58 protein-coding genes and 1 riboswitch (2 of these 59 running past the window's edge) are annotated in these 56,781 nt (G+C 53.3%); of the genes, 23 read left to right on the top strand and 35 right to left on the bottom strand.

What is annotated here, in order from left to right; all coding sequences use genetic code 11:
* The 8 genes from JCR24_RS10310 to fabL all read right to left on the bottom strand — a co-directional run.
* A protein-coding gene (locus JCR24_RS10310) for an ABC transporter permease (RefSeq protein ID WP_238980570.1) crosses the window boundary here: on the bottom strand, positions 1–1,001 show its 5' portion. It extends 4 nt beyond the left edge of the window; 1,001 of the gene's 1,005 nt are visible here — the first part of the coding sequence; its start codon is at positions 999–1,001; the stop codon falls past the left edge of the window.
* Positions 1,002–1,071: 70 nt separating this feature from the next.
* The gene (locus JCR24_RS10305; protein ID WP_013146308.1) at positions 1,072–2,676 is read right to left on the bottom strand and encodes an ABC transporter substrate-binding protein; all 1,605 of its coding nucleotides are present in this window, start codon (positions 2,674–2,676) and stop codon (positions 1,072–1,074) included.
* Positions 2,673–3,695, bottom strand: coding sequence for an ABC transporter ATP-binding protein (locus tag JCR24_RS10300; RefSeq protein ID WP_020279375.1), 1,023 nt, complete (start codon positions 3,693–3,695; stop codon positions 2,673–2,675). Before JCR24_RS10300 ends, JCR24_RS10305 begins: the two co-directional genes overlap by 4 nt.
* A complete protein-coding gene (locus JCR24_RS10295) occupies positions 3,661–4,686 on the bottom strand; it encodes an ABC transporter ATP-binding protein (RefSeq protein ID WP_013146309.1) in 1,026 nt (341 codons plus the stop codon). The genes JCR24_RS10300 and JCR24_RS10295 overlap by 35 nt, the downstream gene beginning before the upstream one ends.
* Positions 4,687–5,274: 588 nt before the next feature.
* Positions 5,275–5,808 (bottom strand): nucleoside tri-diphosphate phosphatase, encoded by a 534-nt coding sequence (gene ntdP / locus JCR24_RS10290; RefSeq protein ID WP_011229972.1) that lies wholly within the window; start codon positions 5,806–5,808, stop codon positions 5,275–5,277.
* A gap of 134 nt (positions 5,809–5,942) precedes the next feature.
* Complete coding sequence (locus JCR24_RS10285) at positions 5,943–6,152, bottom strand: YgaB family protein (RefSeq protein ID WP_011229971.1); 210 nt, start codon at positions 6,150–6,152, stop codon at positions 5,943–5,945.
* A gap of 227 nt (positions 6,153–6,379) precedes the next feature.
* Entirely contained in the window at positions 6,380–6,571 is a 192-nt protein-coding gene (locus JCR24_RS10280) for a gamma-type small acid-soluble spore protein (RefSeq protein ID WP_011229970.1), read from the bottom strand.
* A gap of 58 nt (positions 6,572–6,629) precedes the next feature.
* Positions 6,630–7,379, bottom strand: a complete 750-nt coding sequence (gene fabL, locus JCR24_RS10275; protein WP_015373972.1) for an enoyl-[acyl-carrier-protein] reductase FabL — start codon at positions 7,377–7,379, stop codon at positions 6,630–6,632.
* Between the two features lie 60 nt (positions 7,380–7,439).
* Between fabL and JCR24_RS10270 the strand changes: the two genes are divergently transcribed.
* Positions 7,440–7,664, top strand: coding sequence for a hypothetical protein (locus JCR24_RS10270; RefSeq protein WP_011229968.1), 225 nt, complete (start codon positions 7,440–7,442; stop codon positions 7,662–7,664).
* On the opposite strand, the gene mutY is transcribed toward JCR24_RS10270, so the two are convergent.
* The 4 genes from mutY to JCR24_RS10250 all read right to left on the bottom strand — a co-directional run bounded on the left by mutY (position 7,661) and on the right by JCR24_RS10250 (position 11,548).
* On the bottom strand, positions 7,661–8,761 hold the full coding sequence (mutY, locus tag JCR24_RS10265) for an A/G-specific adenine glycosylase (RefSeq protein WP_238980569.1): 1,101 nt from the start codon (positions 8,759–8,761) through the stop codon (positions 7,661–7,663). The genes JCR24_RS10270 and mutY overlap by 4 nt on opposite strands.
* Before the next feature lie 105 nt (positions 8,762–8,866).
* Positions 8,867–10,132 carry an L-lactate MFS transporter gene (locus tag JCR24_RS10260; RefSeq protein WP_014194917.1) on the bottom strand — a complete coding sequence of 422 codons (1,266 nt, stop codon included), beginning with the start codon at positions 10,130–10,132 and terminating at the stop codon, positions 8,867–8,869.
* A gap of 16 nt (positions 10,133–10,148) precedes the next feature.
* On the bottom strand, positions 10,149–10,940 hold the full coding sequence (gene fdhD, locus JCR24_RS10255) for a formate dehydrogenase accessory sulfurtransferase FdhD (protein ID WP_238980568.1): 792 nt from the start codon (positions 10,938–10,940) through the stop codon (positions 10,149–10,151).
* 260 nt (positions 10,941–11,200) lie between these two features.
* Entirely contained in the window at positions 11,201–11,548 is a 348-nt protein-coding gene (locus JCR24_RS10250; RefSeq protein WP_011229964.1) for a Na-translocating system protein MpsC family protein, read from the bottom strand.
* A gap of 260 nt (positions 11,549–11,808) precedes the next feature.
* Between JCR24_RS10250 and fdhF the strand changes: the two genes are divergently transcribed.
* From fdhF to JCR24_RS10225, 5 genes are all read left to right on the top strand, one after another.
* Positions 11,809–14,772: a formate dehydrogenase subunit alpha gene (gene fdhF / locus JCR24_RS10245; protein ID WP_238980567.1), complete on the top strand. Its 2,964-nt coding sequence runs from the start codon at positions 11,809–11,811 to the stop codon at positions 14,770–14,772.
* Positions 14,765–15,253, top strand: coding sequence for a helical membrane plugin domain-containing protein (locus JCR24_RS10240; protein WP_011229962.1), 489 nt, complete (start codon positions 14,765–14,767; stop codon positions 15,251–15,253). The genes fdhF and JCR24_RS10240 overlap by 8 nt, the downstream gene beginning before the upstream one ends.
* Positions 15,254–15,765: 512 nt before the next feature.
* The gene (locus JCR24_RS10235) at positions 15,766–16,749 is read left to right on the top strand and encodes a metal-dependent hydrolase (protein WP_238980566.1); all 984 of its coding nucleotides are present in this window, start codon (positions 15,766–15,768) and stop codon (positions 16,747–16,749) included.
* Positions 16,750–16,856: 107 nt separating this feature from the next.
* On the top strand, positions 16,857–17,018 hold the full coding sequence (locus JCR24_RS10230) for a small, acid-soluble spore protein K (RefSeq protein WP_011229959.1): 162 nt from the start codon (positions 16,857–16,859) through the stop codon (positions 17,016–17,018).
* Positions 17,019–17,085: 67 nt separating this feature from the next.
* Positions 17,086–17,247 (top strand): YpzG family protein, encoded by a 162-nt coding sequence (locus JCR24_RS10225; RefSeq protein WP_011229958.1) that lies wholly within the window; start codon positions 17,086–17,088, stop codon positions 17,245–17,247.
* Positions 17,248–17,322: 75 nt separating this feature from the next.
* Here the strand turns inward: JCR24_RS10225 and JCR24_RS10220 are convergent, their stop codons facing one another.
* Positions 17,323–17,664 (bottom strand): YfhH family protein, encoded by a 342-nt coding sequence (locus tag JCR24_RS10220; RefSeq protein ID WP_011229957.1) that lies wholly within the window; start codon positions 17,662–17,664, stop codon positions 17,323–17,325.
* A 169-nt stretch (positions 17,665–17,833) separates the two neighbouring features.
* Positions 17,834–18,643 carry a recombination regulator RecX gene (recX, locus tag JCR24_RS10215; RefSeq protein WP_238980565.1) on the bottom strand — a complete coding sequence of 270 codons (810 nt, stop codon included), beginning with the start codon at positions 18,641–18,643 and terminating at the stop codon, positions 17,834–17,836.
* 93 nt (positions 18,644–18,736) lie between these two features.
* Here recX and JCR24_RS10210 point away from each other — a divergent pair, with 93 nt between their 5' ends.
* The 4 genes from JCR24_RS10210 (at position 18,737) to JCR24_RS10195 (ending at position 20,987) form a co-directional block, all read left to right on the top strand.
* Entirely contained in the window at positions 18,737–19,654 is a 918-nt protein-coding gene (locus JCR24_RS10210; RefSeq protein WP_238980564.1) for a TIGR01777 family oxidoreductase, read from the top strand.
* 244 nt (positions 19,655–19,898) lie between these two features.
* Complete coding sequence (locus JCR24_RS10205; protein ID WP_011229954.1) at positions 19,899–20,453, top strand: GNAT family N-acetyltransferase; 555 nt, start codon at positions 19,899–19,901, stop codon at positions 20,451–20,453.
* Between the two features lie 130 nt (positions 20,454–20,583).
* Positions 20,584–20,712, top strand: coding sequence for a YfhE family protein (locus JCR24_RS10200; protein ID WP_013146323.1), 129 nt, complete (start codon positions 20,584–20,586; stop codon positions 20,710–20,712).
* Between the two features lie 89 nt (positions 20,713–20,801).
* A complete protein-coding gene (locus JCR24_RS10195; RefSeq protein ID WP_011229952.1) occupies positions 20,802–20,987 on the top strand; it encodes a YfhD family protein in 186 nt (61 codons plus the stop codon).
* Between the two features lie 109 nt (positions 20,988–21,096).
* Here the strand turns inward: JCR24_RS10195 and JCR24_RS10190 are convergent, their stop codons facing one another.
* Entirely contained in the window at positions 21,097–21,927 is an 831-nt protein-coding gene (locus JCR24_RS10190; protein WP_238980563.1) for a glycosyltransferase family 8 protein, read from the bottom strand.
* A 492-nt stretch (positions 21,928–22,419) separates the two neighbouring features.
* On the opposite strand from JCR24_RS10190, the gene JCR24_RS10185 reads away from it, so the two are divergent.
* Together JCR24_RS10185 and JCR24_RS10180 are read left to right on the top strand one after the other, a co-directional pair.
* The gene (locus tag JCR24_RS10185) at positions 22,420–23,604 is read left to right on the top strand and encodes a CaiB/BaiF CoA transferase family protein (RefSeq protein WP_020279363.1); all 1,185 of its coding nucleotides are present in this window, start codon (positions 22,420–22,422) and stop codon (positions 23,602–23,604) included.
* A gap of 107 nt (positions 23,605–23,711) precedes the next feature.
* Positions 23,712–24,911 (top strand): acyl-CoA dehydrogenase family protein, encoded by a 1,200-nt coding sequence (locus JCR24_RS10180; RefSeq protein WP_013146327.1) that lies wholly within the window; start codon positions 23,712–23,714, stop codon positions 24,909–24,911.
* An 84-nt stretch (positions 24,912–24,995) separates the two neighbouring features.
* Here the strand turns inward: JCR24_RS10180 and JCR24_RS10175 are convergent, their stop codons facing one another.
* From JCR24_RS10175 to JCR24_RS10150, 6 genes are all read right to left on the bottom strand, one after another.
* Positions 24,996–25,313: a DUF3870 domain-containing protein gene (locus JCR24_RS10175; RefSeq protein WP_011229948.1), complete on the bottom strand. Its 318-nt coding sequence runs from the start codon at positions 25,311–25,313 to the stop codon at positions 24,996–24,998.
* A gap of 151 nt (positions 25,314–25,464) precedes the next feature.
* Positions 25,465–28,077 carry a DUF2309 domain-containing protein gene (locus JCR24_RS10170; protein ID WP_238980562.1) on the bottom strand — a complete coding sequence of 871 codons (2,613 nt, stop codon included), beginning with the start codon at positions 28,075–28,077 and terminating at the stop codon, positions 25,465–25,467.
* On the bottom strand, positions 28,070–29,575 hold the full coding sequence (locus JCR24_RS10165) for an NADH dehydrogenase subunit 5 (RefSeq protein ID WP_238980561.1): 1,506 nt from the start codon (positions 29,573–29,575) through the stop codon (positions 28,070–28,072). Before JCR24_RS10165 ends, JCR24_RS10170 begins: the two co-directional genes overlap by 8 nt.
* 333 nt (positions 29,576–29,908) lie before the next feature.
* Entirely contained in the window at positions 29,909–30,277 is a 369-nt protein-coding gene (locus tag JCR24_RS10160; protein WP_011229945.1) for a Na-translocating system protein MpsC family protein, read from the bottom strand.
* A 431-nt stretch (positions 30,278–30,708) separates the two neighbouring features.
* A complete protein-coding gene (locus tag JCR24_RS10155; RefSeq protein WP_238980560.1) occupies positions 30,709–32,415 on the bottom strand; it encodes an ABC-ATPase domain-containing protein in 1,707 nt (568 codons plus the stop codon).
* Between the two features lie 335 nt (positions 32,416–32,750).
* Entirely contained in the window at positions 32,751–34,208 is a 1,458-nt protein-coding gene (locus tag JCR24_RS10150; RefSeq protein WP_238980559.1) for a protein adenylyltransferase SelO, read from the bottom strand.
* 193 nt (positions 34,209–34,401) lie between these two features.
* On the opposite strand from JCR24_RS10150, the gene JCR24_RS10145 reads away from it, so the two are divergent.
* On the top strand, positions 34,402–34,803 hold the full coding sequence (locus JCR24_RS10145; protein WP_013522973.1) for a hypothetical protein: 402 nt from the start codon (positions 34,402–34,404) through the stop codon (positions 34,801–34,803).
* Positions 34,804–34,995: 192 nt separating this feature from the next.
* On the opposite strand, the gene JCR24_RS10140 is transcribed toward JCR24_RS10145, so the two are convergent.
* The 5 genes from JCR24_RS10140 to JCR24_RS10120 form a co-directional block, all read right to left on the bottom strand.
* Complete coding sequence (locus JCR24_RS10140) at positions 34,996–35,628, bottom strand: response regulator transcription factor (RefSeq protein ID WP_013146334.1); 633 nt, start codon at positions 35,626–35,628, stop codon at positions 34,996–34,998.
* Complete coding sequence (locus JCR24_RS10135; RefSeq protein WP_013146335.1) at positions 35,621–36,655, bottom strand: sensor histidine kinase; 1,035 nt, start codon at positions 36,653–36,655, stop codon at positions 35,621–35,623. The genes JCR24_RS10140 and JCR24_RS10135 overlap by 8 nt, the downstream gene beginning before the upstream one ends.
* Entirely contained in the window at positions 36,652–37,383 is a 732-nt protein-coding gene (gene liaF / locus JCR24_RS10130) for a cell wall-active antibiotics response protein LiaF (protein WP_238980558.1), read from the bottom strand. Before liaF ends, JCR24_RS10135 begins: the two co-directional genes overlap by 4 nt.
* A 64-nt stretch (positions 37,384–37,447) precedes the next feature.
* Positions 37,448–38,071, bottom strand: a complete 624-nt coding sequence (locus tag JCR24_RS10125; RefSeq protein ID WP_015373947.1) for a PspA/IM30 family protein — start codon at positions 38,069–38,071, stop codon at positions 37,448–37,450.
* A gap of 27 nt (positions 38,072–38,098) precedes the next feature.
* Positions 38,099–38,458 (bottom strand): lmo0954 family membrane protein, encoded by a 360-nt coding sequence (locus JCR24_RS10120; RefSeq protein WP_238980557.1) that lies wholly within the window; start codon positions 38,456–38,458, stop codon positions 38,099–38,101.
* A gap of 334 nt (positions 38,459–38,792) precedes the next feature.
* On the opposite strand from JCR24_RS10120, the gene JCR24_RS10115 reads away from it, so the two are divergent.
* The gene (locus tag JCR24_RS10115) at positions 38,793–39,239 is read left to right on the top strand and encodes an SgcJ/EcaC family oxidoreductase (protein ID WP_060788716.1); all 447 of its coding nucleotides are present in this window, start codon (positions 38,793–38,795) and stop codon (positions 39,237–39,239) included.
* Between the two features lie 65 nt (positions 39,240–39,304).
* Here the strand turns inward: JCR24_RS10115 and JCR24_RS10110 are convergent, their stop codons facing one another.
* From JCR24_RS10110 to JCR24_RS10090, 5 genes are all read right to left on the bottom strand, one after another.
* Positions 39,305–39,886, bottom strand: a complete 582-nt coding sequence (locus JCR24_RS10110; RefSeq protein WP_060788717.1) for an MBL fold metallo-hydrolase — start codon at positions 39,884–39,886, stop codon at positions 39,305–39,307.
* Between the two features lie 323 nt (positions 39,887–40,209).
* Positions 40,210–41,613, bottom strand: a complete 1,404-nt coding sequence (gene rlmD, locus JCR24_RS10105) for a 23S rRNA (uracil(1939)-C(5))-methyltransferase RlmD (protein WP_238980556.1) — start codon at positions 41,611–41,613, stop codon at positions 40,210–40,212.
* On the bottom strand, positions 41,610–42,476 hold the full coding sequence (locus JCR24_RS10100; protein ID WP_015373942.1) for a DNA-3-methyladenine glycosylase family protein: 867 nt from the start codon (positions 42,474–42,476) through the stop codon (positions 41,610–41,612). Before JCR24_RS10100 ends, rlmD begins: the two co-directional genes overlap by 4 nt.
* A gap of 178 nt (positions 42,477–42,654) precedes the next feature.
* Complete coding sequence (pdaA, locus tag JCR24_RS10095; protein ID WP_238980555.1) at positions 42,655–43,446, bottom strand: delta-lactam-biosynthetic de-N-acetylase; 792 nt, start codon at positions 43,444–43,446, stop codon at positions 42,655–42,657.
* A 180-nt stretch (positions 43,447–43,626) separates the two neighbouring features.
* The gene (locus JCR24_RS10090; RefSeq protein ID WP_013146342.1) at positions 43,627–45,174 is read right to left on the bottom strand and encodes a fumarate hydratase; all 1,548 of its coding nucleotides are present in this window, start codon (positions 45,172–45,174) and stop codon (positions 43,627–43,629) included.
* A 229-nt stretch (positions 45,175–45,403) separates the two neighbouring features.
* On the opposite strand from JCR24_RS10090, the gene yfkAB reads away from it, so the two are divergent.
* Positions 45,404–46,528: a radical SAM/CxCxxxxC motif protein YfkAB gene (yfkAB, locus tag JCR24_RS10085; RefSeq protein WP_238980576.1), complete on the top strand. Its 1,125-nt coding sequence runs from the start codon at positions 45,404–45,406 to the stop codon at positions 46,526–46,528.
* Positions 46,529–46,557: 29 nt separating this feature from the next.
* On the opposite strand, the gene JCR24_RS10080 is transcribed toward yfkAB, so the two are convergent.
* On the bottom strand, positions 46,558–47,346 hold the full coding sequence (locus tag JCR24_RS10080; protein ID WP_011229928.1) for a YfkD famly protein: 789 nt from the start codon (positions 47,344–47,346) through the stop codon (positions 46,558–46,560).
* Between the two features lie 152 nt (positions 47,347–47,498).
* On the bottom strand, positions 47,499–48,551 hold the full coding sequence (gene cax / locus JCR24_RS10075; RefSeq protein ID WP_011229927.1) for a calcium/proton exchanger: 1,053 nt from the start codon (positions 48,549–48,551) through the stop codon (positions 47,499–47,501).
* A 146-nt stretch (positions 48,552–48,697) separates the two neighbouring features.
* Between cax and JCR24_RS10070 the strand changes: the two genes are divergently transcribed.
* Both JCR24_RS10070 and JCR24_RS10065 read left to right on the top strand, forming a co-directional pair.
* Positions 48,698–49,831, top strand: a complete 1,134-nt coding sequence (locus JCR24_RS10070) for an MFS transporter (protein ID WP_063193725.1) — start codon at positions 48,698–48,700, stop codon at positions 49,829–49,831.
* Positions 49,832–49,955: 124 nt separating this feature from the next.
* The gene (locus tag JCR24_RS10065) at positions 49,956–50,102 is read left to right on the top strand and encodes a BH0509 family protein (RefSeq protein ID WP_011229925.1); all 147 of its coding nucleotides are present in this window, start codon (positions 49,956–49,958) and stop codon (positions 50,100–50,102) included.
* Positions 50,103–50,447: 345 nt separating this feature from the next.
* Here the strand turns inward: JCR24_RS10065 and JCR24_RS10060 are convergent, their stop codons facing one another.
* Both JCR24_RS10060 and JCR24_RS10055 read right to left on the bottom strand, forming a co-directional pair.
* On the bottom strand, positions 50,448–51,281 hold the full coding sequence (locus JCR24_RS10060) for a YihY/virulence factor BrkB family protein (RefSeq protein ID WP_015373935.1): 834 nt from the start codon (positions 51,279–51,281) through the stop codon (positions 50,448–50,450).
* Between the two features lie 51 nt (positions 51,282–51,332).
* Positions 51,333–51,821 carry a low molecular weight protein-tyrosine-phosphatase gene (locus tag JCR24_RS10055; protein WP_013146347.1) on the bottom strand — a complete coding sequence of 163 codons (489 nt, stop codon included), beginning with the start codon at positions 51,819–51,821 and terminating at the stop codon, positions 51,333–51,335.
* A 349-nt stretch (positions 51,822–52,170) separates the two neighbouring features.
* On the opposite strand from JCR24_RS10055, the gene JCR24_RS10050 reads away from it, so the two are divergent.
* The 6 genes from JCR24_RS10050 to JCR24_RS10020 form a co-directional block, all read left to right on the top strand.
* Positions 52,171–52,395: a DUF1128 domain-containing protein gene (locus tag JCR24_RS10050; protein ID WP_011229922.1), complete on the top strand. Its 225-nt coding sequence runs from the start codon at positions 52,171–52,173 to the stop codon at positions 52,393–52,395.
* Positions 52,396–52,524: 129 nt separating this feature from the next.
* A riboswitch (SAM riboswitch) is annotated at positions 52,525–52,629 on the top strand.
* Between the two features lie 125 nt (positions 52,630–52,754).
* Entirely contained in the window at positions 52,755–53,462 is a 708-nt protein-coding gene (locus JCR24_RS10045) for a phosphoadenylyl-sulfate reductase (protein WP_238980554.1), read from the top strand.
* A gap of 274 nt (positions 53,463–53,736) precedes the next feature.
* Positions 53,737–54,897 carry a sulfate adenylyltransferase gene (sat, locus tag JCR24_RS10035; protein WP_011229919.1) on the top strand — a complete coding sequence of 387 codons (1,161 nt, stop codon included), beginning with the start codon at positions 53,737–53,739 and terminating at the stop codon, positions 54,895–54,897.
* 12 nt (positions 54,898–54,909) lie between these two features.
* Entirely contained in the window at positions 54,910–55,521 is a 612-nt protein-coding gene (gene cysC, locus JCR24_RS10030) for an adenylyl-sulfate kinase (RefSeq protein WP_011229918.1), read from the top strand.
* 148 nt (positions 55,522–55,669) lie between these two features.
* Positions 55,670–56,446: a uroporphyrinogen-III C-methyltransferase gene (cobA, locus tag JCR24_RS10025; RefSeq protein WP_011229917.1), complete on the top strand. Its 777-nt coding sequence runs from the start codon at positions 55,670–55,672 to the stop codon at positions 56,444–56,446.
* A gap of 10 nt (positions 56,447–56,456) precedes the next feature.
* Positions 56,457–56,781: the 5' portion of a sirohydrochlorin chelatase gene (locus JCR24_RS10020; RefSeq protein ID WP_238980553.1), read on the top strand. Its footprint extends 422 nt past the window's final position; the window shows 325 of its 747 coding nt (coding positions 1–325); the start codon lies at positions 56,457–56,459; its stop codon lies off the right edge, out of view.

The raw sequence follows: 56,781 nt of genomic DNA, 5'->3' as shown, positions 1-56,781 counted from the left end.
TTGTACTTAATGCGCGGATCAATGATCGCATAAAGTAAATCAACGATCAAATTAATAAAAATAAAAATGGTGGCAATGATCAAAATGCCCGATTGGATCACCGGATAATCCCGATACCCGATTGCATCATAAATATAGCGTCCGATGCCGGGCCAGCTGAAAATCGTTTCCGTCAAAATCGCACCGCCAAGCAGCAGTCCTGTTTGCAGCCCAATGACCGTCAACACGGGAATAATGGCGTTTTTCAACGAATGTTTGTACACGACCCAAAACATGCTTAATCCTTTCGCACGAGCGGTGCGAATGTAGTCGGATTTCATCACTTCCAACATGCTCGAACGCGTCATGCGAGCAATAATCGCCATCGGGATCGTCGCCAGCGCCATGCTCGGCAAGACAAGATGCTGCACCACTTGCCAAAACTGATCGGTGTTCCCAGACAGAAGGGTATCGATCAGATAAAGATGAGTGATCGGCTCAACAGGGTTGCGTACGTCCTCGCGACCGGACGTCGGCAGCCAATCAAGTTCAATCGAAAACAGCCACTGCTCCATTAAGCCAAGCCAAAAGATCGGCATGGAAACACCAATCAATGCCAACACCATCGCAATATAATCAAACCATGAATTTTGAAACCAAGCGCTAATAATGCCGGCGTTCACGCCAATGATCACCGCAATCAGCATCGCCGCCAGCGACAGTTCGATCGTCGCCGCTAAATACGGCCAAATTTCTTCGGCGATGGGGGCGCCGGTGCGGATCGACTCGCCTAAGTCACCGTGCAGCAAGCCGCCGATGTATTTGACATACTGCACATACCATGGCTCATCTAACCCAAGCTTATGGGTCAAAGCCGCTACAGCCTCTTTCGTCGCTTTTTGCCCTAAAATGACTTGCGCCGGGTTGCCTGGAATGGCTCGGATCATAAAAAAGACGACAAGCGACATGCCAAACAACACCGGGATCACCATCAGCACCCTTCTCACAGCATACGACAGCACCTGACTCTCCCTCCCTTAACATGCGGCAAACAAAGAGGGGAAGATGCGCTCCTTCCCCTCTCTCAGTCGATTATTTAAACTCGACTTTCGTAAACTTATCCGAACCGGTCGGGTGCGGGTTAAAGCCTTGGATATTCGCCTTGCCGGCCAACAGCGGAGTTGAATGGACGAGCGGAATCCATGGCGCTTCTTCTTTAATGATCTCTTGCGCTTTTTTATACAGCTCGTTCCGTTTGTTTTCATCGCTCACCGTTTGCGCTTCGACCAAAATTTTATGCAGCTCATCATTCGAGAAATAGGTGTAGTTGTTGCTGCCAATGCTGTCTTTGTCAAGGAGCGCATACAAGAAGTTATCCGCGTCGCCGTTGTCGCCCGTCCAGCCGAGCAGGAAGGCGTCCGCTTCCCCTTTGGCGAGCTTGTCTAAATAGGTCGCCCATTCATACGTCACGATTTTCGCTTTCACGCCGATTTTGGCAAAATTCGCTTGAATGGCCTCAGCGATTTTTTGCCCGTCCGGCATATACGGACGCGGCACCGGCATCGCCCACAGTTCGATTTCAAAGCCATTCGGATAACCCGCTTTCGCCAGCAGCTCTTTCGCTTTATTCAAATCAAACGGATAGTCTTGAATCGCATCGTTGTATCCCGGGATGCTGGGCGGCATCGGGTTTTTCGCCGGTTCCGCCTGGCCGGCGTAAAACGCATCGATGATCGCTTTCTTATCAACCGCGTAGTTCAACGCTTGGCGAACCAACTTGTTTTTCAGCGGCCCTCTCGTCGCCGTCAGTCCGACATAGGCGACGTTCATCGACGGGCGCTTGAAAATTTGAAACTCTTTGTTTCCTTCCACTTGTTTTAAGTCCGTCGGATTCAAGTCTTCCATGATGTCGATTTCGCCTTTTAAGAGCGCATTGAGACGCGCCGAGTTGTCCGGAATGGACACGAAGATGAGCTGGTTCAGCTTTGGATAGCCTTTTTCCCAATAGTCCTTATTTTTTTCAAGTACGATCCGTTCGTTGCGCTTCCATTCTTTAAAAACGAACGGGCCGGTCCCGACTGGGTGTTCGCCAAACTTGTCGCCGTATTTTTTCACGGCTTCTGGGCTGGCGATGGCAAACGGCGTCATGGCGAGATTTTTCAAAAATGGAGCTTGCGGCCGTTTCAGCACAAATTGCACCGTGTACTTGTCGAGCGCCTTTACTTCTTTAATCACATGGCTGTCATCCTGCTTGTAACCGCCAAACATCGATCCGTAATACGGAAACTTGTCTGCATTGCCGTTCGCCCAACGCTCGAAGTTAAAGACCACTGCATCGGCGTTAAACTCTGTCCCGTCATGAAACTTGACACCTTGGCGCAATTTAAACGTATAGGTCAGTCCATCCTTCGAAATCGTCCATTCCGTCGCCAACGCCGGCTTGACGGACGTATCGTTGTCGTTGTAATCAAGGAGCGTATCAAAAATGTTTTTCGTTACTTTCAGCGACTCCCCATCCGTCACAGTCGCCGGGTCGAGCGACACCGAATCACCGCCGCGCCCGTACACCAGCGTATCCTGGGTCGACGGTTTGTCACTGCCACCCCCTGCGGTTTGCTTCGACTTGCCGCAGCCAGCTAAAACAAGCATGACTGCCAGCATCATGGCAAGCCACGTAAACCATGTTTTTTTCCTCATCGTGTTTCCCCCTTGTGTTTCATTTGTTTATCATCACGTTGCTCACCTGTTGGCTCGTATAAATGGCAAGCAACGTAATGTCCATTGGCCACTTCTCGCAATTCCGGGCGCCGCTGGCGGCAAATATCCATACAGGATGCGCAACGCGTATGGAACGCACACCCTTGCGGCGGATTCGCCGGGCTTGGCAAATCGCCGGAGAGCAACTGTCGTTCTGTTTTATGATCAGGATCTGGAATCGGCACAGCGGACAAAAGCGCCTGCGTATACGGATGCTTCGGCGATTCGTATAATGACTCGCTGGCCGCCAGCTCAACTATACGACCCAAATACATGACGCCAACCCGGTCGCTGATATGGCGAACGACCCCTAAATCATGGGCAATGAAAATATATGTAAGCCCAAACTGCTTTTGCAAATCTTCAAGCAAATTGAGAACTTGCGCTTGAATCGATACATCAAGCGCCGAAACCGGTTCATCGGCGATGATCAGCTTCGGATGAGTCATCAGCGCCCGCGCGATGCCGATGCGCTGACGCTGGCCGCCGCTGAACTGGTGGGGATAGCGTTTGGCATGATACGAACCGAGCCCGACCACCTCGAGCATCTCCCGCACTCGCCGCTTCCGTTCCTCTTTTGATCCAATGCCGTGGACGATAAGCGGCTCTTCCAAAATTTTTTCGACTGTATGGCGCGGGTTCAGCGAAGCGAACGGGTCTTGGAAAATCATCTGCATATCGCGCCGCAACCGACGCAGCTCCGCTTTTGATAAAGCGGTTACATTCTTCCCTTCAAATAGAATCGAACCGTCTGTCGGCTCAATGAGCCGCAGCAGCATTCGGCCCGTAGTCGACTTGCCGCAGCCCGACTCGCCGACAATGCCAAGCGTCTCACCGCGGTACACGGTGAATGTCACATCATCGACCGCTTTGACCGTCCCAATTTGTTTGCCAAAAACGCCCCCGGTAATGGGAAAGTATTTTTTAAGCCCTTTCGCTTCGAGCAGCGGCTCGCTCATCAACCAGCCCCTCCTTCTCTAACGCCAAAAAACAGCGGGCGCGATGGCCTTGTTCACTCGTTTCGTACAATAGCGGATCTTCGTGGCGGCAGCGGTCAACGACCCATTCGCACCGAGCGGCAAACCGACAGCCGCAGCGGACCGTTCCGGGTTTTGGCACTTGGCCGGGAATGGAATACAGCCGCTCCTTTTTGCCGCGGATATCCGGGATCGAGCGAATCAGGCCGGCGGTGTACGGATGCTTCGGATTGCGGAAAATGTCCCGAACGCTTCCTTCTTCCACGATTTGGCCAGCGTACATGACAATGACGCGATCGCATAGTTCAGCGACAACTCCTAAATCATGGGTGATCATCATCACTGCCGTGCCGAACGTCTGGTTCAATTCTTTCATCAGCGCTAAAATTTGCGCCTGAATGGTCACATCAAGCGCCGTCGTCGGCTCGTCCGCGATCAAGAGCGCCGGACGGCACACCATCGCCATCGCAATCATCACGCGCTGGCGCATGCCGCCAGACAACTGATGCGGATATTCGTCCAACATTTGCTCAGCGCGCGGCAGCCCGACAAGCTTGAGCATCTCCACCGCCCGCGCTCGCGCTTCTTTTTTCCCTATTTTTGTATGTAAACGAATAGCCTCGACTAATTGGTTTCCAATGGTAAACAATGGATTTAAGGAAGTCATCGGCTCTTGAAAAATCATCGCGATCTCGTTGCCGCGAATTTGCTTCATCCGCCGCTCCGAGGCTTCGATCAAGTTCTCGCCTTTAAACCAAATCTCACCGCCAACCACCTTGCCGATTCCTTTTGGCAACAACCCCATAATAGACAATGACGTCACACTTTTCCCACACCCGGACTCCCCGACAATGCCAAGCACTTCGCCTTCACGAATGGAAAAATCTACACCATCGACCGCCGGGATCTCCCCATCATCCGTAAAGAAAGACGTCCGAAGCCCACGAACTTCCAATAAAATCTTTTCCCCCATCACGCTCCCCTTCTCTCATTCGATTTTGATGAAACTTTTGCTCTCTGAATAAAATTATGCCATGTATTGTTTTCTAACACAATATAATATTATAAAAAATTAAAATTATCGAAAAAGGAAAAGTAATAAAATAACGAGGGGATGAAACAATCCCTCGTTGACCTTATTTGTTGTAAAGATGCACGCACCTTGAACGACCATTTTCACGCCGGACAGATTGCAAAAATAGCGCATGGAGATTTTTTATCATAATTTCTAACGTCTCATTCCATTTTTGCCTCCAAATCAACTGATCACTCCTGCTTGACCGTCGCCATTCCTCATGCATGCGGGAAAAAGCAGAAAAACTGCCGACTTGCGAACAGGATTTTTCATGTCGCTATTTCTCATCTCTAATCGAGACCCCTGCTTTTAAGCATAAGCGTTAGCAAGGCAGCCCAACCGTGGGACGCACGAGGATGGCTTGACTGACAGCCTGCCGTAGGACAATCCCCCGCCTCACCATCAGCTCTTCATGCGTGCCGCTTTCGACAAAAAAGCAGAAAAAACCTGCCAGCGATGCCGAACAGGCTTTTTTCATGCCGCTATTTACGTTTGGTACGCCTGAAACACTCCGTACCATTTGTCGATGAACTCGGGCGCAAACGGCCCTTTCCGCTCCTTAATCCAGCCGATCAGTTTTTGAACGTTGTTTTTTAAAATGCGGTCGATCACATCGGGATAGTGCATTTCGCGGCGATGCCGCTCATACTCATCTTCATCCAGCAGCATGTACGTCATATCGGGAAACACTTTAATATCCAAATCATAATCGATGTACTTCAGCGCTTCTTCATCCCAAACGAACGGCGAGCTTAAATTGCAATAGTAGTACACCCCGTCCTCACGAATCATGGCGATAATGTTAAACCAATGCTTAGCATGAAAAAAACAAATCGCCGGTTCGCGCGTCACCCACGTCCGGCCGTCCGCTTCCATGACGAGTGTTTTGTTATTGCCGCCGATCACATACGATGGCGTCCCTTTTAATACGACCGTTTCCTGCCAAATCCGGTGAATCGTCCCATTATGTTTGTAGCTATGGATTTGAATGATTTTCCCTTCCCGAGGGTAAACTGGCATCATTCTTCCCTACTTTCCGATGGGAGCTTCTTCGTTATATTATACCCTGTTCCTTTTGCAAAAGGAAAGAAAAGCAGGCCGCCTTACTGAGGAAAAGGCAACTGGCGCGTTGGCTCAAGGACGCAGCCTGTCCGTCAGACACCGGGTGCCATCTGCCCTAAAAATGCGCGGCGGATGGCTTCCACCTCCCGTTTCATTTGCCGCACTTCCTCGCGCAAGGCGGCGGTCGGCGCTTCACGTTCAAGTTCATCCAACTGGCGGGTGATCTCCTCGCAACGCTCCATCTCCTGTTGCAAAAACAGCGCCTCGTCGCCTACATTCGTCCATGCGTGCTCCATCGCCATTCCGTTCTCCCTTCCCCTTTGCCGTGTGATTTCCTTTCATCATTTCGCGCCCGCACCCACAAATCCCTTTCACTAATCTTGTAAAGAGATGACAGCTTTTGTCGACAAAAAAAGCAGAGGCGCGCCGCCCCTGCTTTTTCCTTCCATCTTCGGCCTATCGCCTGCGCTCTTGCAGCAACATACGCCGTCGTCACAACCGCCAGGCGTCAGCCATGGATGATCGTTGGTTATTGATTGACATTTTGCGCTTTGCGGGCTTCCGCTTGCGCATTTTGTTGTTTTACGTGTTGCACATTCGTCTCAGCCGCAAATTCCGTCGCAAATTGGCCAGCTTGAGCGGCTTGAGCCGATTGGGCATTTTGTTGTCTTACTTCTTGAATGTTTGTGCCAGCTGCTGTTTTGTTCGGTTGTTTGGCCATTGTTCTCACCTCCACGTGCTTTACTATGCCCCGGGGGTGATCGTTCTATCCGCTGACGTTACAAAAGTAAAGATCTTCCACCATCGACAATGATCGTCTGCCCGCGAATCATCTCGGCTGCATCCGAGAGCAAAAACAAAACCGCGTTGACGATATCATCGGGTTTGACCGGGCGGCCAGCCGGCGTGTTCGCAGCCGCGTCGGCGAGCAGCTCTTCACGGTTCGGGAAGTGCTTCAGCGCATCGGTATCGACCGCTCCGCCGGAGACGGCGTTGACGGCGATGTTTTTCGGCGCCAGCTCGACAGCCAAGTAGCGGGTCAGCGCTTCAAGCGCGGCCTTCGAGACGCCGACCGCCGTATAGTTTTCCAAATAGCGGATCGACCCGAGCGAGCTGATGCTCACAATTTTCCCGCCGCCGACCCGCTCCATTCTTTTGGCCGCTTCTTGGGCGCAAAACAAAAGCGCTTTGCTGTTGATATTCATCGTCCAGTTCCAATGCGTTTCTTCCAATTCCATCGCCGGGCGCAAGACGCCGGATGCGGCGTTGTTCACGAGCACGTCGACCCGCCCGAACACCTCATCGATTTGGGCAAACATGGCGTGAATTTTCTCAACGTCGCCGACGTTCGCCTTGACGACGAGCGCTTTTCTCCCGAGCCCTTCAATTTCGTGCGCCGTTTCTTCGGCGGCTGTTTTGTTGCGGGCGTAATTGACGACAATATCATATCCTTCCTTGGCCAGCCGCAAAGCGATCGCTTTGCCAATGCCGCGGCTGCTGCCGGTGACCACTGCTACTTTTCCGCTCATGTTTTTCACTCCTTATACATATAATATAGCCGAATTCCATAGATGAGGGAGGGGCTGCCTATGTACGTCGGCCGCGATATGACTGAGCTGTCGATGATTCCGAAAACGGAATGGACCGATGACGAACTCGCTTATTTTCATCATTCGTTCCAACAAATCGCTCCATATTTAAACGTTGAAGGGCAGACGATTCACCGCGAAATCATCGAGGAAATCGAAGCGCGCGGCGGCCTTGGGCGCCGTGAAGCAACGTATACACACGGCACGATGCCGGTGCCTGATTAATCGGGGCGGCGTACTCCGCCCGCCCATTCTTTATATTCGCGCCAAACACGTTGATGGGACACCGGAAAGGCGTACGCCTTCAACTCGTCTTCCGGCGCAAGCCGGTAAGGCTCCTCGACCGGTCCGCCATGAACCAAACGGCCGGGAAACACGGTCAACTGCCAGACTAAATGGGAAAACGCATGCTCAAACGAAACGATCGGTTCTGTAAGCTCCACTTGCAAACCGTATTGCTCCCCAACCATTTGCTCGAGCTTCTCTTTTCCATCTGCGCCGTCCGTTTCGCAGCTGGGGAACTCCCATAAGTTCGCAAGCAAACCGGTGCTGTCGCGCTTGCGAATGAGAACGCGGCCTTCATCATCGGCCAGCACCGCTACCGCAAGCGGCACTTGTTTGACCGCTGTTTTTTTCATTTTCACCGGCAGCTCTTCCGCCACCCCTTCGGCGAACGCTTGGCAGTAGGCTTGCACGGGACAAAGAAGGCACGACGGGCGGCGCGGTGTGCAAACAAGAGCGCCAAGCTCAATCAGCGCCTCGTTAAACGCTCCCGGGTTTTCGTACGCCATAATTTCGCGGACGATTTGTTCAAATCGTTTTTTCGTCGACGGTTTGGCAATATCGTCTGTCACGAGAAACAGACGCGACAAGACACGCATTACGTTGCCGTCAACAGCCGGCTCCGGGACCCCATAAGCGAGGCTCAACACCGCCCCGACCGTATACGGTCCGACTCCTTTCAGCCTAGAAAATTCATCTGGATCGTCCGGCACTTTGCCGCCATAGCGCGTTTTCACTTCTTTCACCGCCGCGTGCAAATGGCGCACGCGCGAGTAATAGCCGAGCCCTTCCCACGCCTTCAGCACCTCGTCCTCATCAGCGTCAGCAAGCGCCTCCAGCGTCGGAAACCGATCGATAAACTGTTCAAAATACGGAATGACCGTCTCGACGCGTGTCTGCTGCAGCATCACTTCCGACACCCATACTTTATATGGGTCGCGGCCTTTCCGCCACGGCAGGTCGCGGCGCTCGCGGGCAAACCAGTCAAGCAAATCGCGCTGAAACTCGCGCGCTGGAAATCGCTCTGTTTCTCTTGTCATGCAACGTTTCCCCCATGATGCCTATTATCCATATCCACCTTATTATATCAAAAAACCCCCGGCGTGGCTTGCCGCACGCCGAGGGAAGACGGAAGGAAATCGTTCTCAACTTTCCTTAGCCGCCGAAACATAGGCGATTTGTTCATGCTGGGCGCGCAATCGGCGAATATCGATGCGCACGAGCAACGAGATGATGAAAGCGATGACAAACAATCCGCCAAAAAAGGCCAAACTTCCTTCATAAGAACCGGTCGTGTCTTTAATATACGCAGCAAACATCGGTCCGACGAGACCAGCCGCGGCCCAAGCGGTCAAAATATAACCATGGATGGCGCCAAGCTGCTTCGTGCCGAACAAATCGCCGATATACGCCGGGATACAGGCGAATCCGCCGCCGTAGCACGTATACACAATCGTCAGCATCACAACAAACAGCCATTTGATGGACACGTTCGGCAACAGGAAGAAAATCAAGATTTGCAAAACGAAAAACGTCGTATACGTATTCGGCCGCCCAATATAATCAGAAGCCGATGCCCAACCGATGCGCCCTAACCCGTTAAACACCCCAATGGCGCCAACTAATGCCGCCGCGGCCGTTTGGCTGATGCCGATGCTTTCCACCGCCAACGGTTTGGCCACCGCTAAAACGGCAATGCCGCACGTCACGTTAATAAACAACATGAACCATAAATACCAAAAACGTCTTGTTTTAACCGCCTCATTGGCCGTCAACTGCGCCAAATCAAGCGAAGGTTTGGCTTTTCCGGCCTTCACTTTTTCCTGAAATCCTTCCGGCAGCCATCCTTCTGGCGGTTTTTCTAAATAAAGAGAAGATAACGTCATAATGACAAAATACGTAATGCCTAAAATGAAAAACGTATTTTGGACGCCGACGGAGGCAATCAAACTGTTCATCACCGGACTCGCGATCGCTGCGGCAAAACCGAATCCCATAATCGCCAGCCCTGTAGCCAACCCGCGCCGGTCTGGAAACCATTTGACAAGCGTTGACACTGGCGCAATATACCCGACGCCGAGCCCGATCCCACCTAAAACGCCATAAAACAGATAAAGCAGATACTTGGAACCGAGAGCAACAGCTAATCCAGAACCAGTCACCCCGAGGCCAAAGAAGATGGCGGCCAATAGTCCGGATTTCCGCGGTCCGTGCTTTTCAACAAAATGGCCAAGGAACGCAGCCGACAATCCTAAAAACAAGATCGCAATGCTGAACGTGAGCGCTACTTCCTGATCGGACCATCCAAACAATTGTTTTAATGGATTGGTAAAATTGCTCCACGCATAAACAGACCCAATCGAAATATGAATGCCGACGGCCGATAGCGCAATGAGCCAACGGTTTTTCACAGACTCTCCTCCCCTTTCATCCGATTATGATCCGACTCTCATGCGTATACACGTTAAACGCTTGCCCGCGCAAAAAGCCAACCACTGTTATGCCGAGTTCATCCGCCAAATCTAAGGCCAGCGTCGTCGGCGCCGATTTCGAGAGCAGGACGCTCACTCCCATTTTCGCCGCCTTTAACAGCACTTCCGACGAGACGCGGCCGCTGAATACAATGAGCTTGTCTTTCACTGCAACTTGATGACGCAGGCAATAGCCATACAGCTTATCAAGCGCGTTGTGACGCCCAATGTCAGAGCGAGCAACGACGATCCCGTCCGGTGTGGCGAGCGCGGCGTTGTGAAGACCGCCGGTTGCCGCAAAGTCCGTCGACTGCTCGTGCAGCGCTTTCATGAGGCGAATGCAGTCATCCGCCTTCACGGCGATGCCGCCGACGATCGTTTTCGCCGTCTTCACATCATTGTAAAAATAAAACTGCCGACTTTTTCCGCAACACGAGCCGATGAACCGCTTGGCATAAAACTGTTTGGCCGGCAGTCCGCCCGCGGCGAGCTCAACATAAGCAAAGCCCCGCTCCCCATCAATGCTCATTCCTTTGATGTCGCTGTACGTCCGAATGACTCCTTCCGAGGCCAAAAATCCGATTACCAATTCATCTAGATGCGCCGGCGTGCAAACGATCGTCGCAAACTCCTCGCCATTGACCGTTATGGTCAACGGAAACTCGAGCGCGATCTCGTCCTCTTCCTCAACAAAGCGCCCGTTCCGGTATTTCGCAATCGGTCGCCGTTTCGCCGCAAACCCGCTCACCTTGCCATTCCCCCTTTCCATGCAAAATAAAACCGCCGCCTTCCGGACAAGAGGACAAACTCGCCCCTGTCAGCGAAAAGCGGCGGTAGTTTGCGCCCAGCACTTCTGCAGCGAAACCAACGCACATCCGTTTCCGAAACCTGCCTGCCAAGCGGCGAAACCGTTTAGCCGGCAAGGCTTCTACTATTTTCATCGTGCTAACTATTCATAAGCATACCACGAACAGTAACGAAAAACAATTGTTTCTGTTCACAAAATGGTCACAATTCAATCGGTTTTTCAAACACGAACACCGATACGGCCATATCTTCTTCCACTTTAATGTCGCTGAACAAATAAAGAAGCTTCGAACCGATGAGCTCTTCCATGCCGTCCGGCACATGTTGGGCGTACACGTCTTGAATCATTTTCGTTCTCGCCGCGTGCACCATCTCTCGGCCTTCCGGGGTGCGAGCGATAAATTTTTCCGTCGGCGTCAAATTGCCGTGCAAAATCGTAATTGCCAAATTGTCGACGAAATACGTTTTGATCCGCTCCGGCCCTTTCCCAAACAGTTGTTTGCGCACTTTGCGCACAATATCGTTGAAAGCGGCTTCTTTTTTAGACATTCTCACCCCTCCTTGCAGTCAGCAGAAAAACTTCCGGCCCATCCGTTGTGTTCTTCCTTTCGCCGTACTATAATAAATATAGCAAATGTATACATAGTGGAAAAATAATAAGGCAAGAAGCGGCCTTGTTATTTTTCTACTAAATATAAAAAGTTTGGATTGGTTGTTTAGTATCGTGATGCTAAAGAACTACTCCACCACGATGAAGCATTCGTCTCGTCGCTGGTGGAGTTTTTTATTTTAACAAAGGGGGAGCGACGATGGAAGCGCAAATGGTGACGGTAACCATCAACGGGCGTGCCTACCGCGCCAAGCCCGGGATGACGATTTTGGAAGTCGTCAATGAACACGGTCTTCCGCATCCGCAAGTTTGTTATACGCCGGAGCTTGGCGCCATTCAGACATGCGACACGTGCATCGCTGAAGTCAATGGAACGCTGCTTCGTGCCTGTGCGACACCGGTTGAGGACGGCATGGTCGTCGAACTCGGCTCGCCGCGGGCAAAGGCAGCGCAAAAAGAAGCGATGGACCGCCTGTTGGAAAATCATCTCTTGTACTGTACGGTGTGCGACAACAACAACGGCAACTGCAAGCTGCACAACACGGCGGAAATGATGCAAATTGAACATCAAACATATCCGTACCGGCCGAAAGTCGACCCGTCCGAGGTGGACATGTCGCATCCGTTCTACCGCTACGACCCGAATCAATGCATCGCCTGCGGGCAATGCGTCGAGGCCTGCCAAAACTTGCAAGTGAACGAAACGCTTTCGATCGATTGGGAAGCGGAACGGCCGCGCGTCGTTTGGGACGGTGGGGTGCCGATCAACGAATCGTCGTGCGTCAGCTGCGGGCATTGCGTCACTGTCTGTCCGTGCAACGCGTTAATGGAAAAATCGATGCTTGGCGAAGCGGGCTTTCTCACCGGCTTGGACAAAGACGTCCTCAACCCGATGATCGATTTTGTCAAGGAAGTCGAGCCAAACTATACGAGCATTTTCGCCATTTCTGAAATCGAGGCAGCCATGCGCGAACAACGGATCAAAAAGACGAAAACGGTTTGCACGTTCTGTGGCGTCGGCTGTTCGTTTGAAGTGTGGACGAAAGGGCGGAAAATTTTAAAAGTCCAGCCGGTATCCGAAGCGCCGGTCAACGCCATTTCCACATGCGTCAAAGGAAAATTCGGCTGGGATTTCGTCAACAGCGAAGAGCGCCTAACGAAACCGCTCATTCGCAAAGGCGACGTATTCGTCGAGTCGACATGGGACGAAGCACTCGACTTGGTCGCGGAAAAGCTCGGGGCGATCAAGCGGCAATACGGCGGCAACGCCATCGGTTTTATTTCATCGTCAAAAATTTCCAACGAAGAAAACTATTTAATGCAAAAGCTCGCACGGCAAGTATTTGAAACGAACAATGTCGACAACTGTTCGCGCTACTGCCAGTCGCCGGCGACGGACGGCCTGTTCCGCACGGTCGGCATGGGCGGCGATTCCGGCACGATTCATGACATCGCTTCAGCCGGCCTTGTCATCATCATCGGCGCCAACCCAGCGGAAGGGCATCCGGTCATCGCCACCCGCGTCAAACGGGCGCATAAACTGTTTGGCCAAAAACTCATTGTTGCGGACTTGCGCCGAAATGAAATGGCCGAGCGGGCTGACCTGTTCATCCGCCCGAAACAAGGCACCGACCAAGTATGGCTGATGGCCGTGACAAAATACATCATCGACCAAGGCTGGCACGATGAGGCATTCATTCGCGAGCGCGTTCATTTCTTTGAAGAGTTTAAACAATTGCTGGAAAAATATACACTTGATTATGCCGAACAAGTCACCGGCGTCGCCAAAGCCGACCTCATCCGCATCGCCGAGATGATCCACGAAGCAGACGGCACGTGCGTCCTCTGGGGCATGGGGGTCACGCAAAACACGGGCGGCAGCGATACATCGGCGGCGATTTCCAACTTGCTTTTGGCAACCGGCAACTACGGTCGTCCGGGGGCGGGCGCGTTCCCATTGCGCGGCCATAACAACGTCCAAGGCGCCTGCGACATGGGTTCGCTTCCTGCCTGGCTGCCTGGCTACCAACATGTCACCGATGATGAGGCGCGAGCGAAGTTTGAAAAAGCGTACGGCGTCCGCATCGATGCGAAACCAGGCCTTGACAACATCCAAATGCTCGAAGCGGCCGAGCGCGGCGAGCTGAAAGCGATGTATATCATCGGCGAAGATATGGCGCTTGTCGACTGCAACGCCAACCATGTGCAAGAGACGTTGGCAAAGCTTGACTTTGTTGTCGTTCAAGACATTTTCTTGTCAAAAACGGCGCAATTTGCGGATGTCATCCTGCCGGCCGCGCCAAGCTTGGAAAAAGAAGGAACGTTCACCAATACGGAGCGCCGCATCCAACGGTTTTACCAAGCGCTGGAGCCTCTTGGCGACTCCAAGCCAGACTGGTGGATCATTCAAGAAATCGCGAAGCGGCTTGGCGCCGATTGGCATTACGCCGGTCCGAAAGAAATCATGGATGAAATCGCCAGCCTCGCTCCACTGTACTCACAAGCGCATTACGACCGGCTCGAGGGCTGGAACAGCCTTTGCTGGGGCAGCTATGATGGCGCTGATACGCCGCTGTTGTACAAAGAGCGGTTCAACTTCCCGGACGGCAAAGCCCGCTTTGCGTTAGCCGATTGGGTCGAACCGGTGCAATATCCGGAAGAGTACGATTTGCTTGTGAACAACGGCCGATTGCTCGAACATTTCCATGAAGGAAACTTGACGTACAAATCCAAAGGCATCGAGCATAAATTCCCAGAAGTGTTTGTCGAAGTATCCCCTGAACTCGCCAAAGAACGCGGCATTGAAGATGGGGCGCTCGTTCGGCTCATCTCGCCGTACGGCCGCGTCAAAGTGCGCGTGCTCGTCACCGATCGAGTCAGAGGCAATGAACTGTTCTTGCCGATGCACTCCACAGCCAATGAGAGCGCCATTAACATGCTGACCGGCCCGCAAACCGACCATCGCACGAACACGCCGGCTTACAAACAAGCCCGAGTGCGCATGGAAGTCATTGAACGGTCCGGCAAGACGCCGCTGCCGCGCACAAATCCGCGCTTTAAAAAGCGGCATCCGCAAAACGGCGTCGAGGTGGAGCGGAAGTGGCGGCGAAGCGACTACGTGCCGCTCACCGAGGAAAACAAGGGGGTGACGATCGGTGGCTAAGCCGATTACCACCATTCAAAAGCGCCAAATGACGGAGGAAGAAAAACGAACTGAAGCGCTGGCCAAGCTAAAAGCCGCTGTCGGCGACAGTGAAGAGGCAGTTCGCGAGCTCTTGGCGTTCATCGAGCAGCTCCATGAAAGCGGCCTGCTCGAAGCGGCCAACGCCTTGTTAAAAGCGCGGGAAGACGTGGCGAAAATCGTCGTCGGCCAGCTCAACCAAAAACCGGTGACAACGATGATCAACCATGCGTTCGCCATAGCTGGCCTTGTTGCTTCACTTGATCCGGAGAAAACGGCGAAACTGCTTGAGCACATCGCCGCCGGCGCGCTGGAGGCGTACGAACAAAACTCCGCCGAAACAAAAAAAATCGGGTTGTTTGATTTGCTTAAAGCGCTCAATGACCCGGACATCAACCGCGCGATCCGCTTTTTCCTGTCCGCTCTCAAAGCGATCGGCAAACGGTTCAGAAATGACGGCTAATCGATCGGCTGGCAGAGAAAAGGACAGTTGACCAATGAGCCGCCAAAAGAACGGATGGTGAACCGATCTTCCATCAGAATGGAATGCTCCCCACTTACACCTATATAGACGTTGAAGTGGGGAGCTTCTCGGTTCGAGATGATCAACAAAACGTCCCGCCTCATGCGGGGCGCTTTTCGTTTTTGGTTGAAGCGCTTCCCTTTTCGTCTGACGAACGGCTTGCTTCCTGTTTCTTTTTCTCACTCCACTGTCTATCAATCGTTTCCTTTTTTGAATCTTTGTGAAATTGGTCGTTCCGCCTCTCGCCAACGATTGTTGCCCTATGATACACTAGCCATAACCTTGTTTGTCTCTCGCCTCCTTTCGGCCAATGCCTCAAACGGTTATTGGCTGAACACAAGGTGGGGCATACTAATAGTTGCATGAAAAAGAAAGATGTGCTCCGGCCGAGAGACAACAGACAGTTTCCATTCGAACATGCAACGATGCTGCAAGAAGGAGGCGCCTTCACGTTGGATACAGGCACACATGTTTTGATGGGGGTGGCGCTCGGCAGTCTTGCTTCACTTGACCCTGCGATCGCCCACGATCCGCTCTTATCCAACGCTGTGTTGATCGGCGCGCTCGCTGGCTCGCAAGCGCCGGATATCGACACGATTTTCAAATTGCGCAACAATGCCCAATATATTCGCAACCATCGCGGCATCACCCATTCGATTCCCGCCGTCGTTCTTTGGCCGCTGCTCATCGTCAGCGTGATGGCCGCCATCTATCCGAAAACGGATTGGCTTCGCGTTTGGATTTGGACGTTTGTTGCCGTCGCCTTGCACGTATTTGTTGACATTTTTAACTCTTACGGAACCCAGGCGTTGCGCCCGTTTACAAAAAAATGGATCGCCCTTGGCGTGATTCATACGTTTGATCCGGTCATTTTTGGGCTTCATTTGGTTGGCGTCGGCGGCTTGTTTCTCGGCGCCCATCCCGGTTATACGTTTCTTGTCGTCTACGTGCTTATCGCTGCGTATTATGGGCTTCGCTTCCGCCAGCAGGCCAACATCAAACGGCTCGTGCACGCCTCGATCGCCGGGGTGACCGAGATCATCACCGTACCGACATGGCGGCCGCGCGAATGGCATTTAGCCATTTCAACCTGCGACGAATTTTACGTCGCCCGCGTCAAACGCGGCGAGCTCATCATCCTTGACCGCTTCCAAAAGCGTGCGCTTCCCGACCATCCGGTGATGAACGCCGCCAAACGCGACGAAAATATCGCCGCTTTCTTATCTTTTTCCCCGGTTTACCGTTGGGAAATGAACGAATACGATGATTACTATGAAGTGCGCTTTACTGATTTACGCTATCGAAGCAAAGGGTATTACCCGTTTGTCGCTGTCGTCCAGCTCGACCGCGATCTCAATATTGTCAGCTCATACACCGGCTGGATTTTCAGCGAAGGCAAACTGCGCAAAAAGCTCGAACTTGCTCCAAACGGCTGATGGGCTCCGCCCCAATCATTGCCACACATAAGCGCTACAGGGTGTCCCATAATAAAAATACGTGTTGGCCATCCAACACGAGCACGCCGTTAAGGAGGGAATGTGCCGTGCGGAACAAAGCGCACAACTTCCCGAACCAAAACAACAACAAGCTCGAAGGCGAACCGCGCGCCAAGGCCGAGTACGCCTCGAAGCGGGCCGACGGCACGACCAACACCCACCCGCAAGAACGGATGCGCGCCTCCGGCGAACGAAGCGATTTCTTTTAACATGAAGGGGGAGCACGGCATCGTTCGCCGCACTCCCCCGGCACATTCCGCAGCGAGGTGAACAATCATGGGTCACCATCGGCACAAAAAATTTTATGACAACTTTTATTCGAACCCGTTTCAGCAGCCGTGGGCCAATCCAAAACACGCCCACTCGCAAGTGAACGGCGAAACGCAGCAAACGCTTGACCTCATCATTTTAGAGCGGCAGACGCGCAAGCAGTCGTAGCGGAACAACCTAGGGAGACACCCTCCCTAGGTTTTTAGGCTCTCTTTCCGTCCGACTGTGAACTTGTCCCGCCCGTCATGATTGAGGCAAATTCGGTTTACGAAGCAGTGAAATCGGCAACGCCTCCTCCTCTCCGTTTCCTTTCAACCGCCATCCCCAGGCAAACACTCCTTTTAAATAGCGCACTTTAAAATACTCTCCGGGCGCCCCTTCAATTTCATAAATCTCCCCAGGATGAAAATCAGCTGGATTAAGCATATACGCCTTCGCCATGGCGATTTTCCGCTCGTAGACGGCGTATTCGTTCACCATCCCCATCTGCTCCGCCTTGCGTGCCTTTTCCGTCAACATGGCGATTTCTTGTTGCAGTTCTTCTTTCGTCATTTCGCTGTACCGTTTTTGTTCTCCTTTGATCATAGGCAAGCCTCCTTTTTGAGCATTCCGGATGGATCGTTTTCATCCACATGGAACTCGGCAAAAGGCTCAGAACATCTCTTGATTTATGGAACTGGAACGATTTTGTGATCAACATTCAACGACAAAACTGATAATATCCCCTAATTTTTTCAAATCCTTTCATTCGAGATCACTCGTCATTACCGTGCATGCGCAGCCATTCATTGATCAAGTCAAGTGCGAATCCTTTTCGGTACAGGGCTTGGCGCATCTTTTGCTCATAAAGCGGCCGCGGGTGGTGCGCATAACGGCGGTGCGCTTTCTCCGCCTGAACACTGAGCGCCTCCCGTTCTTCTTGTTCAGTATGAGCGCCGCCATCCGCCAAAACGGCGGCAATCACCTCATGCGGAAACCCTTTGCGCATCAGCTGCTGCCGCACCCGTTCCAAAAACGCGCGAGCCGATTCAGCCCGGCGCTGTTTTTTCGCTTTTTCGTAAAGCGAGCGGGCGATGGCCACCTGTTCATCCAACGTATACTCCGCCAAACTCTGCTCGATCAAGCGGCCCGGAACACCGAGCCGTTCCAGTTCGGCACGGATGAGAAGCGGCCCTTTCGCCGCCGTCTTTTTTTGCGTGCGCACATAAGCCGCCGCAAACGCCTCGTCATCGACATACCGCTCGGCACGAAGTTTTTTGAGCACTTCATCAATCACCGAATCCGGAGCGCCTTTTTTTCGCAAGTGTGCGGCGACCTCATGCTCCGAACGCATCCGGTGCGCCAAAAAGTAAAGCGCCTGTTGATACGCCTTTTTCACCTCATCGGCATACACAATATGTTGAAGCAGGTCGTCGCTGATCTCCATCCCTTTTTTCAAGCGGAATTGAAGCAATACATCTTGATCAACTGTCAATCTCAACGACGGTGCGCCGTCACGGTGCACGACAATCCAAAATCGTTCAGCATTTTGTTCGGTTGCGACAATGTCGGCAATCGTTCCCATTGTTTGTCCCCCTTATCTTTTATCGTATCATAAGCAGGAACTTCTGACACCAAAAGCGAAGTCATAATATAAACCAATGGAAGGGGAATCAAGATGCGCATCGCCATCAACGGCGGCACTGGGCTGATCGGCCAGGCGCTCGCCCGCCATTTTTCCAAGCAAGGACATGAGATCTACATTTTCACCCGCTCTCCCAAACCTTCCGAAGGCAGCATTCATTACCTTTCCTTCGACAACCACCGAAAGCCTGAAGTTGTCGATGTCGCCATTAATTTAGCCGGGGAGCCGCTCAATCGAAAACGTTGGACGGCGAAGCAAAAAGAGATCATCCTTGACAGCCGCCTTCGATCCACCGAAGCGATGGGCCGCTACATCGATTCACTGTCCCGCCCCCCGTCGTTGTTTATCAACGCCAGCGCCATCGGCATTTACGGCACTTCGGACTCCGCAACATTTACCGAGCAAACGACCGATTACGGCGGCGACTTTCTAGCCCAGACCGTCCAAGCATGGGAAGCATCGGCCCGTCCGATTGAGCAGCTTGGCATCCGCACCGTCTACGCTCGCTTTGGCGTCGTGTTTGCCCGACATGGCGGCGCCTTGCCGATGATGATCAAGCCGTACCGGCTGTTTGTCGGCGGTCCAATCGGCAGCGGACGGCAATGGCTATCGTGGATTCATCTTGAAGACGTCGTGCGCGCGGCCTCGTATATCATCGAACACGAGGAATTGTCCGGCCCGATCAATTTCACCGCACCCTATCCAGTGCAAATGGATGAGTTCGGCCGCATGCTCTCCCGCCTTCTTGGCCGTCCGCATTGGCTTCCGATTCCCGCTTGGGCGCTTCGTCTTCTCCTTGGCGAAATGAGCATGCTTGTCACCGAAGGGCAGCGCGTCATCCCAAAGAAGCTATTGCAAGCCGGCTTCCGCTTTTCGTTTCCAACGTTGGAAGGCTGTCTCACCGATTTGCTTTTGCCCCATGACCGACAAAAAATATCCAAAAAAAATTAACAAAAAAACAATTCCCTTTTTGCCTCCGATCGTGTATGATAAAGGAGACCTTAGGCTAGTTGTCGTCATAATCGCATACGGACAGGAACAAGGGGAAGGCAAATGGTGCGTCACCAGCGCTCGCGCTGGTCCTAGTGGGTTCGATTCCCACCCCGAAATTTTTTTAATGAAGTTTTAATAAAAAAATTTCGAGGGTGGGTTCCCGCTGGGAGGCTGCCCTCGGCATCCAAAGGAGGGATTGGCCATGTTGAAAAAACGCGAGCTGCAAGATTGCCATGCGCTGTACGAGCTGATGGTGCATCCGGACGTCTTCCCTTTCGTGCGCCAAAAAGCCAGCTCGTACGAAGAGTTTTTATTCATGACAAAACAGCTCATGGAGGCGGAAGAACGTGGCGAATTGATTTCGCGCACGATTTTAGACGAATGGGGAAACCCGATCGGCACAATCAGCCTCTTTGATATCCAAGATGGCGCCGGCTTTTTAGGCACGTGGCTCGGCAAGCCGTATCACGGGCTCGGTTACAATCGGCGCGCCAAAGAAGCGTTTTTCCATGAGCTGTTTTATGAGCTGTCGATCGAAACCGTGTTTTTGCGCATTCGCAAAGTCAACGTCCGCTCGATCAAAGCGGCGGAAAAACTGCCGTACGTCACGCCGGCCAATGAAACGCGGCGGGCGTTGCTCGAGCAAATCGGCGCGGATGTATACAATTTGTACGAAATTACAAAAGACAACTACACGCTCTATACAATGCGCCATCCTTCCTTTGCCCACAATGAAGAACAGCGCAAAGAGGCATAAGCCGCGGGAGAGCGCATCTGATGCAAAAAGAGGCTGTCCAAACGGACATCCTCTTTTTTACGCATAAAAACGGCTGGTTTTGCGCAAAATGGAACTAAAGGAATATTGATGCAAAGCGAGGGAACAAGCGATGGCGGAAAAACGAAAACGCGAAAAAGCGAAGCATACGCTGACAAGCGCCCAAGAAGTAAGCTATGCCCGCGATTTTAAAATGGCGGACCAAGCGGGCGGCTATACGGCCAAAAAGGCGCGCCACTAGAAACGATTGCTATTTATACGCTGGCGCCGTCCATGCCATCCTAATGATTGAATCGTACGATTCACACTTCTCTATAGGGGGCATGGATGATGGGCCGTTCTCGCGGACAACGAACACGCGACAAAAACAAGGCGACTTTGCCGCAAGTGCCGAAACAGCTGAAATCTGACGGCATCGATGTGGAATACTCGGCAGAATTTGCCGACCATGAAGACCTTGAAGCACAGGCACGCGCTGCGGCAGCCGGCATCCGCCGGCAAGAGCGCAAACAGTAATCGAACATGGCGCCCGCTTTGATGGGGCGCCTTTTTCCTGTGAACCGCTTCCACTTCGCTTTGCTTGGAGTGAGAGACTTTCTTTGTTCAACGCGTCTCTCAAGCCACGCTACACCGTCGCCTCGCCCTCGAGCTCCAACACTTGGCTGTACCGTTTATAAAACCGCCCCAACTCCCCTTTGTAATGGTCTTTCCACGGTTTTTCCTTGCCGCAATAATGGATAAAAACGGTGTTTTCCTCAATCCAAGCTAAATCGTGTTTCGGGTTGGGCAAAAGCTGCAAAAAGTCATAATAGCGCGCGTCGTAGTTGTAGCGGTAGCAGTCGACCGGTTTAATTTTGTCCCAGTACAACCCGTTCAAGACGTCTTGGTCAGGAAGAACAAGCTTGAACCGGTTGTCGCGAATGAACTGGTAAATGTCCGCAAGCCGCACGTGTTCGCGCATCATCGCAATGTTCATCATCATCACACCCGTGTTGAAATACCCTTTCGCGTTCGGCGTTTTTAACCGCAACTTGTTGAACAAGTTTGCCACCTTCGTCGAATGGGTATGCTCAGCCGCAATGAACAAGTTCCCTTCAAAATCCATGTCATACAGCTCATCCATCGGGTTGATCGCCACAATATCCGGATCAAGGTACAAGACACGGTCGACGTCTGGCGGCAAAAACAAATGCGCCGCCAGACGGTAATACATCTCCACCGTATAGTGGCGGAAAACAGGCGCATCATGAAACAGTTGCGGATCAACGTAAATCGGCACCAGCTCATGCCCCTGCCGGCGAACAAACTCGCCAAGCGCCTGAATCTCTTCCTCGGCAATGCGCGAGTAAAGCAAGTAAAACCTAAACGTGCGCCGGTTGTTGCAAAACAGCGAATGCATCAAGACTCTCAACGGCGGAAGATAATTGGCGTCTGTCGTGACTAACACTTGAAACATGCACCATCACTTCCTTTTTTGCGTCATCGATTCCCCTTTCTCTACAATTATATAGAAATTTAGGTGAATGTTGCGCCCTTTTCATGCCAAATTGTCCGACCGGGCGACGATTTCTTGTCATTCCTTTACATTGAAAAGGGCCTATGCCAGCAACGCGGCAATGTGCCTTACTCCCCTCGCCAGCCGGCTTTCGCTGGCGAATTTCTTATTCGACTATTTACAATTATCAAACAAATCACTATAATAAACGTATAAGCCGTCTCCTGCCAGCTTGGCCGCTTGTGCAGACCGGACGGCCCCTGCCATCTGTCCGATAGCCCCGTTGCCTGACAGGCAGCGTTGGCAGCTTTTATGCATCGACCACAAAAAGAACTGTGCGGCCTGACGGCATCTCCGCGCCGGAATGCCTTCTCAGTCCGTTCAAGCCGGTTCCTATCTTGCACGCTGTATAGGAACCGGCTTTTTGCATGTAAACAGAAAGGAGGGAAATCGATGCCAGGAGCGCTCGATGGCGTGCGCGTGCTCGACTTATCGCGCGTGTTGGCTGGTCCGTATGCGACGATGATTTTAGGCGATTTAGGCGCTGATGTCATCAAAGTCGAAGCGCCCGGGGGGTCGGATGACACCCGGTTTTGGGGGCCGCCGTTCCAAAACGGCATGAGCGCTTACTATACCGCCGTCAATCGAAACAAACGAAGCATCACCGTCAATTTAAAATCGGCAGAAGGACAAGAGACGATTCGCCGCCTCGCCGAAACAGCTGATGTCCTCATTCACAATTTTAAGACCGGAACGATGGAACAGTGGGAACTCGGCTATGAATCGTTGTCACGCCTCAACCCACGTCTCATCTACTGCTCCATCACCGGGTTTGGCGAGACAGGACCGCTCGCTCCATTAGCCGGCTACGACTATATCATTCAGGCAATGAGCGGCTGGATGAGCATTAACGGCACTGCGGACACCGGCCCGCTCAAAGTCGGCGTCGCCGTCACGGATGTGTTCACCGGCCTGTATGCCGCCATCGCGATCGAAGCGGCGCTTTTGGCCCGCGAGAAAACGGGGCGCGGGCAAAAAATTGATCTCGCACTGTTTGACTGCGCCGTGAGTGCGCTTGTCAATGTCGCCGCCAATTATTTGTTATCCGGCGACGTCCCGAAACCGCTCGGCAATGAACACCCGAACATCGTGCCATACTCAACGTACATGGCAAGCGACGGTCCGATCGTCATCGCCGTCGGCAATGACCGACAATTTCAAGCGCTTTGCTCGTTGTTGTCCGATCACTCGCTTGGAACCGATCCGCGCTTTCAAACCAATCCCGGCCGAGTCGCCCATCGCGAAGAGCTGAACCGGCGGCTGAACGAGGAAATCAAGCGGCGGACGCGGGCCGAGTGGCAGCGCCTTCTCGCCGAGAAAGGCATTCCATGCGGACCGGTGCAGACGCTCGATGAACTGTTCCGCCATCCGCAAACGGCGGCGCGCAAGATGACAGTCACGGTGCACCATCCAATCGTCGGTCCGTTAACGCTTGTCGCCAGCCCACTGAAACTGTCTGACACGGCGGTGTCTTATCGGCTGCCGCCCCCGCTGGCCGGCGAGCATAACGGCGAGGTCGAAGCTGGATGGCAAGGCAAACCGGCCGCTGAAAACGGTCCGTACGACAAAAACCAATGAATAAACCGTTGTTCTCCTCAACCGCTTCAGCGCCCGCTGAAACAAGGGAAACGAACGTTGACACGAAAACCATGAAAAACAAACAGTTGCATAGGGGGATGGAAACGATGATGAACTTCGACTTTACACCCGAACAAGAAATGCTGCGGCAAACGGTGCGCAAATTCGTCGATAAAGAAATTATGCCTTATATCAAAGAATGGGATGAGCGCGGCGAATTTGACCGCAACATTTTCAAGCGGCTCGCTGAGCTCAATTTAATGGGCGTCTGCATTCCCGAAACATATGGCGGCATGGGCATGGATTACAACTCGCTTGCCATCGTCTGCGAAGAGCTCGAACGCGGCGATACGGCGTTTCGCACCGCCGTATCGGTTCACACCGGGCTGAACAGTTTGACGCTCCTTCAGTGGGGAACTGAAGAACAAAAGCAAAAATATCTCGTCCCACAAGCGCGCGGGGAAAAAATCGGCGCATTCGGCCTGACCGAACCGAATGCCGGCTCAGACGTCGCTTCCATCCAGACGACAGCCGTCCGCGACGGAGATGACTATATTTTAAACGGACAAAAAACATGGATTTCCCTCGCTGACATCGCTGACCACTTCCTTGTGTTCGCCTATACGGACAAATCGAAAAAGCACCGCGGCATTTCCGCCTTTATCGTCGAACGGACGATGCCCGGCTTTTCGTCGCGCCCGATTAAAGGGAAACTTGGCATTCGTTCCGGAAACACTGGCGAGCTGTTTTTCGACAACGTCCGCGTCCCGAAAGAAAACTTGCTCGGGGAAGAAGGCGAAGGATTCAAAATCGCCATGTCAGCGCTTGACAACGGCCGGTTCACCGTCGCCGCCGGCGCGGTCGGCCTCATTATGGCATGTCTTGAGGCGAGCGTTAAATACTGCCACGAACGAAAAACATTCGGCAAAGAAATCGGCCGCCATCAGCTCGTCCAGCAAATGATCGCCCGCATGGAAGCTGGTTTGCAAATCAGCCGCCTGCTCGTGTACAAAGTCGGCTTTCTCAAAAACGAAGGCCGCCGTTGCACGCGGGAAACATCGCTCGCCAAATGGATCGCCTGCGACTACGCGAACCAGGCGGCCGACGATGCCGTGCAAATCCACGGCGCCTACGGCTATTCGAACGAATATCCGGTCGAGCGCTACTTGCGCAATTCGAAAGCGCCGGTCATTTACGAAGGAACACGGGAAATTCATACGATCATGCAGGCCGAATATGTGCTCGGTTACCGCCAAGACAAACCGTTGCGCAAAACGCTGCCGGCATGGCGGCCGGCTGAAAACTGAATCACCAACGAAATCATGGGCGGCCAAGCCGCTGACCCGCACCAAAACGCCGCTGCCCCCCATCAACCGATGAGGGGCAGCGGCTTATGGCTCTTTCTCCTCCATTTTGCAATATTGTTTGTACAAATCTTTTAGCGCCGCGCACAGAGCAGAATGGGCTTTCCCTAAATACCCTTCGTCAAGCTCGGCGAGCAGACCGTCGATGCCATCGCGCAGCGAATGGCCGCGAAGCAGGCGGGCCACGTAATCGCGCCCATGTTCAGTAGCCAGTGTGCATGATGCCTCCACGATCACCCCGTATTTTTTATCAATTTCCGCTGTGATCGTCAGCGTATCGTAAAGGCTTTTCGCCGCCATTCCGGCCGGCAGCCGCGCATGACCGGCGATAAACTGCGTTTTCATCCGCTTTCCCTCTTTCCTCGTCTTTCCTGTTGCTGTTATACCAGCTGCTATCTTATTTCGCGGCGTGCATCCATTTTCCCTGCCTCGTTTGGCAGTCAACGAAAAAAAGCCGCCGGCCAGACAAACCCGGCAAGCGGCATATCGTTTCTTTTTAGCGCTGCTGTACCGACGCAAGACGGCCTGCCTCCCAGTTCACCCACGCCCCGCTGTCTGGGTCAATCGAGGCGAGACGGAGCCAGCCGTTTTGGACTTTGCGCCGAAATTCGCTGTTTTCATCGAGCAACCGCTTGATATAGGAAGACGGCGCTTCAATGATGACGAGCAACCGAAGCGGAGAGTGGAACCACTCACGGTCAGATGCGGCGACGGACTGCCACGGCAAGCCGGCTAGCAAGTCGCTTCCGTTCCCTTGCATGACGCCGATGCCGCCGGTCACCGTCTGGGTCGTTTTGTCGCCGCTTCCATAGTAATTCGGTGCCACTGTCGAAGCATAATATTGCAAGTTGATCCACTGCCCAACCGTGGCCGGCCCAGCGATGATGCCGGCCAGCGCCTCACCGGTCGGATCTTCGCGCCAATCGTAGCTGTGCAAAAACACCCGGCCGTCTAAATGAACGCCCTTTGTCAACGCCCGCCGCCCAATCAGGAAAGCGGCGTTCCCCGCCAATCCCCACTCCGGACGAATTTCACTCCAGTCGACGGCGCGGCGTCGGGCTTCGGCAACCGGATCGCGCGGCATGGCGCCGACATGCGGCAGCTTCGCCATCCGCTCAGCATTGGCTTGGCGGCTGACGCCGGCAAGCGCCTGTTTCAGCTGTCGAAACGCCGCCTCAGCCGCTTCGGACAACGGCGGCACTTCCACCCAACGCAACTCGTCAACGGTCGTGATATGTTCAGCGGCGACGAACACTGTCTCATCCGGGATGACGATTCCCTCTTTCGCCAATCCATCCCGCACGTGCGGCAAGTTGGCCAACGCGGCGAATACGCGGGCGTTGAACGCCCCAGCCGCGCCGCCGCACGCCCCGCAATCGAGCGCGGACGCATACGGGTTATTTGTCGTCTCGCTCTCATGGCCGCAGACGACGACAAGCGGGGCAAATGAAGACGTCAGGCCGATGTTCACGAGAAGCTGTTTTACGTATTGCACTTGCTCTTCTTTTGTCAACCCGATCGGCAGCCCAGTCGTTTCGTCATGCCCTTGGCAATCAAGCGACAGCGTCGTCTTCGGTTTTTGTTGCGCCGACATTTCCGCCTGATGAATGACTTGCCCAGCCCAAGCCGGCGCTGCGCTGCGGGCGATCGTATGCAAACCAAGCCAAGGGCCGCTCATTTCCGGAAGCAGCAAACCAGCCAGCAGATGCTGCTTGATTTTTTTAAACGTCCGGCCGACAAAGCGGAACAGATCGCGCCGCCGGCGGTACGGCGCCGCCGTTTCGGGAGAAGCGGTTTCGTTGATTTCATGCCGCGGCGCCACAATCGCCGGGCAAGACGGATGGGCGTCATCGCTGTCAAGCACGCGCGTTTGGATCGGCAAGCCGAAAAAGCCAGCGCAACCGTACGTTTCAAACGGGCCGACCGCCTCTACATGACGGCGGAACGGCTCGGAGCGCACATCAATGCAAAACAATAGCTGCGCTGCCGCCTGCTCTTTTGGCTCCTCAGGTTGACGGGTGAGAACCGCTTCTTTCAGCTTCGCTTCATACGTATCTTCCCACGCCTCAAGCCAAAGATGGCGGCGGCCAATCCGCCAGAACCGATCGGCGAACACCAGACGAGCTTGGCGGTCTTCGAGCGGAAGGCGCCGCCAGTCGTCCAGCGTCGTGCCGCCCCAGTGGATCCAGGCGGCCAACAGCGGCCCAACCGCACGATCGTCTTCGTTTTCTTCCTCCTTCAGCGGCAGATGGGGCGCTGTGAACACCCACTCCAGCGACAAACGAACGGCCAAGTAGTTGATCAGCCCGCCGATTTCGTCACCTGCACGGCGCGATTGCCAGACCATCATCCCCGCCCAGCCGGGCAGAGCTAATAAATGCGCTTCTAAATAGGCCACGGCTTCCTCATCCTGCACCCCGAGCTGCTCAAGCGCCCGTTGCAGCGCCTCCTCTGGATGGTGAGGCCAATCGAAAAGCCGTTTCCGCTCCTCCTTGGACAAGGACGGATCAAGAGGCGCCAAACGACGCCAAGACCCGTAAAAGCCGTGTTCACGGTGCGGCAGCGCCCACACCGCCTCTCCCCGATCGTAAAACAGCTTGCACCATTTGATCATTTGTTGATCCAACCGCTTTTCCAAACCAAGGCGCACAGACCGCGTGCGGATGGAAACAGAGCGCAGCGGCATAGCGGCGGCCAACTCGATCAGTTTCGGCATCTGAAGCGCTTCTTCGGGCACCGCATCGTTCCAAAGGAGGGCGCGGCATAGCCGTTCCGCTTCATGGCGCGGCGCAGGAAGCGGCTCGTCATCCAACCATCGTTGCAGACGCCGCTCGATGAAGGAAACGTCAATCTCCCCTTTGGATAGCGCCGCATGAAAAACGGCCATTGGCGGATACAAGTCGATGCCGTAAGCTTCTTGCAGCCGGTCAGCCGCGTCGACAAACGACTTGTCTTCCATCCCCATCCACGGATGGCGGGCGATAAACGCAGAAATCGGCCAAAGCGGAGCGATCACCTTCGCCGCTTCGCTGACGATCGCCTCGAGCGGACAAGCGGCTGCTTTTTTTGCCTCCGTTGACCGTTCAAGTGATATGACGCTTCTACTCATGAGCCATCCCCTCCTTTAGATAGGACGCCAAATAACGCGGGTGTGCTTCGGTCGCCGCCGGACGCGGTTCACCAAGATGAACAAACCACATGTACAGGCGAATGGCAAGCATGGAACTGCGCCGGTTCGCGATCCATACAGCAACCAGCGCCGCGGCAACAAACAGAGCGCAGACAAGCCATTCGAACGAAGCGGGCGGCAAAAAAGCGGACGACATCCCGTTATGAAGCAGCGCCATAAATTGATGGCGCACCGTTTCGGACGCCAACGCCAAAGCAACGACAACCGCAAAGCCCAGCCAACGGCCTTCGCGAAAATCCGTAAGCCGTCCCCAGGCAACCGTTGCCGAGGCCGCAAGCAAAAGCGCGCTCAACAGCCGGGCCGGTTCGTGCGGAGCCGCCTGCCAAAAGGCCCACCCAAACAGCACGCCGAGGATGATGCCGCCCGGCCGCGAACTGCCTGTTTTTCGCAATCCTGCCCGACCGACTCGCGGCACGACGGACCCGGACTGCAAAAAGAGCGTCGCTTTAAACAACCCGTGCAACACTAAATGCACTACTGCGGCCCCGTAAGCGCCCAGGGCGCATTGCACAAGCATGACGCCCATTTGCGCCATCGTCGAACCGACGAGCTGGCGCTTGTAGTCAACATGAACAAAGCTAACGCCCGTGCCAATCAAAATCGAGGCAAAAGCGATCAGAAACAGCGCCACATGCGCCCACGTTTCGTGAAAAAGCGGAGAAAAGCGCCAAAGCAAGAGCCCCCCAGCGTTGACAAGACCGGCATGCATCACCGCTGACACCGGCGTCGGCGTCACGGCTGATTCCATCAGCCAGCGATGAAACGGCCATTGCCCAGCTGGAATGACGGCAGCCAACATGAGCAATCCGCTCATCACCGCCCTTTCCCATAGAGCGAGACGAGCTAAACGTTCCGCCGACAACGCCGAGACGAGCGTCCATTCACCGACTCTCGCCCCAAGCCAAACAGCGGTGAGGGCCACAGCAATCCAACTTGCCAAAAACAGCATGCCCATCTGCCAGGCAACGAACTGAGCCGGCTCCCATTCTTTTTTCAACGCGATCAACGCCACAAGCCCCACAAGCGGCAGCCCCCAGCACACTGCGATCAACCGCAAGTCGCCGGCCGCCCACGTGAGCGAAGCGGCAAATGACGTCCATGTCAAGAGCGAGAAATACAGCCGATAGCGGCGGTCGCCGTGCAAATAGCGAACCGCAAACCGTTGAATCGCCCAGCTGAGAAGCGAAATATAAACGGCGGACAGCCAGCTCGTCGCATCAAACCGCCACGGGCCGATGTCGACCGCGCCGCCGGCGCCGATCCATCCGAATAGCGCCGCCGCCCCCGGCAACAGCAACAGCCAAACGTGCACATGCACATATCGTTCCGACACACGCGGAAACAGCCACACGATCGCACTCAGGAAAACGACCGCAATCGCCGCCAGCCATCCCCATGCGAACCATTCGTTCCCCATTGCCATCTCCTCCCCTCATCTGCTTGCACATCGTTCGAGAGAAAAAAGAAAAAACCGGCTATGTCAATCAGGCAAAACGGCCGAAAAAGGCCGTTCCATTGCCTATCGATTGCCCATAGCCGGTTTACCTTCAACCAATCATCGCTCAATTGTTTGAAGATCTCCCGTTCGTTGTCGCGCGGCAGGCGACGGTCGGTTTCCCTTCAACGAACCTAAGCCCACGTAGGTTTTTTGAAGGGCTCCCGACAGCATCGTCCACTATTTTATTCTATACTTACTATACAAAAGTTGTTTCAATTATACAATAACTTTGTTGATTTGTCATGGAAAAATTTATTTTGTCAACTGTTTCTCCAAATCGTTGAACAGCTTAAAGACAATAATCCGCTCACCCGTTCGGGTGCTTAAATCGGTATGAAAGCTTTTTACTTTTTCACCCGTGATTTCCAAAATCATCTTCTTCAAATCATCGACGCCCGATTCCACCAAACTCGTCCGCGACCGTTTCACCGCCAGCATCCCTTCCTTCGATTCACAAAGAGCGTACTCAGCAGGTGTCAAGATGCCATGCAGGGAAACGATAATCATATCACGCAAAATATCGGTTTTCACCGACACCGAGCCGCGGCCGAGAAAATCTTTTTCCCATTTCGTCAACGCTTTGCTGATTTCCGATTCCATCCAACCTTTTGACTTGTTCATGCCCTGATCCCCCTAACCAACCCGCGGCTTCCCGCCGCCATCCGCCACGTTGCACTGATAAACATTATTATAGCCGTAATTGGTGGATAGCGCTAGAGCAAAATGGGCAAGGCGCCGACAGAAAGCGGATTCATTCGCGTTTTGCCTGAGGCATGAGGCATCGTCTATTGGAACAAGAGCAGCGGCCCCGCACCGATCGCGCCTGGGTCGATACCGGCACACGGCCGCCCCTGTTGAAACAAGAGCGTCCGTTGTTCCGTTGGCCAGCAGGGAAAACAAACGCCCTTGCCTCACATCCTGCGGCCCTATTTTTTGTTGCAGCTGGGAAAAACAAAAACCAAGCCATTCCTCCTCCCCAATAACCCCGTAATCCAACCTGCACGGAAACGTCGCCAAGAAAAAGCAAACCGGCTTTCTCCTTTCCAAGCTGGCTACTGCTGGATACACCGGAGCGACCGCAGCCGGTTCAGCGCCGCCGCCAGCTCGAAGCGGCGCGGGCGAGCAAGTTCACCCGGATTCCCTTTTCGGAACGAAACTGAGCCTAGCCCTTGACGGTCCCATTGTTCTTCGATCGCATCAAGTAGTTGGCGGATGGTTTTCTTCCCGTCGAGCCATCCTTTTCGTTCCATATACAGCAGCGCCGCGGCAATCGCCCGAGTCTGGCTGTCATCGACCAGCTGCTCAAGCGCATAAAGCAATAGATCGGTTTGCCCGTACTGAATAACGTGCCGTCCGCGCGCGACGGCTTTTGCTTTTTTTCCTTTTTGGCTGTTCAAACTTTCGGGCAGGGGAATGCGCTCGCGAATGCGGCCGAACGACTCTCCGCCTTCCGCTTTCCGTCCCGACGGCATCTCTGCAGCGATCCGCTTCGCCTCTCCGGTCACATCAAACGGGACGTACTGCTCCATTTTGATCACGCAATCAGCGATATCCAAGTAATCCCCCAACCCGCCGACGACAAGAACCGTCGAAATGCCGTAATCGCGAAATAGTTGACGCGCCTTGTCGATATACGGCGTGATTGGTTCGGCTTCTTTCGCCACGAGCGCCTGCATGCGTCCATCGCGGATGAGCAAGTTCGTTGCGCTTGTATCTTCGTCAATCAAAAACGCCGATGCCCCCGCTTCAATCATTTCGATCATGCTCGCGGCCTGTGAGGTGCTGCCGCTCGCGTTTTCCGTCGAAAACTGCGTTGTCTCTTTGCCGTACGGCAACGCGCCAATGAGCGGCGAAATGTCAACACTGGCGACGCTCCGGCCGTCTTCGGCGCGAATTTTCACCGCCCCGCTGTCGGTGATGACAAACTCCCGCCCGTCGCCGGCGATATGGTCATACACGCCGTGCTCTAACGCCTGAAGCAGCGTCGATTTGCCGTGATACCCGCCGCCGACAATAAGCGTAATGCCTTTTCGGATGCCCATGCCTTTCACCGGCTCGGTGCAGTGCGGGATCGGGATCGCGATCTCCAGCTCTGGCGGGCTTTGAAACGGTACGGCCTCGCATTGCAGCGGCTTGTCGCTCACTCCGCTCTCCCGCGGCAAAATCGCGCCGTTTTTGACAAACGCCACCAAACCATGCTCGCGCAAATAACGGCGAATGGCGTGCTGCTGATCGGCCAGCTCCACCGCCGGGCGGATGTCTTCTTCCCGAAGGCCGTACACCGCTCGCTCAATGACGGATGGAATTTGCTCGAAAAAGATGACCTCGGCTTCTTTCGCCAAAATGCGCCGTCCATTCGCCGGCAAACCGACCGATAAACAAACCGTAATCGTCTCGTCAGCCACTTGCACCGCCGTCCGCTCGAGCACTTTTTGCCCCGGCGCATCAATCAAGACGAGTCCACTTTTTCCCGACCCGCGCGCCCGCAGCGGCCATTGCCGCAATTCGCGGTGGACGCGGCGCAAAAGCAAATCCTCACAGCGAGTGCGGCGCGGTTTCGTATCGGTCCACTCCGCTGCCAGCGCCGTTTTCGCCCGCGGCACGATCACCCGCACCTTGGACGGTTCGGCAAACGGATCGCCTTGCACATGGTCAATTGCAAGCGTAAACGTTGGGAACCGATACGTACCTTCGATCGCTTTATATGCCTTATAGCCTTTTTGGTCGATCGACCGCAGCCGTTGTCTCAGTGTTTCCATCCAACCATCCCTTTCTTTTTCCCTTGACTCCTACTTCTAACAGACACCTTTCAGAATTGGATCCAACTCCAAGAATGCCCAGCCATGCCTAATGGATTCTGCGTGACACTTCCATAGCAATGTTCAGTCCTTGCCTTTGTTCTAAAACGACCCCTATGCACCATTTTGATTGTACCGCAAACCCATCCTCTTCATCCATCACCAGCAAAAACAGCGGCCCGCCTATTCTTAGGGCGAGCCGCCTGCTGCTTAACGATCTTTCATCTCTATCCAAATTAGACGATGCAAAAGGTGATTCGTTTCTCCTTTGCCGCTAAACGAAAACGCCATCACCATTACGTCCCGCAAAACGTCCGGTACGGGCGGTCGGACGGCGGAGGCAGTTCCGCGTATTTCTCTTGCTCCGGCGAATAGGCGTACGGATCAGACAGCGCTTCAAGGAAACGCTCCATCACGCTGTAGTCGCCGTCATGGACCGCGGCGGCCAACGCCTCTTCAACCCGGTGGTTGCGTGGAATCACAGCCGGATTATGGCGGCGCATCCGTTCATACGCTTCCTCTCTTGACACCGATTCTTGGCTGAGCCTTGTCTGCCAGCGCTCATGCCACTCTCGGAACTCAGCGGAATCAAACAGCGCCATCCCCGTATATTCGCCTAACGTCAACGCCCGGAACGTGTTCGTATAATCAGCGCGGTGCGCCTCCATCAGCCGCAATAAATCCGCAATCAGCTTCTGATCCCCTTCCTGCTCCTCGGCAAGGCCGAGCTTCGCCCGCATCCCGCTAAGCCAATGGTCGTGGTATTGCTTCGGATAGTGGTCAAGCGCCCCTTGGGCAAGCGCGATCGCTTTTTCTTCATTCTCATCAAGCAACGGCAACAAGCTTTCCGCAAACCTTGCCAAATTCCAGCCCCCGATGTACGGCTGGTTTCCGTACGCATACCGCCCTTCCGTATCAATCGAACTGAACACCGTCTCCAGGCTGTATGTGTCCATAAACGCGCACGGCCCATAGTCGATCGTTTCCCCGCTGATCGTCATATTGTCCGTGTTCATCACCCCGTGGACAAAGCCGACAAGCTGCCATTTCGCGATCAGTTCCGCTTGGCGTTCGATCACTTGTTCAAGCAAAAACAAATAGCGGTTCTCAGCTTCCTCAAAGCCAGGAAAATGGCGCCAGAGCGCATAATCGGCCAGAGCGCGCAACTCCTCTATCGTCCCCCATTGCGCCGCGTATTGAAACGTCCCGACGCGCAGATGGCTCGAGGCGACACGGGTCAACACCGCCCCAGGCAATTCCGTTTCGCGCATAATCGTCTCTCCCGTGGTGACGACCGCAAGACTTCGCGTTGTCGGGATGCCAAGCGCGTGCATCGCCTCGCTCACAATGTACTCCCTCAGCATCGGCCCAAGCGCCGCCCGCCCATCACCGCCGCGCGAATACGGCGTCCGGCCCGAGCCTTTCAGCTGGATGTCCACCCGCTCGCCGCTTGGGGTGACGTGCTCGCCAAGCAGCACCGCCCGTCCGTCGCCAAGCATCGTAAAATAACCGAACTGATGCCCCGCATACGCCTGCGCCAGCGGCTCAGCTCCGTCTGGAATTTTGTTTCCAGCTAAAACGACCACCCCATCTTCACTTCGCAACGCTTCCTCATTCAGCCCAAGCTCTGCGGCCAGCGAACGATTCAACACCGCAAGCTTCGGCGCGCGCACCGGCGTGGGGAGGACGTTGCTGAAAAAGCGCTCCGGCAGCCTTGCATAACTGTTGTCGAACTTCCATCCTGCGTCCAACATCGTCATCTCCTTTGCGGCCAAAACAGCCTTTTTATATGAGTTTATTGTACGGCAAAGCGGGCGGCATGATAAACCGAAAACGCGCGATCCTAAACCAAAAACCGAACCGTCAACGTTCGACGAAAACCACCATATTTTCTCTTTCTTTCTCGCCCCGTTTCTTTGTATAATACCTGTGAGGAGGTGAGAAAAAGTGGAAGAGAAAACAATCATTCAAGCGGTGCTTCAAGCGCTCGAACAGCATTCTGACAAAATTAGCTCGAAAATGCAGGAAATGGAGCAACGACTGCATCATGAAATGCAAACGATGGAACAGCGACTTCACCATGAAATGCAAACAATGGAGCAACGACTCCGCAGTGAGATGCAGGAAATGGGACAACAGCTCCGAGCAGAAATCCGTGCTGTTGAGACTCGGCTTGAGGCCAAAATCGACTCCCTTCGTGAGGAAATGCAACAGATGAACAGACAACTGAACGAACGAATCGACCACCTTGAAGAAGAATTAACAGATACTCAAGCCTCGGTCGAAGTGTTGACAACAAAAGTGCTCCACCACGACCGAAAACTTCGCCAACTGACCAAGCAAGCGTAACCCCTCTCAGTTAGCCAGCCATTTTCCCTGTCCACCGCACGTCAAAAACCGCTTCCGTTTCATCTTCCATGTTCATCTTGATGAAACGGAGCGGTTTTGGTGTTCACAGAACACCTACTCCCTATCAAAAAATGAATCGCGTTCGACATAGCATACTCTCAATGCATAGCGCTTGTGCTACTCACACACTCTTCATTTCACCAATCCATGCCGAAACGCATAAATAACCGCTTGCGTCCGGTCTTGGACGCCAAGTTTGGCGAGGATGTTGCTTACATGCACTTTCACCGTTTTAAGTGAAATGAACAATTCATCGGCCATTTCTTGATTCGTTTTCCCTTGCGCCATCAACAAAAGCACTTCCATCTCCCGGCTCGTGAGCTGCTCATGCGGCAGGCGCTCTTCTTGTTTCCGATAGTTTCGCATCACTTTTCCGGCCACTTCCGGTTCGAACACCGATTGCCCGTGGAACGTGGCGCGAATGGCGTCGGCAATTTCGCTCGCTTTCGATGTTTTCAATAAATAGCTCGTCGCCCCTGCTTCAAGCGCGGCAAACACGTTTTCATCATCCAAAAAACTCGTCACGACAATGATTTTCGCCTCCGGCCACGCGCCGATGATTTCGCGCGTCGCGGCAATGCCGTCCATCGGTTCCATCACGAGGTCCATTAAAATGACATCCGGACGCAACTGGAGGGCGAGCTCCACCCCTTTTTTACCATCTTCCGCCTCGCCAATCACCTCCATATCTGGTTGGGCGGATAAATACGCCGACACGCCAAGCCGCACCATTTCATGATCATCGACAAGCAGCACCTTAATCACGGTCATCCCCCCTGTGCAAAAGCGGCACTTTCACTTCCAACCTCGTTCCTTGACCTTTTAAGCTGACAATTTTCAACATCCCACCGATTTCCGCCGCCCGCTCATACATGTGCTGCAACCCGTACGAGCCGCTTTTCGAACGTTCCACATCAAAGCCAACGCCATCGTCGGTGACGCGCAAAATGGCAAACCCGTCCCGTTCGATGAGCAATACTTCCAACGACTTCGCTTTCGCATGGCGCAGCGTGTTGGAAAGCGACTCTTGCAAAATGCGGAACAGATGGTCCTCGACTCCTTTATCCAGCGAAATGTCTTCGATTTTCCATTTCATCTCGAGCGGCACTTTACCCGCCAGTTCAGTAAGCAGTTCGTTCATCCCTTCTTGGAGCGATTTTCCTTTCAGATGCACCGGCCGCAAGTGCAGAAGCAGCGCCCGCATTTCCAATTGCGACTGGTGAATCATTTGTTCGACCATTTTCAGTTGCTTCCGATGGCGTTCATCATCGGGCGGCATCGTTTCCATGACGGCTGACATCATCATCGAAGCGGCGAACAATTGTTGGCTTACGGAATCATGCAGTTCCCGCGCCAGCCGCGTGCGTTCTTCGGAAAGAATGCGTTCAACGAGCCGCTCTTCCTGTTCGGCCTTTTCCGCCGCCAATTTTTGAACGCGTTTCGTTTGCTCGAGCCATTGCGTTTGCAGCTTCACGATTTGCCGCCAAAGCTCTTGCAGTTCCGGCGGCGGCTCTTCCCGATGCAACTCCCCCATCTCTCCTTGTTCAATGTGCCGAAGCGCCTGCACAACCGCTTGCCATTGCTTGCGAAAGAAGGAATCAAGCATAAGTCCAACAGCAATCCCCATACACAGGCTTACAGCGAACACAAACAACAAAAACGGCAACCCCATCACAGTTTGATCCCACAAAGACGACCACATTCCAGGCGGAAGGAAATAGAGAAAGGAAATGAGCAACGCCACAGCAAGCGCAAGCGCAAGCAAAACAGAAGCGAGCATCGGTCGGCTCATACGCGTGTCACCTCGACATTGCCAATGATCATCGAGGTGACGATTTTTAGCTTTTGCTCCGCTTGATCATACGAAGAAGTTTGATAAATGAGCGTCTCGTTGAACATTTTCTCCTGTTCCTTGCCAAACAGCGAGGCAACACCAAAAATGGCGGAATGAACGAGCCGTGTTTCAATTTCGTACGGAACGAGAATTCGAATGTTGCCGATCAACCCTCTCACGATAATGACCGCTTCCCCTTTCGGAAGCACAGTATAGCCGACATCAATGACCGTATCCCCGATCCCCGTTTGGATATTGACATCATTCCACTCATACACCCGTTCTGAGGTCGCTTGCCGGCCAACCCATACATTTTGAAACAGTGGTTGACGGCGCACGATTTCCTCTCCCCCATACGAGTTCTCAGCCATAGTCGGGCGGATCACCGTCGGATGCCGCTTCGACTGAAACAATTGCCAAAGGGCATAACCCAACAGCGCGACCATGACAAAACGAGCGGCCATCATCGTGAACACATGAATGGCCAACATGATGCAGCCAAGCCAAAACAGCCATTTTCCTTTCCGCCGATGCCATTTTTTCCTTCCAACATAAATCAAACAGACCGATATACTTAACGAAAACAGCACGCCCGGGCGAAAAAACGAAATTTCGATTGCAAAAAGGAGCAGTGTCACCAAAACAACCCAACTGACATAGTCAGTTTTCTTCCGTTGATCAAGCATGTGGGGAGCCCCCTGTTGTCCAAAATGAAAAAGGCGTAACCATGTACGCCTTTAGCATATCCGGTTATTTTCCTTCCTGCAACTGCTTTTCCAGCTGAGCGATGCGCGCATCGATCGTGCTTCGGTAATAATCGGAACGAACTTGCTGCTCAAGGCGGTCAAGGTACACTTCCGCATCGGCGAACGCCGCCAGCGCCGGGCCGGTGTCCCCGTTGACCACCCGATGGATGCGGTAGTGCGCCCGAGCCGCATTCTCCCGCCCCATCAGCTCCATGCGCCGCATTTGCATATCTTTCAGCTTATGCTTCATTTCCTCATATTTCGCTTCTAACTCAAACAGCTCGCGGCTCGTTTGCTCGAGCAGCTGTTTTAAGCGGGCCGCGCGTTCCGCATATTGCGCTTGTTCACGCCGCGCAAATTCGGCCAGCTCCATTTCCCCGGCTTGCGTCGCCACCTCCGCCTGCTTGCTTCGCTTTTCCGCCATCTGTTCGGCTTCGCGATGTTCGCGGGCAAATTGCTCTTTCAGCACATATTGGCGCTCGAGCAGCTGCCGCACCCGCTCGACTTCCTGTTCACATTGGCGCAAATAGTGATTGAGAAGCGCGATCGGGTTTTTCTTTTCTTTTTCGTCAAGCCATTCATGGAGATCGGCTTCAATGATCGTTTTCAAGCGTGAGAACACACTCATCATCGATTCGCTCCTTTTCCATTGATTTCATGAATAATGCTTTTGCAGCTCCGCCCATTGTTTTTCAAAGTTGACAAACGGGTCGTCTGCTTCTGGAACGACGCGCTCGTCTTTCACCCCGTTCCATTTTTTATACACGACATACAGCACATACGCCGCGACAAGCGCGATGAGCGCTGGCACATTCGAAGCGCTGGCCGCCAACGCCGCACAGCCAATGAGCGCCCACACCACTTTCCCCAATGTCGACGGGGCTTTCAAACATTTCTTGAACGCATAGTACAGCACCGCCAGCGTGATTGCCAACCCGACAAGCGGCCCAAGATGAAACAGCAGCACAAGCAACGCCACCGCGCCGGCAACGAACAGCCCGATCTTTTTTGCCATCCTTTCTCCTCCTTTCGTCTTCCATCTTACCCGAGTCCCCTTCTTTCCATCATGAACCAGGGATATATTTTGCCTACAACCGGAGGCGTATTTTTTTCACCGAGAGAGCATGCATCGGCTCCTCTTGCACCACAAGGTTGTCATAGCTTCCATATCAGAAAGCCTTGCCAATTTGAATTGTTTTAGGGAAATTTTTGACCATTTTCTTAATCTATTCTAAAATGGAATTGCCCTCATAATGGAGATTCCTCCCATTGTATTCAGGGCGTCTCTTTCATTTCACAGGAAGAACCGCAAACACCAGGTTCGTATTGCTTGACAAGGAGGAGCGTTGATGGAATCTCAAGTTGTCAACGAGGTTAAGGCTCTGTACCAACGACTGTTGGACGGATGGAACAACCGAAACGCCCGCGATATGGCGCAACTGTTCGCAACGGACGGAGAGATGATCGGCTTTGACGGAAGTCTAGCGTTGGGATCGGAGGACATTTTCTTTCACTTGGATTCGATTTTCAAAGACCACCCGACCGCACGGTTTATTAGCAAAGTGAAGAACGTTCACATCCTGAATCCTCAGGCAGCTATTTTACGTGCGATCGCCGGCATGGTTCCCCCTGGAAAATCCGATATCAATCCCGCGGTCAACACCCACCACACGATCGTTGCCATAAACCGGGATGGCGAATGGCGAATTCAGCTTTTCCAAAACACTCCGGCCCAGTTTCATGGGAGACCGGAACTCGTCGAGCAGATGAGCGAAGAACTGCGGCAGTTGATCTAAGTACAAGTGCCGCGGTTGATTTAAGTAAGGTGAGCATGGCTTTCCATTTGTGCTCTGTTCATGATTTACACACCCAGGGTGTAAACGTTCCCGTGTCCCGGATATATGACTTTTGCACCTTTCAACTTTAAATCATGCCAGCTTTGCTTGCTTTTATCATCGTCTTCCATTACTAAATTCGGGGAATATAAATCGCCGATAAAAGCAGTACCGTCTTGAAATACGAGCGAAATACTATCATCAGAATGTCCGGGCGTTTTGATTGCCTGTGCAGGAATGTTATGTTCTGTGAAAAATAACCCTGCTTCATCAATGCTTAGCACAACATTCGAATTCATATCTAATGGCAAATAGGACCGATCCTTCCTGAGCATATTCTCCATCACTCGAATATAAGGTGCCTGATGTTCAAACAAAATAAAGGAAGTTCCAAATCTCTTAATGTTTTCTACCATGCCGGCATGATCAGGATGGAAGTGTGTCACGAACAGATATTTTATCATCTCTGGCTTAATGTTATAAGTTTTTAAAGCTTCTCTATATTGGCGGATGCACCCTGGCCAACCGGCATCTATGGCAACGTAAAAATCGTTTACCTTTACCAAATAACAATTTGTGTGTCTTATCGAAATACAATAAGTCCCCATGAGATTCCCCCTTCTTCGGGTCTTTATGTTCGTGAACTACATTTTGGGTTCATAACTAAACTCGTTCACCAACCTCTCGATGTTTTCGATTTTCCTTTTTACCTCTCGCTGACTCTGACTGGTTTCGAGTTTTAAAAAAGGGAAGAACGTGAGCGTTTCTCCCCCCTTTCTCCCTCTCATTTTTCTCTCATTTTGATCCTTTTTCCTTGATTTTTCAATGATTCCCCCACTTTTTCTCCCTCTCTTCTTTCTCCCAAAAAGGAGTGGAAGAACCCGATTTCATTTTCCATTGACACTCCACACGGCTGAAGCCATGTGAAGTGTCAAAATTGCAGCGTTAATTTCGCCACCGCTTCCACATGCGCCGTGTGCGGAAACATGTCGACCGGCTGGATGTAGTCGACGCGGTATTGTGCGGCCAAGGCATCGAGATCGCGGGCGAGGCTGGATGGGTTGCACGAGACGTAGACGACCGTTTTCGGGCGGACGTGGAGAATCGTTTCAAGCAACGCCCGGTCGCAGCCGACGCGGGGCGGGTCGACGATGATGACGTCCGGCTTCCAGCCTCCTTTCACCCATTTTGGCAGCCAATATTCGGCTTTGCCGACGACATAGTGCGTGTTGGTGAAACCATGCTTTTTGGCGTTGTTTTGCGCGTCTTCGATCGCTTCCGGAATCGTGTCCATGCCGCGCACTTCTTTGGCATCGCGAGCAAGCCACAAACCGATCGTGCCGACGCCGCAGTAAGCGTCAACGATCCGCTCCGTTCCGGTGAGGGCGGCCGCTTTTTTCACTTCGTCGTACAATTTCACCGTCTGCAACGGGTTGAGCTGGAAAAAGGCACGCGACGACAGTTCAAACGACAAATCGCCGAGCGTTTCTTGAATATATTCGTCGCCGGCGAGCACTTCTGTCTCGTCGCCGAAAATAAGCGACGTTTTTTCGCCGTTGATGTTTTGCACGATCGATTTCACTTCTGGGAGGCGGCGGCGAATTTCGTCAATGAGCAGCTGTTTGCGCGGGATGTCTTTTGTCGCCGTCACCAGCACAAGCTGGATGTCGCCCGTATGGAAGCCAACGCGGACGACGATCGTCCGCACGACGCCCGTTCTTGTCCGCTCGTTGTAAATCGGGATGCGCAAGTCTTGCAAAATCGTTTTCACAATGTTCGTGACGCGCGTCGTTTGCGGATGCTGGACGCGGCATTCCGATAAATCGATGAGCCGGTGGGAGTTGATGCCGTACAGCCCGGCGAGCACCTTCCCTTCCTTCATTCCAACTTGAAACTGGCTTTTGTTTCGGTAATGCCACGGGTTGTCCATGCCGATCGTCGGGCGGATGTCAAGCTTGTCGACATCGAGGCGCCGGGCATGACGGCGGAGCGCCTGGATGACAATGTCGCGCTTCGCCTCGAGCTGCGCCTCGTACGATAAGTGCTGCAACTGGCAGCCGCCGCACTGGTCATAGAGCGGGCATGGCGGCTTGATGCGGTTTGGCGAGCGCTTGCGGATGCGCTTGATTTTCGCCTCGGCGTAGGTTGGGTGGATGTCCGTCGCCTCAACGATGACTTCTTCCCCCGGCAACGCACCGGGGACGAAGACGACTTGTTTTTGGAAATAACCGACCCCTTCGCCGTTAATGCCGATCCGTTGAATCGTCACCGGAAATTGCTCGCCTTTTTTGATTTTGATGTTCATTTGTTGCTTTGCCATATCGGTCCCTCTCATTCGATACTTCTCCATAAATAAAGCGCCGCATAGCTGGCGTACGGCTTCCACCGCTCGCTAAGCGCCGCCATCTCTTTGACAGTTGGCCGCTTCGGAAGCCCGAACCATTTTTCGACCGCCCGCTGCAAACCGATATCCGCCGGCGGAAAGACGTTCGGACGGCCGAGGCCGAAGAGGAGGAAATTTTGCACGGTCCACGGACCGATGCCGCGCACGGCGGTCAACCTCTCCATCACCTCGCCGTCTTCCATCTGCTCGAGTTCATCAAGCCGCAGCTTCCCCTCGGCAATGAGGCGCGACACATCGACGATATATTCGGCTTTCCGCCCGCTCAGCTGCAAGGCGCGCAAGTCATCGTACGAACGGGCGGCCACTTCTTCCGGGCGCGGGTAAAACCAAACGCCGTCCCGCTCCTCGCCAAACGCTTTCACAAACCGCTCTGTGAGCCGGTAACCGACTTTAAGATGAAGCTGCTGGTGGATCAAACATTTCATTAGGCAAAAATACAAGTCAAAATCGAGCACAAGCGGCAGCCCCTCATACTCGGCAAACAGCGGCGCCAGCTCGGTCGCGCGAAAATGATCATACACCAGAACGAGCGGCGTCCGCCATTGAAATAAATGAGAGACGCGCTCGATGATGTCTTCCTGCCGCTTGGGATGCGGCGCCGAGACGACAAAGCGAGGATCGTCTTTTGTGCCGATGCTTTCAATCACGACCGGCACCTTTAAACCATCGAGATGAAGCGGCACGGTGATGCGCCGCCGCTCTAAATCGACCGCCAGGAGCGGATCCAATGCAAGCCGTTCAAGCGCGTGGGCGAAATCATACGGCGCCGGCACAGTGATCGTTCGTTTCCACATCGTTCTCACCTTTCTCATTTGTCCGTGCCCCTATTATAACGAAAAACGCCCCGTCGAACCAACTTGTTGGCAGGACGAGGCAGCGGCATATGGTTCGGTTGACAGAACGAGGCGGGTTTTCGAATGGTCCAACACACAACGTTTCGTACCGCTTTTGTGCTCAAGTGATGAAAGCGGCTTACGGGCGAAACAGCCACGGATGAAGGCCGGCCTTTTTGGCCATAAGGTCATCGAGGCTGGCAAACGTATACCCTTGTTTGCGCAAGTCGTCGATCACCTTCGGCAGCGCGTCGGCGTTGTCTTTCGATACGGAGTGCAGCAACAAAATCGCGCCTGGGTGAATTTGTTTCATGATTTGGTCATAGGCATATTGCCAGCCGCGCTGACGGTCGGTTTGCCAGTCGACGAACGCCAGCGACCAAAAGACGTGGTAATAGCCGAGCTCGCGGGCGAGAGATAACGTCCGTTCGCTGAAAATGCCGCGCGGCGGGCGAAGGTACATCATCCCTTTTTGCCCGGTCAGCTCTTCTGTCTTTTCCTTGACTTTTTCCAACTCTTCGCGCACCTGCTCATCGCTTTCAGTTGTTAAATCGGGATGATGCCACGAATGGTTGCCGATGATATGCCCTTCCGCCGCCATCCGTTTGACTAAATCGGGCGCTGTTTGCAAATAATGGCCAGTGACAAAAAAGGCGGCCGGCACATGTTTTTCTTTCAATACGTCCAAAATTTGCGCCGTATAGCCGTTTTCATAGCCGTTGTCAAACGTCAAGTAAATCGTTTTTTCACTCGTATCGCCTAAATAAAAGGCGTCATATTTGGCAAGCAGCTCATCGAGCTCTTTTCCCGCCGACGGGGGCTCGTGGTTTTCGCTCCGCTTGAATCCCCAATGGATCGCTTGATTGCTTGCGGCAAACGCAGAAGCGGGAAAAAGCGCAATCGCTAAAACGAGAGAAATAAGCCATCTCATGCCTGGTTCCTCCTTGGCCGCCGTCTTTTCCTCATTTTTATTGTTTTCGCCCTCAGCTGCTTTACGCACGCCATTTTTTGCAAAAAAAAGCCCCAAAAGCGAGCGCTTTGGGGACCGAGAAGAAAACGGGATCAGCTTGTGAATACCAATAGCCATGTGCTTGAAATTCAGCTCTCCCTCTTACTTGAACACCGGCTCTTTGAACTGGGCCAGCTTTTCAAGCGACGATTTTTCCACATCTTCATGCAAGCTGTTGCCGTGCGAATCCATCGTGACAACAGCAGTGAAGTTTTCGACGCGCAAATGCCACATCGCTTCGGGGATGCCAAACTCCAGCAAATCAACGCCTTCCACGGATTTGATGCAATCGGCGTAATATTGCGCCGCGCCGCCGATGGCGTTCAAATACACGCCGCCGTGTTCTTTTAACGCTTGCAGCGTCTTCGCGCCCATGCCGCCTTTGCCGATGACAGCACGGACGCCGAATTTTTTCATGATGTCGCCTTGGTACGGCTCTTCACGGATGCTTGTCGTCGGGCCGGCAGCTTTGGCGTGCCAGCGGCCTTCTTCATCTTTTAACATGACCGGGCCGCAATGGTAAATGATTTGCCCGTTCAAATCGACGGGGGCATCGTGATCCATCAAATATTTATGAATGGCGTCGCGGCCGGTGTAAATGACGCCGCTGATGCGGACGACGTCGCCGACGCGAAGCTGGCGCACTTGTTCTTCCGACAGCGGCGGAACAAGGTCGATGACGCGCGTGTCGCCTTGTTCAAGCGCCGCGGCGGCTTCCGCTTTTTCCAACTCTTTTGCAAAATCGACGTCTTCGCCGTCTTGGTACAGCCATTCGATGATCTCACCGGTCGCCGGATCGATTTTCACGCCCATGCGCCGGAACGCCCAGCAGTTGTAGGCGACCGAAACGAAGAAGCTCGCCGGGATGCGGTGCATGACGCCGATTTTACAGCCAAGCAGCGTCGATTCGCCGCCAAAGCCCATCGTACCGATGCCAAGTTTGTTGGCGTTTTCCATAATGTATTCTTCGAGTTGGCGCAATTCTTCGATCGGGTTGACGTCATCAACCGGACGGAACAGCTGCTCTTTCGCCAACTCATAGCCGGATGAGCGGTCGCCGCCGATGCCGACGCCGATAAAGCCGGCGCTGCATCCTTGCCCTTGCGCTTGGTACACCGCATGCAAAATGCATTTGCGGATGCCGTCCAAATCGCGGCCAGCGCGGCCGAGCCCCTCGAGTTCACACGGAAGGCTGTATTGGATGTTTTTGTTTTCACAGCCGCCGCCTTTTAAAATGAGGCGAACGTCAATGTAATCGTTTTCCCATTGTTCGAATTTAATGACCGGCACGCCTTCCCCTAAATTGTCGCCGCTGTTTTTGCCGGTGAGCGAATCGACCGAGTTCGGGCGCAGTTTGCCGTTTTTCGTCGCTTCGGCAATGGCGGCCCGGATCGCTTTTTTCATTTCGATTTGGTTGACGCCGACCGGCACTTTGATTTTAAACGTCGGCAAGCCGGTGTCTTGGCAAATGGGAGACACGTTTTCATCCGCCATCTGAATATTCTCGACGATCGTATTGAGCGCCATGGCCGCCCGCGTGCCGGCGTTTTCGCGCGCTTTCGCCCGAGCGATCGCTCGACGGACATCCTTTGGCAACTTCGTAGATGTTTCCACAATCAAGTCATACATGCTTTGCTGGAATTTTTCCATGCTGATTCCACGCCCTTTCCTTTTGGATCGCCCTATTGGCAGTTGTCTCATCTTCTTCTATTATACTGCTTTTTCTCGGTTATGGAAAAAATCTTTCTTTTCTGTCTCATCAGTCCCCCGCCCGCCTCATAGGAATGGGATAGAGGATCAGCGGCCAAAACGATTGACAAGCGGAGTGACTGTTGCCGATAATGAACGTTGGGACTTTGAATGGAAAGAGGAGAAGACCATGCGCTCATCCACCATGCCAGCCATTACACCGGCGTATGACCCTTGGGAAGCGTACGTCGATATTGAAGAATATGGAAAACTACAACTGACGAATATTGAGTTTACCACAACGACGCTTTGCAATATGCGCTGTGAGCATTGTGCTGTTGGCTATACGTTGACAATGAAAGATCCCGAGGCGCTGCCGCTTGATATGTTGCTCCGCCGGCTCGAGGAAATTCCGCATTTGCGGTCATTAAGCATCACCGGCGGCGAGCCGATGCTGTCATTAAAATCCGTCGAACAATACGTCGTTCCCCTTCTCCGCTACGCGCACGAGCGCGGGGTGCGGACGCAGCTTAATTCGAACTTGACGTTGGATTTGTCTCGCTATGAACCAGTCATTCCGTATTTGGATGTGCTCCATATCTCGCACAACTGGGGGACGATCGACGACTTTGTCGAAGGTGGTTTTGCCATGATGGAGCGGAAGCCGACGCGCGCCCAACGCGAGAAATACTTCCAGCGCATGCTTGACAATGCAAAAGCGCTGGCAAATGCCGGCGTGATGGTATCGGCGGAAACGATGTTAAACAAACGGACCGTCCGCCACTTGGAAGCGATCCACCGCCAAGTTGTCGAGGCAATGGGCTGCCGGCGCCATGAAATCCATCCGATGTATCCGAGCGATTTTGCCAGCGCTTTAGAGACGTTGAGCTTGGACGAATTGCGCGAAGCGATTCACCATTTGCTTGACATTCGCGACGAAAACGTCTGGATGCTGTTTGGCACGCTGCCGTTTTACCCGTGCAGCGACAACGAAGAAGATGTGCGCCTATTGAAGCGGCTGTATGAAAGCAAAAACGTCACCGTGCGCAACGATCCAGACGGACGTTCACGGCTCAATGTCAATATTTTCACCGGCGATGTCATCGTCACCGATTTCGGTGATGAACCGCCGCTTGGCAACATCATTCACGATTCGCTGCCAGACGTGTATGACAAATGGCGGCGCTCAAAGCTTGCTAGGGAGCTTCTTTGCCACTGCCCGTCGGCACGCTGCCTCGGACCGAACGTCCTTGTGAAGCAGACGTATTACCGCGGCGTCGATTTTACGAAGCGGTCCGCGCGCATTGGCCGATAAAAAACGTCAAGGAGCTTTTCCTTGACGTTTTATCTTGGCTGTTCACTCACCACATATGACATGTACAGGCGATCCTGCACCGGAATCCACGCCCCAACCCCTCTTGTCGTCACGTTTTTGACGACAATTTTCTTTTTGTTTCCTTTGAGCACGACGTACACTTCCCCGTATGTTACTTTCCCTTTTTCATTCACCGCCGGAGCGTACGCGTACAAATAACCTATTTTTTTCGCCGGTACGTTGTACGGTTGGTCTTTTTTCGTGCCAAGGCCGACAACCGTGCTGAAAGAGAGCGGCAAGTTCGTCTTTTCCATCGCTTTGTTTAACATCATCCGCTTAACCGCGTCTTCATTCGGCACTTTCACCGTCAACCCGCCGCGGACGTATTTTTGCATTTCTTGTTTATAGTACAACTTTTGCGCCGTATCGCCGCCGCGGTTATCAAGGAAATTCGTGTTGACCTTTTGATATTCCCAGTTCGTCGACGTTTCGATCGACTGGTAATTGAGCGGCCATTGGCCTAAATAAATCGTCGCTCGATAGCCAACGGCCCATGGCGTGTCGGTCGCCGAAGATTCATTAAAGAGATGGATCAATTCGGGATTCTCAATTTTCACATTCGCCGATCTTAACAGCTGTTTTGTAAACGAGCTCGGTTCCAAATGCGGCAAATCTTGCGTCGGGTTCGGATACGTATTTTCTTTCGATATATCAATCACCGCACCGGGCGCCGGTTTGCCGGCAGCCGCCAGCGCCGAAAACGCCGCCGCATAAAGAAGAAGCACGCTCACGAACAGCGAAACAGCCCACTTTTTCATCGTCTTCACTCCTTTCTTCCCACGTTATTCACTGTTAGTTTCTTTCAAAATGCGCCGTTTATCCGCGGCGGCGAAAATTTTCCCCGTTTGGCGCCCCACTTCCCGCACCCGCCAAAAAAACACCCGGACGGCGAATACCCGGATGCAGTCACTTACAGCAAGTAAAAACCGATGCCCATGATCGTATAGGCAGCGAGCAATGTTGCTCCTTCAAACCAGTTCGTATCACCATCATTTGACAGCACGATCATCAAAAGGACGGAAGCAGCCATCGCCACCAGCTCAGGAAGTGAAAAGACAAGCGGCATTTTTTCCGGAAACAAAAGCGAAACGAGCACAAGCACCGGCGCAACGAACATGGCGATTTGCAATGTCGAGCCGACGGCAATTTCCACCGCGACATTCATTTTGTTTTTGTACGCCATAATAACCGCGGAAGCGTGCTCCGCCGCATTGCCGACGATGGCCACGATGATGATCCCGATAAACAGCTCGCTCCAGCCGAATGACTCAGCGACCGTTTCAAACGTGTGAACGAGCCGTTCCGATAAATAGGCGACCGCAACCGTCGCCAGCGCCAAAATGGCGGTCGCTTTCCCTTTGCCCCATTCGGGCTCTTCATGTTCTTCCACTTCTTCTGATTTATGCTGATATACGCCGCGATGGGTGACAAGCCGGAAATAAAGGGCAGCGGCGTAAAGCAAGATCATGATGATCGAAATGCCAACGCTCAACGCGACTTGTTCGCTGTGATTCATATGCATGGTAAACACTTCCGGAATGACAAAAGCGATGAAGATGGCAAAAGTCAGCAGCCCGGCATTATGACGAGCATCATAAATGTTGAATTCTTGCCGCTTATATTTTAGTCCGCCGACAAAAAATGATAGCCCAGCCACCAAAAGCAAGTTCCCGAGCACCGAACCGGTTAAGGAAGCGAGCACGACGTCAACGAGTCCAGCCTGCAAGGCAAAAATGGAAATGATCAGCTCGACCGCGTTGCCAAACGTCGCGTTCAACAGCCCGCCAATGCGCGGTCCGGCGACGATCGCCAAGCTTTCCGTCGCTCGCCCCATGTAGCTGGCGAGCGCAATGATCGTCAAACAGTACAACACAAACATCAAGACAGTCGGCCAATGAAGAAACCCGCCGATGACCGACACCGGCACGCCGATCCATGTCATCCAAGCAAACACCTTGTTCATTTCTCTTCCACCTTTCCTCTTGATTGTTTTCGTTGCATTGACCGCCGTTTCTATGTACGATGGATAAGGGCATTCATTCGCCCTGGGAAACATCCGGCCTCGCTTGTTTGATCGGCCGGCGATTTCAACTGAAATGGGGATGCACGATGCGTTTTGCCATCTTAACCGGGATTGTCGCCGTCTCTGGTCTGTCGCAAGGGATGTTGCTGCCGCTTCTGGCGATGCTTCTTGATGAAAACGGCGTCTCTTCGTCCGTTAACGGGGCGCACGCCGCCGCCCTGTATATCGGTGTCTTGACCATTTCGCCATTTTTGGAGCGGCCGTTGAGCAAATATGGATATAAGCCGATGATTCTCCTTGGCGCTTCTATTGTAATATGCGCACTCATCCTTTTTCCACTTTTTCCATCGTTTTTCGTTTGGCTCGTTCTTCGCTTTGCCATCGGCATCGGCGATCATATGCTTCATTTTGCGACGCAAACGTGGATTACGGACTTTTCGCCGCCGGCGGAGCGCGGACGGCGGCTGTCGCTGTATGGGTGGGCGTTCGGCCTCGGCTTCACCATCGGCCCGCTGTTGGCTTCACTCGCTTCGGTCGAGAAGGCGCTTCCGTTTTATTTAGCTGCTCTCCTTAGTTTCGCCGGTTGGATCGGCGTCTTTTGGCTGCCGAACGAAAAACCAAAGCCGCTTGAACGCTCTTCGTCGGCGGCCGGTCGGTTTATTGGCGCTTGGAAACAGGCATGGCCAGCGCTTTTGTTGCCGTTTGCGTACGGTTTTTTAGAAGCGGCTGTTCATTCCATCTTCCCGCTGTACGCCTTGCGTGAGCGGATGAGCGCTGAGCAGATCGCCTTCATCTTGCCATGCTTCTCGCTTGGGGGCATCATCTTTCAGCTTCCGCTCGGAGCGCTCAGCGACCGGTTCGGGCGGCGCGAGATCATCACCGGTGCACTCTTGGCCGGCGCCGGTTGTTTTTTGATTGCCCTCACTGTCGGTGCGTCCATGGTTGGGTTGGCTGCCTGTTTGTTCACCGCTGGCATGTTTACCGGTTCGCTCTTCTCTCTCGGCATCGCCTATATGACCGACCTGTTGCCGAAAGAACTGCTTCCCGCCGGCAATTTGTTGTGCGGGATGCTATACAGTCTCGGCAGCATGACAGGCCCGCCGCTTGCCGGCAGCGTGGTGGATCTCTCTAGTCGCGCCTTTTTCCTTGCGGTCAGCGCTGTCCTCCTCGTTCCGGCCATTTGCCTCGTCAGCCGCCGGGAACAGGAAACAGCGGCTTGACCGTTTTTTTGTTTTTTATTTTTTATTTTTTCAAAAAAATCATTGACCATTTTGTTCCCTCTGTTATATAATAAAACCAAGATATCAAGTTTCTGTTTTAAAACAGTATAAAGGAGTGGCGATCATGAGCAGAACGGAACGGAAAAATATGATCGAGTTTATCGAAAAAGTGCGGGGATTGTCGCGCGAGGAACTCGCCTATATGACTGATGCAGAAATTGAATACATTTATGAGCGCTATTACCACCATCACGAAGAAATCGTTGAATAAAGCGGCAGCGGCTCGATGTGCCTGTGTTTGCATGAAAGGAAAGGTGCCCTCAAAAAAGGAAGGGCACCTTTTTTTGATTTCCATCTATACACATAAAACGACCGCCGGGGCACAATATTACAAGTATGTTGTGGTATGTTGAACGAAGAACCACCTTTTGAGACAGCTTCTTTCAATGATAGCCGTTTTGGCCGTTGGCGCTGCCACTCGTCTTATGCTTTGGTCTGTTTTTTCCTTTTTGCTTCGTGCCCCCGTCTTTTTTCGTATGTTTCGTCATCTTGATCCCCCCTATGCCAAGATCCCTTGCATTGTTACGATATCCCGCCTCGGCACCGTTTATGCACGCTAACGCTGCCGTCTTTTCCCTTCGCGCTCACAGTCAAACATGGCGTTGAGTTCCCCGCCTAAGACAAGAATCATGCCGGACAAATAAAACCAAACCATCAACACGATCATCCCGCCAAGGCTGCCGTACATCGCCGTGTAATCGGCAAAGTTGTTGACATAATACGCGAACGCCAGCGACGCCGCAATCCAGCCGGCGGTGGCAAACAGCGCACCGCGCACGACGTTGACGCAACGAAGCTGTTTGTTCGGCGCGAAATAATAAAGGGCAGTAAAGACAGCAAACAATAACAGCGAACTCGTCACCCAACGAAATGCATTCCAAACATTCAAAAACTGTTGCGACAACCCGAGAGCAGAGAACAAAAACAGCCCGATTATCCGCCCGAAGACCGGAAGCACGAGGGCAACGATGATGACCATGATCATGCCGAGCGTCAACACAATCGACAGCCCGCGTACGATCCAAAACGGCCGGTCTTCTTGCACATCATAAGCGCGGTTGAATGCCCTCATAATGGCACTCATGCCATTAGACGCTGACCAAATCGCTGCGATGATGCTAAACGACAACAATCCTCCGTTTTGCTCATCGATGAGGCGATGAACGTTCGTCTCAATGAGGTGAAGCGCCTCTTTCGGGGCGTATTGCCGCACGAGCGCAAGCACATCTTCATGCGGAATCGGCAAATACGCCAACAGCGTCATTAAAAACAGCAAAAACGGAAAGAGCGACAGAAGAAAGTAATATGCCAATTCCGCCGACAAGCGCGGGATTTCATCTTCCGTAAAACGGCGGGCCAACTCACGGATGAACGCCAAATTTACGACCATCGGCTGCCCTCCTTCCCCGTTTTTCCCTAGACGGGTGCGCCGCCCTCAAAGTCATTTTGTTTCCTCCACACCAAGTCGATGGTCGCGGATGATCCTCTCAAGCAAATGCTCGCACCCTGAGCGGACGAGGCGATACACTTCGGCAAAATTCCCGGTATAATACGGATCAGGCACATCGTCTTTTTCCCGGTCGGGAACAAAGTCAAGCAACCGGGCGAGCACCGCTTTCGAACGGGAGCCAGCCAATCGGCGCAAATCGTTCAAGTTGGCTGCGTCCATGGCGATGATGTAATCAAATTCTTCCAAGTCACGATGGTTCACTTGCCGGGCGCGGATGCCGGAGTAGTCGATCTTATTTTCCGTCAAAACCCTTCTTGTCCCCACATGCGGCGGCTCACCGACATGCCAGCTGCCTGTTCCCGCCGAATCAACGGCAATCAGACCGTCAAGCCCCCGCTCTTTCACCAAATGACGGAAGACCGCTTCCGCCATCGGCGAACGACAAATGTTTCCAAGACAAACAAACAGCACTTTAATCATCCAAACAGCCACCCCTCTCTCTATGTCCACGGTGCTTTCCACCGTTAGTTTTCCTTCATTTCTTTTCATCTAGCCCTTTTTGGCCCTAAAAGGACGGGGATGTCACGACAAAACAACTCCAGCGGGGGAGCGTGTGCGAATGGGCCAACAACTCTTGCGCGCGTTCACGACAACCATTTTGAAGAAAACGCGGTGTTTCACCAACCTTTTAGACTGGCACTATGCATGTGCACCTACATTTTACCACATCATCCGTTTTTCATCAGAAAAGCAAGCCATGCAATCTCTCCCCATTCTTCCTGCACCTATGGTACAATACATAGTAACTTGCCATGAAAGGAGTAAACGAATGGATTTATCAAAACGGTCGGCGGAAAACGTCGCCTACATGATCGAACAGTTGAAGCAAAAGTTGAAAGTGCTGAACTTGGATGCCATCAAGCCGTCCCATTTTTCCGAGGAATGGTACGATGAGTTGAGAGACATTTACGAGATGGTGATGAAACGCGAGACGTTCAGCCCAAGCGAAATGCAGGCGATTGTCGAAGAGCTCGGAAGCCTGCGCAAAAAATAACGCTCCCATCTGCTGCTAGGCAGGCAATGCAGCTGTTTCGTATAAAAACAATTCCTATCGAAAAACTATGATTGACATTATCGTCAATTGTGCTAAAATTTTAATCAATTAAATGACATGCGTTGCATACGTTGCTCGAGAGTGAGGGAGGAATGGGCTCAATGAACTCCGACAACCTGCCGCCTATAGCAAAGTGCCAATTCCAGCTAAAGAAGATCTTTAGTAAAATAAGGGGCACCCTTTCTCCCGCTCTTTCTGATTCATGCAAGGAAGGATTTTCGCCGCCGAATTGCCGTTTGGCCGCTATATATCCGACTAATTACGTGGATTTTCTTTGATTTTGTGAGGAGGAGAAACCGATGCTCACGTATGATCAGTGGGAAAAGGCGGAAAAACCGTCTTTTCCGTCCGATAATGAAACAAAAGGGGCGCTTGACGTCCTGGCCTGGGCGTATCGCGAATACGGCGATGAGATCGTATACGCGTGCAGCTTCGGCATCGAGGGGATTGTGCTGATTGATCTCATCTCCCAAGTCAAACCGGACGCCGAAATCGTCTTTTTGGATACCGGCCTGCATTTTCCAGAGACGTACGATACGATCGCGAAAGTGAAAGAAAAATATCCGTCGCTTCGCATCGTGATGAAGCAGCCGCGCTTGACGTTGGAAGAACAGAAGGCGCAGTTTGGCGACGAGTTATGGAAACGCGACCCGAACAAATGCTGTGAGCTGCGCAAAGTCATTCCGCTGCGCGAGGTGCTGACCGGGGTGACGGCGTGGATTTCCGGCTTGCGCCGCGAGCAATCGCCGACGCGGCGGCATGTCGAGTACATTAACAAAGACGACAAGTTCCGTTCGATTAAAGTTTGTCCGCTCATTCACTGGACGTGGAAAGACGTTTGGAATTACGTGTATAAACACGGCCTTCCGTACAACGTGCTCCACGACCGCGGCTACCCGAGCATCGGTTGCGCCCCGTGCACCGCTCCGGCTACAGATCCGAACGACTTGCGCTCCGGGCGCTGGGCTGGCCAAGGAAAGACGGAATGCGGTCTCCATCTCGCCTAAGGAGAGAACATTGACATGCTCCTTGCCATTGCTTTGATCGCATCCTTTTTCTTCGCCATGAACATCGGGGCAAGCGGCGCGGCGGCCTCGATAGGCGTCGCTGATGAATCGGACGCCATTCCGAATCGTCAAGCTGCTGTTTGACAGCGACGTCTATACGGTCATCGCCATCTTGAGCGTCTGCTTGGCGTCATTAGCCTAAAAAAAAGAGCGCTTGCCTCATGAACATGGCAGCGGCATTTCACAACATCTATCAATCTAGGAGGTTATGAACATGAGCGTAAGCATCCCGCATGGCGGCACATTGATCAATCGTTGGAATCCGGACTATCCGCTTGATGAGGCGACCAAAACGATCGAGCTCTCCAAAGCCGAACTGAGCGACTTGGAGCTGATCGGAACGGGCGCCTACAGCCCCCTCACTGGTTTTTTAACGAAAACGGATTACGACGCGGTTGTTGAAACCATGCGTCTTTCTGACGGCACCGTCTGGAGCATTCCGATCACGCTCGCGGTAACCGAAGAAAAAGCGAAAGAGCTCGCCGTCGGCGATAAGGCGAAACTCGTTTATCGTGGCGACGTCTACGGCGTCATTGAGATCGCTGACATTTACCGCCCAGACAAAACGAAAGAAGCGAAGCTCGTTTATAAAACGGATGAACTTGCTCACCCAGGCGTGCGCAAACTGTTTGAAAAACCGGATGTGTATGTCGGCGGGGAGATTACGCTTGTCAAACGGACCGACAAAGGCCAATTCGCCTCGTTTTATTTTGATCCAGCAGAAACGCGGAAAAAGTTTGCTGAGTTTGGCTGGAACACCGTTGTCGGCTTCCAAACGCGCAATCCGGTTCACCGCGCCCATGAATACATTCAAAAATGCGCGCTCGAGATCGTTGATGGCTTGTTTTTAAACCCACTCGTCGGCGAAACGAAAGCGGACGATATTCCGGCTGACATCCGGATGGAAAGCTATCAAGTGCTGCTGGAAAACTATTACCCGAAAGACCGCGTTTTCCTCGGCGTCTTCCAAGCTGCGATGCGCTATGCCGGTCCGCGTGAAGCCATTTTCCACGCGATGGTGCGCAAAAATTTCGGCTGCACGCACTTCATCGTCGGCCGCGACCACGCTGGTGTCGGCAATTATTACGGTACGTATGATGCGCAAAAAATCTTCTTGAACTTTACGGCTGAAGAGCTTGGCATTACGCCGCTCTTTTTCGAACATAGCTTTTACTGCACGAAATGCGAAGGGATGGCATCGACAAAAACGTGTCCGCATGACGCGAAATACCATGTCGTCCTTTCCGGCACGAAAGTTCGTGAAATGCTGCGCAACGGCCAAGTGCCGCCGAGCACGTTCAGCCGCCCGGAAGTGGCCGCCGTTTTGATCAAAGGGCTCCAAGAACGCGAAACGGTCGCCCCGTCAGCGCGCTAAAGGAGGATCGCGATGAGCACGAACATCGTTTGGCATCACACATCGGTCACAAAAGAAGATCGTCGCAAGCGCAACGGCCATCATAGCGCCATCCTTTGGTTCACCGGGCTGTCCGGCTCCGGCAAATCGACGGTGGCGAACGCCGTCTCCAGACGACTGTTTGAGCTCGGCATTCAGAATTATGTCTTAGACGGCGACAACATCCGGCACGGGCTCAATAAAGATCTCGGCTTTTCCGCCGCCGACCGGACAGAAAACATCCGCCGCATCGGCGAAGTGGCAAAGCTGTTTGTCGACAGCGGCCAGTTTGTGCTGACGGCGTTCATCTCGCCGTTTGCCGAAGACCGGGCGCTCGTCCGCCGCTTAGTCGAAGAAGACGAGTTTATCGAAATTTACGTCAACTGCCCGCTTGAAGAATGCGAAAAGCGCGATCCGAAAGGGCTGTATCAAAAAGCTCGCCGCGGGGAAATCCGTGAATTTACGGGCATCGACTCGCCGTACGAGGCGCCGGAAGCACCGGAGCTGACGATCGAAACACACCGTTATTCGGTTGACGAATGTGCCGAGCAAGTGCTCGCCTACCTGCGCGAGCGAGGAATGATCCCGGCCGCGAAAACAGACTGATTCCCCCGTCCTCTGCCAAAAAAGAACGGGAGGTCATTTGACAAGGTCGTTTTCATCCCAAGGCAGACCATTTACAATAAAAGCAGCCGAGCATCCATGCCGCTTTCCAGCGGCTGGCTGAATCATGCACGAAGGGGCTGAAACAACGATGGGCAAAGTATATCTTGTCGGCGCCGGCCCCGGCGACCCGGAACTCATTACCGTCAAAGGATTAAAATGCATCCAGCAAGCGGATGTCATTTTGTACGACCGTCTCATCAATGAAGAGTTGCTTTCATATGCCAAGCCGGACGCCGAACTCATCTTTTGCGGCAAGCTGCCCGGCTTTCATGCCATGCAGCAGGAAACGATCAACCATGCGCTCGTCTGGCATGCCAAAAAAGGAAAAACGGTCGTCCGCTTAAAGGGCGGCGATCCGTTCGTGTTCGGGCGCGGCGGCGAAGAGGCCGAGGCGCTGGCCAAACATGGGATCGAATTTGAGATCGTTCCCGGCATCACCTCCGCCATCGCGGCGGCGGCTTATGCCGGCATCCCTGTCACCCATCGCGCGTTCAGCTCAAGCGTCGCCTTTGTCACCGGGCATCGGCGCGACGGAAGTCGTGACGAGATCAAATGGGAAAGCCTCGCCAAAGGCATCGATACGATCGCCATTTACATGGGGGTTCATCACTTGCCATACATTTGCGGCCAGCTGATGAAATACGGCAAAGCGCCGGAGACGCCGGCGGCGGTCATCGAATGGGGAACGACAACTGCTCAACGCACCGTCACCGGCACGCTCGCGACGATCGCCGGAATCGCCGCCAAGGAAAACATCCAAAATCCGAGCATGATCATGATCGGAGACGTCGTCCGGCTGCGCGCCAACATTCAATGGTTTGAGCCGTTGCTTGCGTCATCCGCAGCCGCTGGCGCAACATCGTGAGGCGATGGTGATGGAAGCTGTTTTATATGTCAGCCACGGCAGCCGCATTGCCGCCGCGCGCCATGAAGCGGCGCGTTTCGTCGAACAGTGCCGGAGGGCCATCGATATTCCGATTCAAGAGCTATGCTTTGTCGAGCTCGCGGAACCGGACATTGTCACCGGCGTTGACCGTTGTGTCGCCCAAGGGGCGACACGCGTCATCGTCGTTCCGCTTCTCCTTCTTTCTGCAGGGCATGCCAAACACGATATTCCAGCAGCATTGGACATCGCGAGACGGCGCCATCCGTCCGTTGATATCCTCTGTGGCGCTCCGTTCGGCGTCCATGAAGCAATGA

Source organism: Geobacillus sp. YHL (assembly GCF_022341265.1).
Taxonomy (GTDB): Bacteria; Bacillota; Bacilli; order Bacillales; family Anoxybacillaceae; genus Geobacillus; species Geobacillus thermoleovorans.
The sequence above is the reverse complement of the archived record's forward strand: the minus strand, read 5'-3'. Positions and strand labels throughout refer to the sequence as shown.

Coding starts and splice junctions, on each gene's coding strand:
- JCR24_RS10305 (WP_013146308.1), bottom strand. CDS start 2,676: ATGAGGAAAAAAACATGGTTTACGTGGCTTGCCATGATGCTGGCAGTC.
- JCR24_RS10300 (WP_020279375.1), bottom strand. CDS start 3,695: ATGAGCGAGCCGCTGCTCGAAGCGAAAGGGCTTAAAAAATACTTTCCC.
- JCR24_RS10295 (WP_013146309.1), bottom strand. CDS start 4,686: ATGGGGGAAAAGATTTTATTGGAAGTTCGTGGGCTTCGGACGTCTTTC.
- ntdP (WP_011229972.1), bottom strand. CDS start 5,808: ATGCCAGTTTACCCTCGGGAAGGGAAAATCATTCAAATCCATAGCTAC.
- JCR24_RS10285 (WP_011229971.1), bottom strand. CDS start 6,152: ATGGCGATGGAGCACGCATGGACGAATGTAGGCGACGAGGCGCTGTTT.
- JCR24_RS10280 (WP_011229970.1), bottom strand. CDS start 6,571: ATGGCCAAACAACCGAACAAAACAGCAGCTGGCACAAACATTCAAGAA.
- fabL (WP_015373972.1), bottom strand. CDS start 7,379: ATGAGCGGAAAAGTAGCAGTGGTCACCGGCAGCAGCCGCGGCATTGGC.
- JCR24_RS10270 (WP_011229968.1), top strand. CDS start 7,440: ATGTACGTCGGCCGCGATATGACTGAGCTGTCGATGATTCCGAAAACG.
- mutY (WP_238980569.1), bottom strand. CDS start 8,761: ATGACAAGAGAAACAGAGCGATTTCCAGCGCGCGAGTTTCAGCGCGAT.
- JCR24_RS10250 (WP_011229964.1), bottom strand. CDS start 11,548: ATGTCTAAAAAAGAAGCCGCTTTCAACGATATTGTGCGCAAAGTGCGC.
- fdhF (WP_238980567.1), top strand. CDS start 11,809: ATGGAAGCGCAAATGGTGACGGTAACCATCAACGGGCGTGCCTACCGC.
- JCR24_RS10225 (WP_011229958.1), top strand. CDS start 17,086: ATGGGTCACCATCGGCACAAAAAATTTTATGACAACTTTTATTCGAAC.
- JCR24_RS10220 (WP_011229957.1), bottom strand. CDS start 17,664: ATGATCAAAGGAGAACAAAAACGGTACAGCGAAATGACGAAAGAAGAA.
- recX (WP_238980565.1), bottom strand. CDS start 18,643: ATGGGAACGATTGCCGACATTGTCGCAACCGAACAAAATGCTGAACGA.
- JCR24_RS10210 (WP_238980564.1), top strand. CDS start 18,737: ATGCGCATCGCCATCAACGGCGGCACTGGGCTGATCGGCCAGGCGCTC.
- JCR24_RS10205 (WP_011229954.1), top strand. CDS start 19,899: ATGTTGAAAAAACGCGAGCTGCAAGATTGCCATGCGCTGTACGAGCTG.
- JCR24_RS10200 (WP_013146323.1), top strand. CDS start 20,584: ATGGCGGAAAAACGAAAACGCGAAAAAGCGAAGCATACGCTGACAAGC.
- JCR24_RS10195 (WP_011229952.1), top strand. CDS start 20,802: ATGGGCCGTTCTCGCGGACAACGAACACGCGACAAAAACAAGGCGACT.
- JCR24_RS10190 (WP_238980563.1), bottom strand. CDS start 21,927: ATGTTTCAAGTGTTAGTCACGACAGACGCCAATTATCTTCCGCCGTTG.
- JCR24_RS10185 (WP_020279363.1), top strand. CDS start 22,420: ATGCCAGGAGCGCTCGATGGCGTGCGCGTGCTCGACTTATCGCGCGTG.
- JCR24_RS10180 (WP_013146327.1), top strand. CDS start 23,712: ATGATGAACTTCGACTTTACACCCGAACAAGAAATGCTGCGGCAAACG.
- JCR24_RS10175 (WP_011229948.1), bottom strand. CDS start 25,313: ATGAAAACGCAGTTTATCGCCGGTCATGCGCGGCTGCCGGCCGGAATG.
- JCR24_RS10170 (WP_238980562.1), bottom strand. CDS start 28,077: ATGAGTAGAAGCGTCATATCACTTGAACGGTCAACGGAGGCAAAAAAA.
- JCR24_RS10165 (WP_238980561.1), bottom strand. CDS start 29,575: ATGGGGAACGAATGGTTCGCATGGGGATGGCTGGCGGCGATTGCGGTC.
- JCR24_RS10160 (WP_011229945.1), bottom strand. CDS start 30,277: ATGAACAAGTCAAAAGGTTGGATGGAATCGGAAATCAGCAAAGCGTTG.
- JCR24_RS10155 (WP_238980560.1), bottom strand. CDS start 32,415: ATGGAAACACTGAGACAACGGCTGCGGTCGATCGACCAAAAAGGCTAT.
- JCR24_RS10150 (WP_238980559.1), bottom strand. CDS start 34,208: ATGTTGGACGCAGGATGGAAGTTCGACAACAGTTATGCAAGGCTGCCG.
- JCR24_RS10135 (WP_013146335.1), bottom strand. CDS start 36,655: ATGAGCCGACCGATGCTCGCTTCTGTTTTGCTTGCGCTTGCGCTTGCT.
- liaF (WP_238980558.1), bottom strand. CDS start 37,383: ATGCTTGATCAACGGAAGAAAACTGACTATGTCAGTTGGGTTGTTTTG.
- JCR24_RS10125 (WP_015373947.1), bottom strand. CDS start 38,071: ATGAGTGTGTTCTCACGCTTGAAAACGATCATTGAAGCCGATCTCCAT.
- JCR24_RS10120 (WP_238980557.1), bottom strand. CDS start 38,458: ATGGCAAAAAAGATCGGGCTGTTCGTTGCCGGCGCGGTGGCGTTGCTT.
- JCR24_RS10115 (WP_060788716.1), top strand. CDS start 38,793: ATGGAATCTCAAGTTGTCAACGAGGTTAAGGCTCTGTACCAACGACTG.
- JCR24_RS10110 (WP_060788717.1), bottom strand. CDS start 39,886: ATGGGGACTTATTGTATTTCGATAAGACACACAAATTGTTATTTGGTA.
- rlmD (WP_238980556.1), bottom strand. CDS start 41,613: ATGAGAGGGACCGATATGGCAAAGCAACAAATGAACATCAAAATCAAA.
- JCR24_RS10100 (WP_015373942.1), bottom strand. CDS start 42,476: ATGTGGAAACGAACGATCACTGTGCCGGCGCCGTATGATTTCGCCCAC.
- pdaA (WP_238980555.1), bottom strand. CDS start 43,446: ATGAGATGGCTTATTTCTCTCGTTTTAGCGATTGCGCTTTTTCCCGCT.
- JCR24_RS10090 (WP_013146342.1), bottom strand. CDS start 45,174: ATGGAAAAATTCCAGCAAAGCATGTATGACTTGATTGTGGAAACATCT.
- yfkAB (WP_238980576.1), top strand. CDS start 45,404: ATGCGCTCATCCACCATGCCAGCCATTACACCGGCGTATGACCCTTGG.
- JCR24_RS10080 (WP_011229928.1), bottom strand. CDS start 47,346: ATGAAAAAGTGGGCTGTTTCGCTGTTCGTGAGCGTGCTTCTTCTTTAT.
- cax (WP_011229927.1), bottom strand. CDS start 48,551: ATGAACAAGGTGTTTGCTTGGATGACATGGATCGGCGTGCCGGTGTCG.
- JCR24_RS10070 (WP_063193725.1), top strand. CDS start 48,698: ATGCGTTTTGCCATCTTAACCGGGATTGTCGCCGTCTCTGGTCTGTCG.
- JCR24_RS10065 (WP_011229925.1), top strand. CDS start 49,956: ATGAGCAGAACGGAACGGAAAAATATGATCGAGTTTATCGAAAAAGTG.
- JCR24_RS10060 (WP_015373935.1), bottom strand. CDS start 51,281: ATGGTCGTAAATTTGGCGTTCATCCGTGAGTTGGCCCGCCGTTTTACG.
- JCR24_RS10055 (WP_013146347.1), bottom strand. CDS start 51,821: ATGATTAAAGTGCTGTTTGTTTGTCTTGGAAACATTTGTCGTTCGCCG.
- JCR24_RS10050 (WP_011229922.1), top strand. CDS start 52,171: ATGGATTTATCAAAACGGTCGGCGGAAAACGTCGCCTACATGATCGAA.
- JCR24_RS10045 (WP_238980554.1), top strand. CDS start 52,755: ATGCTCACGTATGATCAGTGGGAAAAGGCGGAAAAACCGTCTTTTCCG.
- sat (WP_011229919.1), top strand. CDS start 53,737: ATGAGCGTAAGCATCCCGCATGGCGGCACATTGATCAATCGTTGGAAT.
- cysC (WP_011229918.1), top strand. CDS start 54,910: ATGAGCACGAACATCGTTTGGCATCACACATCGGTCACAAAAGAAGAT.
- cobA (WP_011229917.1), top strand. CDS start 55,670: ATGGGCAAAGTATATCTTGTCGGCGCCGGCCCCGGCGACCCGGAACTC.